The 54,229-nt window shown below is 68.1% G+C and carries 57 protein-coding genes, 1 tRNA gene and 1 pseudogene (2 of these 59 running past the window's edge); 31 read left to right on the top strand and 28 right to left on the bottom strand.

Going from position 1 to position 54,229, the window contains the following annotated elements; translation table 11 throughout:
• A protein-coding gene (gene mnmE, locus GGR03_RS20645; protein WP_183210691.1) for a tRNA uridine-5-carboxymethylaminomethyl(34) synthesis GTPase MnmE crosses the window boundary here: on the bottom strand, positions 1 to 931 show its 5' portion. Its footprint begins 497 nt before the window's first position; 931 of the gene's 1,428 nt are visible here — the first part of the coding sequence; it begins with the start codon at positions 929 to 931; the stop codon falls past the left edge of the window.
• Positions 932 to 1,131: 200 nt separating this feature from the next.
• On the opposite strand from mnmE, the gene GGR03_RS20650 reads away from it, so the two are divergent.
• Complete coding sequence (locus tag GGR03_RS20650; protein ID WP_183210692.1) at positions 1,132 to 3,162, top strand: thioredoxin domain-containing protein; 2,031 nt, start codon at positions 1,132 to 1,134, stop codon at positions 3,160 to 3,162.
• Between the two features lie 30 nt (positions 3,163 to 3,192).
• Here the strand turns inward: GGR03_RS20650 and GGR03_RS20655 are convergent, their stop codons facing one another.
• The 5 genes from GGR03_RS20655 to hemE form a co-directional block, all read right to left on the bottom strand.
• Complete coding sequence (locus GGR03_RS20655) at positions 3,193 to 3,669, bottom strand: YbaK/EbsC family protein (protein WP_183210693.1); 477 nt, start codon at positions 3,667 to 3,669, stop codon at positions 3,193 to 3,195.
• Positions 3,670 to 3,812: 143 nt separating this feature from the next.
• Complete coding sequence (gene rho, locus GGR03_RS20660) at positions 3,813 to 5,072, bottom strand: transcription termination factor Rho (RefSeq protein ID WP_183210694.1); 1,260 nt, start codon at positions 5,070 to 5,072, stop codon at positions 3,813 to 3,815.
• A gap of 206 nt (positions 5,073 to 5,278) precedes the next feature.
• Positions 5,279 to 5,842, bottom strand: coding sequence for a gluconokinase (locus tag GGR03_RS20665; protein WP_183210695.1), 564 nt, complete (start codon positions 5,840 to 5,842; stop codon positions 5,279 to 5,281).
• The gene (gene hemJ, locus GGR03_RS20670) at positions 5,842 to 6,360 is read right to left on the bottom strand and encodes a protoporphyrinogen oxidase HemJ (RefSeq protein ID WP_183210696.1); all 519 of its coding nucleotides are present in this window, start codon (positions 6,358 to 6,360) and stop codon (positions 5,842 to 5,844) included. Before hemJ ends, GGR03_RS20665 begins: the two co-directional genes overlap by 1 nt.
• A gap of 97 nt (positions 6,361 to 6,457) precedes the next feature.
• Complete coding sequence (gene hemE, locus GGR03_RS20675; RefSeq protein ID WP_183210697.1) at positions 6,458 to 7,477, bottom strand: uroporphyrinogen decarboxylase; 1,020 nt, start codon at positions 7,475 to 7,477, stop codon at positions 6,458 to 6,460.
• 515 nt (positions 7,478 to 7,992) lie between these two features.
• Between hemE and GGR03_RS20680 the strand changes: the two genes are divergently transcribed.
• Genes GGR03_RS20680 through coaE form a run of 3 tightly spaced genes read left to right on the top strand, consistent with a single transcriptional unit; the run spans position 7,993 to position 10,131 of the window.
• On the top strand, positions 7,993 to 8,592 hold the full coding sequence (locus tag GGR03_RS20680) for a Maf-like protein (RefSeq protein WP_183210698.1): 600 nt from the start codon (positions 7,993 to 7,995) through the stop codon (positions 8,590 to 8,592).
• The gene (locus GGR03_RS20685; RefSeq protein WP_183210699.1) at positions 8,585 to 9,547 is read left to right on the top strand and encodes a shikimate dehydrogenase; all 963 of its coding nucleotides are present in this window, start codon (positions 8,585 to 8,587) and stop codon (positions 9,545 to 9,547) included. Before GGR03_RS20680 ends, GGR03_RS20685 begins: the two co-directional genes overlap by 8 nt.
• The gene (gene coaE / locus GGR03_RS20690; protein WP_183210700.1) at positions 9,547 to 10,131 is read left to right on the top strand and encodes a dephospho-CoA kinase; all 585 of its coding nucleotides are present in this window, start codon (positions 9,547 to 9,549) and stop codon (positions 10,129 to 10,131) included. The genes GGR03_RS20685 and coaE overlap by 1 nt, the downstream gene beginning before the upstream one ends.
• 25 nt (positions 10,132 to 10,156) lie before the next feature.
• Here coaE and GGR03_RS20695 read toward each other — a convergent pair whose 3' ends face one another.
• On the bottom strand, positions 10,157 to 10,753 hold the full coding sequence (locus GGR03_RS20695) for a TetR/AcrR family transcriptional regulator (RefSeq protein ID WP_246368363.1): 597 nt from the start codon (positions 10,751 to 10,753) through the stop codon (positions 10,157 to 10,159).
• Positions 10,754 to 10,936: 183 nt separating this feature from the next.
• Between GGR03_RS20695 and GGR03_RS20700 the strand changes: the two genes are divergently transcribed.
• Complete coding sequence (locus GGR03_RS20700; protein WP_183210701.1) at positions 10,937 to 11,329, top strand: RidA family protein; 393 nt, start codon at positions 10,937 to 10,939, stop codon at positions 11,327 to 11,329.
• Positions 11,330 to 11,464: 135 nt separating this feature from the next.
• Positions 11,465 to 12,187 (top strand): DNA polymerase III subunit epsilon, encoded by a 723-nt coding sequence (gene dnaQ, locus GGR03_RS20705; protein WP_183210702.1) that lies wholly within the window; start codon positions 11,465 to 11,467, stop codon positions 12,185 to 12,187.
• A gap of 91 nt (positions 12,188 to 12,278) precedes the next feature.
• Here the strand turns inward: dnaQ and secB are convergent, their stop codons facing one another.
• Together secB and GGR03_RS20715 are read right to left on the bottom strand one after the other, a co-directional pair.
• Positions 12,279 to 12,797 (bottom strand): protein-export chaperone SecB, encoded by a 519-nt coding sequence (gene secB / locus GGR03_RS20710; RefSeq protein WP_183210703.1) that lies wholly within the window; start codon positions 12,795 to 12,797, stop codon positions 12,279 to 12,281.
• A gap of 174 nt (positions 12,798 to 12,971) precedes the next feature.
• Positions 12,972 to 13,502, bottom strand: coding sequence for an FxsA family protein (locus tag GGR03_RS20715; RefSeq protein WP_183210704.1), 531 nt, complete (start codon positions 13,500 to 13,502; stop codon positions 12,972 to 12,974).
• A gap of 176 nt (positions 13,503 to 13,678) precedes the next feature.
• On the opposite strand from GGR03_RS20715, the gene GGR03_RS20720 reads away from it, so the two are divergent.
• From GGR03_RS20720 to GGR03_RS20740, 5 genes are all read left to right on the top strand, one after another.
• Complete coding sequence (locus tag GGR03_RS20720) at positions 13,679 to 14,389, top strand: Tim44/TimA family putative adaptor protein (RefSeq protein ID WP_183210705.1); 711 nt, start codon at positions 13,679 to 13,681, stop codon at positions 14,387 to 14,389.
• A 10-nt stretch (positions 14,390 to 14,399) separates the two neighbouring features.
• On the top strand, positions 14,400 to 15,506 hold the full coding sequence (mltA, locus tag GGR03_RS20725) for a murein transglycosylase A (RefSeq protein ID WP_183210706.1): 1,107 nt from the start codon (positions 14,400 to 14,402) through the stop codon (positions 15,504 to 15,506).
• Positions 15,503 to 16,054: a Smr/MutS family protein gene (locus tag GGR03_RS20730; protein ID WP_183210707.1), complete on the top strand. Its 552-nt coding sequence runs from the start codon at positions 15,503 to 15,505 to the stop codon at positions 16,052 to 16,054. Before mltA ends, GGR03_RS20730 begins: the two co-directional genes overlap by 4 nt.
• The gene (locus GGR03_RS20735) at positions 16,051 to 16,476 is read left to right on the top strand and encodes a helix-turn-helix domain-containing protein (RefSeq protein ID WP_183210708.1); all 426 of its coding nucleotides are present in this window, start codon (positions 16,051 to 16,053) and stop codon (positions 16,474 to 16,476) included. Before GGR03_RS20730 ends, GGR03_RS20735 begins: the two co-directional genes overlap by 4 nt.
• Positions 16,477 to 16,567: 91 nt before the next feature.
• Positions 16,568 to 17,362 carry a class II glutamine amidotransferase gene (locus GGR03_RS20740; protein ID WP_183210709.1) on the top strand — a complete coding sequence of 265 codons (795 nt, stop codon included), beginning with the start codon at positions 16,568 to 16,570 and terminating at the stop codon, positions 17,360 to 17,362.
• A gap of 97 nt (positions 17,363 to 17,459) precedes the next feature.
• Here GGR03_RS20740 and GGR03_RS20745 read toward each other — a convergent pair whose 3' ends face one another.
• Complete coding sequence (locus tag GGR03_RS20745) at positions 17,460 to 18,770, bottom strand: PQQ-dependent sugar dehydrogenase (RefSeq protein ID WP_183210710.1); 1,311 nt, start codon at positions 18,768 to 18,770, stop codon at positions 17,460 to 17,462.
• 160 nt (positions 18,771 to 18,930) lie between these two features.
• Positions 18,931 to 20,235, bottom strand: coding sequence for an ATP-dependent protease ATPase subunit HslU (gene hslU / locus GGR03_RS20750; protein ID WP_183210711.1), 1,305 nt, complete (start codon positions 20,233 to 20,235; stop codon positions 18,931 to 18,933).
• Between the two features lie 333 nt (positions 20,236 to 20,568).
• On the opposite strand from hslU, the gene GGR03_RS20755 reads away from it, so the two are divergent.
• On the top strand, positions 20,569 to 21,279 hold the full coding sequence (locus GGR03_RS20755; RefSeq protein WP_183210712.1) for a helix-turn-helix transcriptional regulator: 711 nt from the start codon (positions 20,569 to 20,571) through the stop codon (positions 21,277 to 21,279).
• A gap of 36 nt (positions 21,280 to 21,315) precedes the next feature.
• The gene (locus tag GGR03_RS20760) at positions 21,316 to 21,930 is read left to right on the top strand and encodes an alpha-ketoglutarate-dependent dioxygenase AlkB (protein WP_183210713.1); all 615 of its coding nucleotides are present in this window, start codon (positions 21,316 to 21,318) and stop codon (positions 21,928 to 21,930) included.
• A gap of 33 nt (positions 21,931 to 21,963) precedes the next feature.
• Here GGR03_RS20760 and coaA read toward each other — a convergent pair whose 3' ends face one another.
• Genes coaA through hisF form a run of 3 tightly spaced genes read right to left on the bottom strand, consistent with a single transcriptional unit; the run spans position 21,964 to position 24,106 of the window.
• Positions 21,964 to 22,923 (bottom strand): type I pantothenate kinase, encoded by a 960-nt coding sequence (gene coaA / locus GGR03_RS20765; RefSeq protein WP_183210714.1) that lies wholly within the window; start codon positions 22,921 to 22,923, stop codon positions 21,964 to 21,966.
• Positions 22,923 to 23,270, bottom strand: a complete 348-nt coding sequence (locus GGR03_RS20770) for a phosphoribosyl-ATP diphosphatase (protein WP_183210715.1) — start codon at positions 23,268 to 23,270, stop codon at positions 22,923 to 22,925. The genes coaA and GGR03_RS20770 overlap by 1 nt, the downstream gene beginning before the upstream one ends.
• Positions 23,271 to 23,299: 29 nt before the next feature.
• Positions 23,300 to 24,106, bottom strand: a complete 807-nt coding sequence (gene hisF, locus GGR03_RS20775; protein WP_183210716.1) for an imidazole glycerol phosphate synthase subunit HisF — start codon at positions 24,104 to 24,106, stop codon at positions 23,300 to 23,302.
• Between the two features lie 314 nt (positions 24,107 to 24,420).
• Between hisF and GGR03_RS20780 the strand changes: the two genes are divergently transcribed.
• Positions 24,421 to 25,260 carry an alpha/beta fold hydrolase gene (locus GGR03_RS20780; RefSeq protein ID WP_183210717.1) on the top strand — a complete coding sequence of 280 codons (840 nt, stop codon included), beginning with the start codon at positions 24,421 to 24,423 and terminating at the stop codon, positions 25,258 to 25,260.
• Positions 25,261 to 25,287: 27 nt separating this feature from the next.
• Here the strand turns inward: GGR03_RS20780 and hisA are convergent, their stop codons facing one another.
• The 5 genes from hisA to hisB all read right to left on the bottom strand — a co-directional run bounded on the left by hisA (position 25,288) and on the right by hisB (position 28,189).
• Positions 25,288 to 26,028 carry a 1-(5-phosphoribosyl)-5-[(5-phosphoribosylamino)methylideneamino]imidazole-4-carboxamide isomerase gene (gene hisA / locus GGR03_RS20785; RefSeq protein ID WP_183210718.1) on the bottom strand — a complete coding sequence of 247 codons (741 nt, stop codon included), beginning with the start codon at positions 26,026 to 26,028 and terminating at the stop codon, positions 25,288 to 25,290.
• Between the two features lie 89 nt (positions 26,029 to 26,117).
• The gene (locus GGR03_RS20790) at positions 26,118 to 26,333 is read right to left on the bottom strand and encodes a hypothetical protein (protein ID WP_183210719.1); all 216 of its coding nucleotides are present in this window, start codon (positions 26,331 to 26,333) and stop codon (positions 26,118 to 26,120) included.
• 100 nt (positions 26,334 to 26,433) lie between these two features.
• Complete coding sequence (gene hisH, locus GGR03_RS20795; RefSeq protein ID WP_183210720.1) at positions 26,434 to 27,087, bottom strand: imidazole glycerol phosphate synthase subunit HisH; 654 nt, start codon at positions 27,085 to 27,087, stop codon at positions 26,434 to 26,436.
• Positions 27,088 to 27,090: 3 nt separating this feature from the next.
• Positions 27,091 to 27,573: a DUF2628 domain-containing protein gene (locus GGR03_RS20800; RefSeq protein WP_183210721.1), complete on the bottom strand. Its 483-nt coding sequence runs from the start codon at positions 27,571 to 27,573 to the stop codon at positions 27,091 to 27,093.
• Between the two features lie 7 nt (positions 27,574 to 27,580).
• A complete protein-coding gene (gene hisB, locus GGR03_RS20805; RefSeq protein WP_183210722.1) occupies positions 27,581 to 28,189 on the bottom strand; it encodes an imidazoleglycerol-phosphate dehydratase HisB in 609 nt (202 codons plus the stop codon).
• Between the two features lie 168 nt (positions 28,190 to 28,357).
• Between hisB and hslV the strand changes: the two genes are divergently transcribed.
• Positions 28,358 to 28,918: an ATP-dependent protease subunit HslV gene (hslV, locus tag GGR03_RS20810; RefSeq protein ID WP_183211045.1), complete on the top strand. Its 561-nt coding sequence runs from the start codon at positions 28,358 to 28,360 to the stop codon at positions 28,916 to 28,918.
• A 120-nt stretch (positions 28,919 to 29,038) separates the two neighbouring features.
• Here the strand turns inward: hslV and rpsA are convergent, their stop codons facing one another.
• From rpsA to aroA, 4 genes are all read right to left on the bottom strand, one after another.
• A complete protein-coding gene (gene rpsA / locus GGR03_RS20815; RefSeq protein ID WP_183210723.1) occupies positions 29,039 to 30,739 on the bottom strand; it encodes a 30S ribosomal protein S1 in 1,701 nt (566 codons plus the stop codon).
• A 273-nt stretch (positions 30,740 to 31,012) separates the two neighbouring features.
• Positions 31,013 to 31,663: a (d)CMP kinase gene (gene cmk / locus GGR03_RS20820; protein WP_183210724.1), complete on the bottom strand. Its 651-nt coding sequence runs from the start codon at positions 31,661 to 31,663 to the stop codon at positions 31,013 to 31,015.
• A complete protein-coding gene (locus GGR03_RS20825; protein ID WP_183210725.1) occupies positions 31,660 to 32,073 on the bottom strand; it encodes a hypothetical protein in 414 nt (137 codons plus the stop codon). The genes cmk and GGR03_RS20825 overlap by 4 nt, the downstream gene beginning before the upstream one ends.
• Before the next feature lie 3 nt (positions 32,074 to 32,076).
• On the bottom strand, positions 32,077 to 33,429 hold the full coding sequence (gene aroA / locus GGR03_RS20830) for a 3-phosphoshikimate 1-carboxyvinyltransferase (RefSeq protein ID WP_183210726.1): 1,353 nt from the start codon (positions 33,427 to 33,429) through the stop codon (positions 32,077 to 32,079).
• 320 nt (positions 33,430 to 33,749) lie between these two features.
• Here aroA and GGR03_RS20835 point away from each other — a divergent pair, with 320 nt between their 5' ends.
• Positions 33,750 to 34,157, top strand: coding sequence for a TIGR02300 family protein (locus GGR03_RS20835; protein ID WP_183210727.1), 408 nt, complete (start codon positions 33,750 to 33,752; stop codon positions 34,155 to 34,157).
• Between the two features lie 158 nt (positions 34,158 to 34,315).
• Positions 34,316 to 34,391 (top strand) — tRNA-Ala (locus GGR03_RS20840).
• Between the two features lie 105 nt (positions 34,392 to 34,496).
• Here GGR03_RS20840 and GGR03_RS20845 read toward each other — a convergent pair.
• From GGR03_RS20845 to GGR03_RS20855, 3 genes are all read right to left on the bottom strand, one after another.
• Complete coding sequence (locus GGR03_RS20845; protein WP_183210728.1) at positions 34,497 to 36,005, bottom strand: HWE histidine kinase domain-containing protein; 1,509 nt, start codon at positions 36,003 to 36,005, stop codon at positions 34,497 to 34,499.
• Between the two features lie 128 nt (positions 36,006 to 36,133).
• Positions 36,134 to 37,495 (bottom strand): hypothetical protein, encoded by a 1,362-nt coding sequence (locus GGR03_RS20850; RefSeq protein WP_183210729.1) that lies wholly within the window; start codon positions 37,493 to 37,495, stop codon positions 36,134 to 36,136.
• A gap of 74 nt (positions 37,496 to 37,569) precedes the next feature.
• A complete protein-coding gene (locus GGR03_RS20855; protein ID WP_183210730.1) occupies positions 37,570 to 38,187 on the bottom strand; it encodes a ribonuclease D in 618 nt (205 codons plus the stop codon).
• Positions 38,188 to 38,360: 173 nt separating this feature from the next.
• On the opposite strand from GGR03_RS20855, the gene ytfQ reads away from it, so the two are divergent.
• From ytfQ to GGR03_RS20880, 5 genes are all read left to right on the top strand, one after another.
• On the top strand, positions 38,361 to 39,314 hold the full coding sequence (ytfQ, locus tag GGR03_RS20860; RefSeq protein WP_418885058.1) for a galactofuranose ABC transporter, galactofuranose-binding protein YtfQ: 954 nt from the start codon (positions 38,361 to 38,363) through the stop codon (positions 39,312 to 39,314).
• Positions 39,315 to 39,407: 93 nt separating this feature from the next.
• Positions 39,408 to 40,928, top strand: coding sequence for a galactofuranose ABC transporter, ATP-binding protein YtfR (gene ytfR, locus GGR03_RS20865; protein ID WP_183210732.1), 1,521 nt, complete (start codon positions 39,408 to 39,410; stop codon positions 40,926 to 40,928).
• Positions 40,925 to 41,947: an ABC transporter permease gene (locus GGR03_RS20870; protein ID WP_183210733.1), complete on the top strand. Its 1,023-nt coding sequence runs from the start codon at positions 40,925 to 40,927 to the stop codon at positions 41,945 to 41,947. The genes ytfR and GGR03_RS20870 overlap by 4 nt, the downstream gene beginning before the upstream one ends.
• Positions 41,944 to 42,933, top strand: coding sequence for a galactofuranose ABC transporter, permease protein YjfF (gene yjfF, locus GGR03_RS20875; RefSeq protein WP_210292243.1), 990 nt, complete (start codon positions 41,944 to 41,946; stop codon positions 42,931 to 42,933). Before GGR03_RS20870 ends, yjfF begins: the two co-directional genes overlap by 4 nt.
• Positions 42,933 to 43,691: a FadR/GntR family transcriptional regulator gene (locus tag GGR03_RS20880; RefSeq protein ID WP_183210734.1), complete on the top strand. Its 759-nt coding sequence runs from the start codon at positions 42,933 to 42,935 to the stop codon at positions 43,689 to 43,691. Before yjfF ends, GGR03_RS20880 begins: the two co-directional genes overlap by 1 nt.
• 45 nt (positions 43,692 to 43,736) lie before the next feature.
• Here GGR03_RS20880 and GGR03_RS20885 read toward each other — a convergent pair whose 3' ends face one another.
• Positions 43,737 to 44,198, bottom strand: coding sequence for a cupin domain-containing protein (locus tag GGR03_RS20885; RefSeq protein ID WP_183210735.1), 462 nt, complete (start codon positions 44,196 to 44,198; stop codon positions 43,737 to 43,739).
• Between the two features lie 242 nt (positions 44,199 to 44,440).
• On the opposite strand from GGR03_RS20885, the gene GGR03_RS20890 reads away from it, so the two are divergent.
• Both GGR03_RS20890 and GGR03_RS20895 read left to right on the top strand, forming a co-directional pair.
• Complete coding sequence (locus GGR03_RS20890) at positions 44,441 to 46,012, top strand: Re/Si-specific NAD(P)(+) transhydrogenase subunit alpha (protein ID WP_183210736.1); 1,572 nt, start codon at positions 44,441 to 44,443, stop codon at positions 46,010 to 46,012.
• Between the two features lie 16 nt (positions 46,013 to 46,028).
• The gene (locus GGR03_RS20895) at positions 46,029 to 47,471 is read left to right on the top strand and encodes an NAD(P)(+) transhydrogenase (Re/Si-specific) subunit beta (protein WP_183210737.1); all 1,443 of its coding nucleotides are present in this window, start codon (positions 46,029 to 46,031) and stop codon (positions 47,469 to 47,471) included.
• Positions 47,472 to 47,527: 56 nt separating this feature from the next.
• Here the strand turns inward: GGR03_RS20895 and GGR03_RS20900 are convergent, their stop codons facing one another.
• Entirely contained in the window at positions 47,528 to 48,004 is a 477-nt protein-coding gene (locus GGR03_RS20900) for an HXXEE domain-containing protein (protein ID WP_183210738.1), read from the bottom strand.
• A gap of 193 nt (positions 48,005 to 48,197) precedes the next feature.
• Between GGR03_RS20900 and GGR03_RS24945 the strand changes: the two are divergent.
• The 7 genes and pseudogenes from GGR03_RS24945 to GGR03_RS20935 all read left to right on the top strand — a co-directional run.
• Positions 48,198 to 48,341, top strand: a pseudogene (locus tag GGR03_RS24945) (GntR family transcriptional regulator); the annotation flags it as partial.
• 160 nt (positions 48,342 to 48,501) lie between these two features.
• On the top strand, positions 48,502 to 48,669 hold the full coding sequence (locus GGR03_RS20910) for a hypothetical protein (protein WP_343058922.1): 168 nt from the start codon (positions 48,502 to 48,504) through the stop codon (positions 48,667 to 48,669).
• A 72-nt stretch (positions 48,670 to 48,741) separates the two neighbouring features.
• Entirely contained in the window at positions 48,742 to 49,416 is a 675-nt protein-coding gene (locus tag GGR03_RS20915) for an amino acid ABC transporter permease (protein ID WP_183210739.1), read from the top strand.
• Positions 49,416 to 50,153 (top strand): amino acid ABC transporter ATP-binding protein, encoded by a 738-nt coding sequence (locus tag GGR03_RS20920; RefSeq protein ID WP_210292251.1) that lies wholly within the window; start codon positions 49,416 to 49,418, stop codon positions 50,151 to 50,153. The genes GGR03_RS20915 and GGR03_RS20920 overlap by 1 nt, the downstream gene beginning before the upstream one ends.
• 58 nt (positions 50,154 to 50,211) lie before the next feature.
• Positions 50,212 to 51,432, top strand: a complete 1,221-nt coding sequence (locus tag GGR03_RS20925) for a cysteine desulfurase-like protein (protein ID WP_183210740.1) — start codon at positions 50,212 to 50,214, stop codon at positions 51,430 to 51,432.
• 45 nt (positions 51,433 to 51,477) lie between these two features.
• Complete coding sequence (gene hydA, locus GGR03_RS20930) at positions 51,478 to 52,908, top strand: dihydropyrimidinase (RefSeq protein ID WP_183210741.1); 1,431 nt, start codon at positions 51,478 to 51,480, stop codon at positions 52,906 to 52,908.
• 123 nt (positions 52,909 to 53,031) lie between these two features.
• Positions 53,032 to 54,229, top strand: partial view of an L-serine ammonia-lyase gene (locus GGR03_RS20935; RefSeq protein ID WP_183210742.1) — the 5' portion only. The gene runs 200 nt beyond the window's last position; only the first 1,198 of its 1,398 coding nucleotides appear in the window; its start codon is at positions 53,032 to 53,034; its stop codon lies off the right edge, out of view.

The raw sequence follows: 54,229 nt of genomic DNA on the forward strand, positions 1-54,229 counted from the left end.
GACCAGGTGCCTGGTCAGGGCCGACCAGCGCCAGCACGAGGTCCGCCGACGCCATGACCGCGCGTGCCCGTTCGACGCCTATCGCCTCGACCCTATCCGAGGTTTCACGAATGCCTGCCGTGTCCGAGAACCGAACCGGGATGCCGCCGAGGTCGAGCGTCGCCTCGATGACGTCGCGCGTCGTGCCGGGAACTTCCGTGACGATCGCCACTTCTCGGTCCGCGAGCGCGTTGAGAAGGCTGGATTTACCGGCATTCGGCGCACCGACGATGGCGACCTTGTAGCCCTCGCGCAGGATTTCTCCGCGTCCCGCCTTGGCTAGATGCGCCCGCATGTCGTCGGCGAGGTGGCGCATGTCGGAGGCGACGTCCGCACCCACGTCGGCGCTAACATCGCCTTCGTCGGCAAAATCGAACGACGCCTCGATCATCGCCCGCGCGTGGGTCAGGCGCCGCATCCAGCCTTCATACACGGCGCGCAAGGCGCCGCCCGCCTGCGCCACCGCCATGCGCCGCTGCCCCTCGGTTTCAGCGGCCAGAAGATCGGCAAGCCCTTCCGCCTCGGTCAGATCGATGCGGCCATTCTCGAATGCGCGGCGGGTGAATTCCCCGGCCACTGCCAGGCGCACGCCCGGCAGCGCCGTCAGAGCCTCGATCAGCGCGGCCACAACCGCACGGCCGCCATGCAAATGAAACTCGGCGAGGTCCTCGCCGGTGACGCTTCGCGGGCCGGCGAAGAACAGCGCGATGCCGCGATCGATCAGCCTGCCGTCTGCCCCGCGAAATCTACGCAGGCTCGCGCGCCGCTCCTGCGGCAGATCGCCGGCAATCCGCAGCAGTGCCTCACGGACCGCCGGGCCGCTCAACCGGACCACCGCGACCCCCGAGGGGAGCGATCCGGTGGACAAGGCGGCGATGGTATCGTCGAGCATGGCAGCTCCGGACAATTGCGCGACAGTTAGGCCGCCGACACACGACAGCGCGTCGGGGGCTTTGCAACCGGCATCGGCTGCAGCAAGGCCAGCCCTCTACCACGCCCGTGGCCGACGACGGAAAAGGAATGGCGGCGATGGGCCTCGAAAGCCGAGGCTGCCGCGTTAGCCTAAAGGCGACATCGCCGAAGGGAAAACGCATGAGCGACCAAACCGGCAACCGTCTGGCCGATGCCGTCAGCCCCTATCTCATCCAGCACAAGGACAACCCGGTACACTGGCGGGAGTGGTCGGATGCGGCACTGGAGGAGGCGCGCGATCTTGACCGGCCGATCCTGTTGTCCGTTGGCTATGCCGCCTGCCACTGGTGCCACGTGATGGCGCATGAGAGTTTCGAGGATCCCGCCGTCGCCGCGGTGATGAACCGGCTGTACGTCAACGTGAAGGTCGATCGCGAGGAACGCCCGGAGATCGACCAGCTCTATATGACCGCGCTGCAGGCGATGGGCGAGCAGGGCGGCTGGCCGCTGACAATGTTCCTCACCCCCGACGGACGGCCGTTCTTCGGCGGCACCTATTTTCCCAAGCGGGCAAGCCACGGGCGACCGGGCTTCGTCCAGCTGCTCGAGGCAGTTGGGACGGCGTGGCGGGATCGCCGGGATGAACTCGACGGCAGCGCGACCGCCATTCTCGACCGGCTTTCCGGCTTCCTCTCCACCACGGCCGAGGCCGGGCGACTGGACAGCCTGGCCGTCGCGCCGGCTGCCGGCCGGGTCATCCAGCTGACCGACCCCGTGCTCGGCGGCTTCCGCGGCGCGCCGAAGTTTCCGAATGCGCCGTATATGGAGGTGCTGGCCCGCTCCAGCTTCGAGGGCGGCCCGGCCGAGCATCGCGACGCGTTTCTGAGAACCCTGCGCTCGCTGTCCTGCGGCGGCATCTACGACCATGTCGGCGGCGGGCTGCACCGCTACGCCACCGACGAACGCTGGCTGGTGCCGCATTTCGAGAAGATGCTCTACGACAACGCGCAGTTCCTGCGCCATCTCGGCTGGGCCTATCGGGCGACGGGCGACGCCCTGTTCCGCACCCGCATCGACGAGACGGTCGACTGGCTGGCGCGCGAGATGCGCGTCGCCGGCGGCGGGCTGGCGGCCTCGCTCGATGCCGACAGCCTCGACGCCGCGGGCCATCCGGAGGAGGGCGCCTTCTATGTCTGGACCGAAGAAGAGGTCGACGACGTGCTCGGCGGATCCGACGCCGCCTTCAAGCGCGCCTATGGCGTGACGCCAAGCGGCAACTGGGAAGGCAAGTCGATCCTGCACCGCCTGCATCCCGGCGCGACCTCAGCCGATCCGGACTTTGCCGAGGCCCGCAACCGGCTGCTCGATGCGCGGGCGGAGCGGACCCGTCCGGGTCGCGACGACAAGGTGCTGGCCGACTGGAACGGCATGGCGATCCGGGCGCTGGCGGAAGCCGCACGCGCCACCGGCAACCCCCTCGCACTGGAACTGGCCCGGGACGCCTTCGCCTTTGTCAGCAACCACATGGTCATCGACGGAAGGCTGCGGCACGCGGCGCGCGACGGGCGCACCGCGGGCCTCGCGCTCTCGACCGATTTCGGCACGCTGATCCAGGCGGCCGTGGCGCTGTTCGCTACCACGCTCGACAGTGCCTACCTCGATCGGGCCTCGTTCTTTGCCGCCGAACTCGAGCGCTGGCATGCCGACGGCACGGGCGGCCACTATCTCAACCCGTCGGACTCCACTGACGTGCCGATCCGCCTGCGCGGCGATCACGACGAGGCGGTGCCGGGCGGCACGGCGGCGGTGATCGAGGGTCTGTCGATGCTCGCCCAGTCGACCGGCTCGATCGAAATCGCCGAGAGGGCCGAGCAGGCGGCGCTGCTGGCGGCTGGCCGCCTCGGCGAGGGAGCCGGCGGGGCGCCGGGCATCGTTTCCGCGGCAGGGCGGCTGCGGCGGGGCAGCGAGCTCTGCATCATCGGCGATCCGTCCAATCACGGCTTCGTCGCGATGGTGGACCTCGCCCGGGCACGGGTCGATCTCGACCGGCTCGACCTGATCACCGACGCGCCTGAGAAGCTGCCCGCCAACCTGCCGCTGGCCGCGATCCACCCCTCGCGCCTGCCGGCGGCCTATATCTGCGAGGATCGGGTCTGCCGCGCCCCGGTCTACGACGCAACCGCATTGCAGGCGCTGCTCGGGGAGGGCTGAGCCTTCAGGAGCCCCAGGGGCAGTACAATTTCAGGTGACCGGCCCGACGCTTGCGCCGGTGGCGCTGCGCAGTTGCAACGGCACCACTTCAAAGACGTGCCGGGGCGTGCCCGCCGCGGCCCATACCGTCGCGTACTGGAACAGATCCTCGTCCATGACGGTCCGCAACCGGACAGAGCCCCCGAGCGGGGAGACGCCGCCAATGGCAAAGCCGGTGGCCGTGCGGACGAAATCCGCGTCCGGCCGCTCCAGCGCCTCGCCGAGCAGCACGGCCATTGCCGCCTCATCGACGCGATTGGCTCCCGAGACCAGCAGGAGATAGGCGTCCCCGCTTTCCCGGCCCCGGAAAACCAGCGACTTGACGATCTGGCCGACCTGCGCGCCAACCGCATCCGCGGCTTCAGCGGCGGAACGCGCCGAGGTCTTCGTCTCGACGATGCTGATCTTCAGGCCCTTCGCCTCGGCATCTGCTGCCACGCGCTTCACCGCATCCGGTTGCTCGGCCATCCGATCGTCCCTCTCTCGTTACAAGCTCGACCTCTCGCATGACGCTTGCCGGTGTCAAGCGTTGTGAGATCCGGGGCCTGAAACGACAAACGGCGACCCGAAGGCCGCCGCTCTGATGCACGAACTGCCGGCGCCTTGCGGCTTCAGGTGTTCATGGAGTCGAAGAAATCGGAGTTCGACTTGGTCTGCTTCAACTTGTCGTTGAGGAACTCGATCGCGTCGGTGGTGCCCATCGGCGCGAGGATCCGGCGCAGCACGAAGATCTTCTGCAGCTCCTGGCGCGGGACCAGCAGGTCCTCCTTGCGGGTGCCGGACTTGAGGATGTCCATGGCCGGGTAGATCCGCTTGTCGGCGACCTTGCGGTCGAGCACGATCTCGGAATTGCCGGTGCCCTTGAACTCCTCGAAGATCACTTCGTCCATGCGGCTGCCGGTATCGATCAGCGCCGTCGCGATGATCGTCAGCGAGCCGCCTTCCTCGATGTTTCGGGCGGCACCGAAGAAGCGCTTTGGGCGCTGCAGCGCATTGGCGTCGACACCGCCGGTCAGCACCTTGCCGGAGGACGGCACGACGGTGTTGTAGGCACGGCCGAGGCGGGTGATCGAATCGAGCAGGATGACGACGTCACGGCCGTGCTCGACAAGGCGCTTGGCCTTCTCGATGACCATTTCGGCGACGGCGACGTGGCGCGTCGCGGGCTCGTCGAAGGTCGAGGAGACGACCTCGCCCTTCACCGAACGCTGCATGTCGGTAACTTCCTCCGGCCGCTCGTCAATGAGCAGCACGATAAGGTAGCACTCCGGATGGTTGGCGGTAATCGAATGCGCGATGTTCTGCAGCAGAACGGTTTTACCCGTGCGCGGCGGCGCGACGATCAGGCCGCGCTGGCCCTTGCCGAGCGGCGCGACGAGATCGATGACCCGGGCCGACAGATCCTTCTTCGAGGTCGGATCGTCGAGCTCCATCTTGAAGCGCTCGTCCGGATAGAGCGGCGTCAGATTGTCGAAATGGCTCTTGTAGCGGATCTTCTCGGGGTCGTCGAAATTGATCGTGTTGACCTTGAGAAGCGCGAAATACCGCTCGCCTTCCTTGGGGCTGCGGATCGGGCCCTCGACCGTGTCGCCGGTCTTCAGCTGGAACTTGCGGATCTGCGAGGGCGACACGTAGATGTCGTCCGGTCCCGGCAGATAGTTGGCTTCCGGCGAGCGCAGGAAGGCGAAGCCGTCCTGCAGGATCTCGACGACGCCTTCGCCGACGATCTCGACTTCCTCGGCGGCCAGCTGCTTCAGGATCGCGAACAGCAGCTCCTGCTTGCGCAGCACGGAGGCGTTCTCGACGTGGTTTTCTTCGGCGAACGCGATGAGTTCCGGCGCGCTCTTGTTCTTCAGGTCCTGAAGCTTCATTCGGGTGGATGCTCTTTGGGGCTTGCCCCGATGGCTTGACCGGGACCGATGGAAAACTGCGATGGGGAAATCGATGGCCTCGGACGCGAACGGTCTTTGGCGGGAACGACACGGGGTGCCATGTTCGGCACCACCGCGCCTCTCAGGAGGCTGCATTCACACTTCGATATAGCCAGAGCCGGCCGCGGACGCAAGAGCCTCTGACGTTAGACAGCGCCAGCAAGGCCGAGCCGTTCGAGGACACGCGCGACCACCGCCGGCGGCGGCACGTCGACCGTCACCGTCACGCCGTCCTCGTCGGGGCCCAGCGGCTCCAGAGCATCGAACTGCGACTGCAGCAGCGTCGCCGGCATGTAATGGCCGCTGCGATGAGCGAGGCGGGACGCGACGAGCGCAGGATCGGCGGTCAGCGCCACGACCCGTACCCGGGCGCCCGATTCCCGCAGCACGTCGCGATAGCGATGCTTCAGGGCCGAGCAGGTGAGGACGGTGGATCGACCCGCTGCCGCCTGCGCCGTAATCCAGTCGCGGATCTTCGCCAGCCAGGGCCCCCGGTCGGCGTCGTCCAGAGGCACGCCCGCCGTCATCTTGGCGATGTTGGCGGCCGAGTGGAAGCGATCCGCCTCGGCGAAGGGCCAGCCCAGCGCCGCCGCCAGCGCTTCGGCCGTGGTGGACTTGCCGACGCCGGACGGGCCCATCACCACCAGCGCCGTGGGGATCTCGTCCGTCGACTCGCCTTGCCGTCCGGACCGGTCGCGGTCGGCCGCCATCAGAACGGCTTCACCACGACGAGAATGACGATCAGGATCAACAGGATGGTCGGCGCCTCGTTCATGATGCGCCAGTGCTTGACGGACCGGGTGTTGGCGTCGTTGGCGAAGCGCCGCACCGAGGCCGAGTAGTAGCCATGCAGGCCGGACATCAGCACCACGAGGACGATCTTGGCGTGGAGCCAACCATTGCCGTCAGCTGCGAACCAGCCGCCCTTGAACGCAAGCCACAGACCGGCCACCCAGGTGACGATCATCGCCGGGTTCATGATCGCCTTCAAAAGCCGGCGTTCCATGACCTTGAAGGTTTCCGACTGCGGCGTGCCGGGTCCGATTTCGGCGTGGTAGACGAACAGCCGCGGCAGATACAGCGTGCCGGCCATCCAGGCGATCAGCGCGATGATGTGCAGCGACTTCATCCAGAGATAGCCGGTGCTGTTGTAGTCGCCCGGGATCAGCAGAAAGACCAGCGCCACGGCGGCGGCGGTGACGACGAGGGCGATCACGGCGTTCTTCATGCGAAAACGATCCTTCGGGGCGGCAGTTGCTGACAGGGCATAGACCGAAGCCGGCCGCGGCGAAAGGCTGGAGCCTGACGCCATCGGCCAGGGCGTCCTAGCCTCGGATACGCCGGAGCAGGGCCTCGACATGCTCGACCGGAGCGTTCGGCGTGATGCCGTGGCCGAGATTGAACACCAGCGGGCCGCTGCCGAGGCTTTCGAGGATCCGGTCGACGCCCTCGTCGAGCGCCCGCCCGCCGGCGATCAGCCGCAGCGGGTCGAGATTGCCCTGCACGGCGCCGTCCTTCTGCAGCTCCTTGGCGAAGGACAGCGGCACGGCCCAGTCGAGCCCCACCCCGTCGACGCCGGTCTTCTGGCGATAGGTGGACAGAAGCGCGCCGGCACCCTTGGCAAAGCCGATGATCTTGGCACCGGGCACCGCGGCGCGGACCTTCTCGACCATCCGCGCCACAGGCTTGACCGCATAGGCCTCGAACGAGGCCTCATCCAGCACGCCGGCCCAGGAATCGAAGATCTGCACGCAGTCCGCGCCCGCCTGCAACTGCCGGATCAGGTAATCGGCACTCATCTCGGCGAGCATGTAGAGCAGCGTCTCCATCGCTTCGGGATTTGTGTAGCCGAACAGCCGGGCCGGTGCCTGGTCGGGCGTTCCGTGCCCGGCGATCATGTAGGTCGCCACCGTCCAGGGCGCGCCGCAGAAGCCGATCAGCGTCGTCTCCTCGGGCAGCTGATCGCGAAGCCGCGCCACCGTCGCGATCACCGGCGCGAGATGCGTGTCGGCATTGGACGGATCCAGCCGCTCGATCTCGTCGACCCGAAGCGGCGTCAGCTTCGGTCCCTCGCCCTCGACGAAATGCAGGCCGCGATCGAGCGCGTCCGGGATCACCAGGATGTCGGAGAACAGGATCGCCGCGTCGAAGCCGAAGCGCCTTATCGGCTGCAGGGTGACCTCTGTCGCCAGATCCGGGTTGTAGCAGAGATCGAGGAAGCCTCCGGCCTTGGCCCGGGTAGCCCTGTATTCCGGGAGATACCGCCCGGCCTGCCGCATCAGCCATACCGGAGGGGGAGAGACGCTTTCGCCCTCGAGGACACGGACGAGCTTGCGCTTCTCCATCAGGTCTTGGCTCCCATTCAATAAAGAAAAGATTCTCTTAGAGAGAGATTATGATTCTTAGAGTCGGTGAATAGTCGGAATTCACACGGCCCGGTAGATGGAGGCGCTGCCGCCATCGTCCACAGCCAATCGCTTCGGGTTTCGGCCAGGGTGGGGATCAGCGGGAGATTATCGAGGCGGGAAGGGAGCTTACCGGGCCACTTTGCAACCTGCCGCCTGGGGATGACCGGGGGACGCCCGGATCCTCGTCCACAAATTCCCGCAGGTCCTGCGCACAGCGCCCGTCGCGTCGCCGATTGGGGACAACCGCACCCTTGTCCCCCGCCCTTCGGTGGACGAACGGGGTTCGGCCCGTAACCCTTCGTTAACCCACAGGCCGACGAAGAATCATGGGTGCTGTCCCCGTGCCGGGTTGCCGGCGGGGGGCGAATCGAGTCCGGCACTCCGTGGCGTTTGCCGATCCGAAGCGCTATCAAGCCCGGCGTCCTTAAAGAAATCGTTAAAAGGCGAGCGAAATGGCCAAGGGCATCGTACTGGCATCGAGCAGCGTCCATCGACGCGAACTCCTCAAGAATGCCGGCATCGACTTCACCGTCGAGGCGAGCGACCTCGACGAGCGGGCGATCGAGGCGCCGCTCCTCGAAAGCGGCGTGTCGCCGGAAGACATTGCCGGCATCCTGGCCGAGGCCAAGGCGACCGACGTCTCGACGCGCCACCAGGGCACGATCGTCATCGGCGCCGACCAGACCCTGTCGCTCGGCGACGAGGTGCTGCACAAGCCGGCCACGATGGAGGACGCGCGCCGCACGCTGTTGAAGCTTTCCGGCCGCACCCACCATCTCAACAGCGCGGTGGTGCTGGTCGAGGACGGCGCGGTCACCTGGCGGCACGTCGCCACCGCAGCGATCACGCTGCGCGACCTCGATCCGGGCTTCATCGGCCGTTATCTCGCCCATGCCGGCCAAAAGGCGCTGACGAGCGTCGGCGCCTACCAGATCGAGAAGGAGGGGATCCAGCTGATGGATTCGATCGAGGGCGACTTCTTCACCATCATCGGGCTGCCGCTGCTGCCGCTGCTCAAGGAATTGCGGCGGCGCGGAGAGATCGATGGCTGAGCAGGACTGGACGCCAGAGCCCTATGTCAGCGGCGCCCAGCGCCCGCGCGGCGAAGGCTCGATCTTCGATCCCAATCTGGTTCAAGCAGCCACGGACGGGCCCCGCGCCTTCGTCACCGGCTGGCCGGTGTGGCATTCGCGCTCGCCGCTGATCCACCGCGCCTGGCTGAAGCAATTCGGCCTGCCGGGCTCCTATGACCGCGTCGGTGTGCCGCCGGAGGAGATCGGCGAATTCTTCCGGACGCTGCGCAGACAAGGCTTTGTCGGCGGCAATGTCACGCTGCCGCACAAGCTGGCGGCGCTCGAGGCGGTTGCGCGCCGCGATGCGGCGGCGGAGGCCATCGGCGCGGTCAACACGCTGTGGTTCGAGAAATCCGGCCGCCTCGTCGGCGGCAACACCGATGCCTATGGTTTCGCCGCCAATCTCGATGCGCAGCTGCCCGGCTGGGCCGATGCGGGCACCGCGACCGTGCTCGGCGCCGGCGGTGCGGCGCGGGCGGTGATCTTTGCCCTTCTGAAGGGCGGCATCAAATCGGTGCGGATCGTCAACCGCACGGTTGCCCGGGCCGAGGAACTGGCCGAGCGCTTCGGGCCGCTCGTCTCGGCACATGGCGAGGACGAGAAGCCGGCGCTGCTCGCTACCACCGACCTCCTGGTCAACACGACGCCGATTCCCGCGCCCGATCCGGACGACGAGACGCCGGACTGGTTCGCGCCCAAGCTTCCCGATCTCTCGGCGCTGCCCGATCACGCCATGGTCGCCGACATCGTCTACGTGCCGCTCCAGACGCCGATCCTTCAGGCGGCGACCGCCCGGGGTCTGCGGACATCCGACGGGCTCGGCATGCTGCTGCACCAGGCGGTACCGGGCTTCGAGCGCTGGTTCGGCCGGCGCCCGACGGTCGATAAGGCGCTGCGCGATGCGATCGTCCGCGACATCGAAAGCGGCGTCTGATGATCGTGCTCGGCCTCACCGGCTCGATCGGCATGGGCAAGACCACCACGTCGCACATGTTCGCCGCCGAGGGTGCGCCGGTGCATTCGGCCGACGCCGTGGTGCATCAACTCTATGCCGGTAAGGCCGCGCCGCTGATCGAGGCGGCGTTTCCGGGTACGGTAGCGAACGGCGTCGTCGATCGTGAGCGCCTCGCCGCCCGGGTTCTCGACGATCCTGAGGCACTGAAGCGGCTCGAGGCGATCGTCCATCCGCTGGTGCGGGCCGAGGAGGAGGCGTTTCTCGAGTCGGCCCGCCAGCGCAATGCGCGGCTTGCCGTGCTCGATGTGCCGCTGCTGTTCGAGACCGGTGCCGACAGTCGCTGCGACAAGATCGTCGTGGTCACGGCACCGCCCGAGATCCAGCGCGAGCGGGTACTGTCGCGGCCGGGCATGACCGAGGCGAAGCTGGCGGCGATCCTCGCCCGCCAGGTCCCGGACGAGGAGAAGCGCGCCCGCGCCGACTTCATCGTCGACACCAGCAACGGCATGGAAGCGGCCCGGCTGGCGGTGAAGGCGATCGTCAAGCGCTGCCGGGCGCTCTAGAGGCGCTTTCCGGAAGCGTTGATACTTAGACCTCGGACCGCAGCATGCCTTCCGCCAGATGCCGGAACGCCGCAACGGCCTTGCCGAGAACGGCGGGCGGGTCGCCGGCGGCGGCGATCCACAGGGCGGCGTTGAGCGCCGCGCCGTTGAGCAGCCTTGCGGCGGCCTCGGCATCCAGGGGCTTCAGCGTTCCCGCGTCGATCAGCGCCTGGATGGTCTGCGTGGTCGTGGCAAGGCAGGCGTTCTGGTTCGGCCAGCGCGACGGATCGCCGAGCACGGCCGGCCCGTCCAGCAGCATGATGCGCTGGATCTCCGGCTCCAGCGCCATCTCGATATAGGCGATGCTCTCGGCCAGGAAGCCGAGCCATGGCGATTCAGCGTCCGCCTTCGCCGCGCGCATCCGGTCCAGCATCTCGGCGTCGATCTGGTCGATGACGGCCTGCAGCAGGCCCTTCTTGTCGCCGAAATTGTGATAGAGCGCGCCGCGCGTCAGGCCGGCCTCGGCCGTCAACTCGTCCATCGACGCGTCGGCATAGCCCTTGGCGGCGAAAGCGCGCCGCGCGGCGTGGACCAGCTTGCCACGGGTCTCCTCCACCATTTCTGCACGACGTCTTCCGGCCAAGCTCACTCTCCGTTCGCATACGTGCCGTATGTGTATTGACATACGACGCGTATGCCATCACCTATGCACATACGCGACGTATATCAATCCCGCCCCCAACGACAGTGGGCGGCCTGCGGCGCGACGTACGGTAGACGGATGCGACGTTCGACTGCCGCGAGTTCCCACAACAGGAGTGCCATGATGGCCCAGCGCGACGCGATCTTCCCTGCCGGACGGCAGGCTCTCTACGACATCAACAAATACTCGGCGGCGATCCGGTCGGGCGACCTGCTGTTCGTCTCCGGCCAGGTCGGGAGCCGCGAGGACGGTTCGCCCGAGCCGGACTTCCCGGCGCAGGTCCAGCTGGCCTTCGACAATCTCGCCGCCGTGCTGACGGCAGCCGGCGCTACGTTCGATGACATCGTCGACGTGACGACGTTCCACACCGACCCGGAAAACCAGTTCGCGACCGTCAACGAAGTCCGCGCGACGGTCTTCGGCGAGCCGCCTTACCCGAACTGGACCGCGGTGGGCGTCAACTGGCTCTCCGGATTCGATTTCGAGATCAAGGTAATCGCGCGCCTGGCCGGTTGACGGCGCAAGCAGACGGACAGAAAGAACATAGAGAGAACATGTACTTAAGCTGGTGGATAGGGGCGCCTCGCCGTCCCTGTCGCCTTGCCTCGCCGACCGGCCTGCCCGAAAAGGAGACCGGAAGCGGAGTATCCCATGCGCGAAATCGTCTTCGACACCGAAACCACCGGGCTCGACCCGGCGGTCGAGCGCGTGGTCGAGATCGGTGCCGTGGAATTGTGGAACCACATCCCGACGGGCCGTAACTATCACACCTTCGTGCGGCCGGCCGGCCGCAAGGTCGATCCCGCCGCCTTCGACGTCCACGGCATCTCCGACGCCTTCCTCGTCGACAAGCCGCTGTTCGAGGAGATCGCGGAGGATTTCCTCGAGTTCTTCGCCGGGGCGCGGCTGATCGCCCACAATGCCGCCTTCGACGTGCAGTTCCTCAATGCCGAGCTGGCGCGGATCGGCCAGCCGCCGATCGATTCCAGCATGGTCATCGACACGCTGCCGATGGCGCGGCGCAAGTTCCCGATGGCGCCGGCGACGCTCGATGCGCTCTGCTCGCGCTTTTCGGTGGATACCAGCCGCCGCGACAAACACGGCGCGCTCCTCGACTCCGAGCTCCTCGCGGAGGTCTATATCGAGCTGATCGGCGGCCGGCAGGCAGCCCTGGGCCTCGTCGTCGACACTGGCGAGCCGCTGGAGGGCTCGGAGGCGGATCTCGGCCGCATCGGGCCGCGGCCGGTTCCGCTGCCGCCGCGCCTCTCGGCAGAAGAGATCGCCGCCCATGCCGGCTTCGTCGCCAGCCTCGGCAAGGACGCGCTGTGGTGGCGCTACATCGAGCGGCCGGAACCGGCCGCCGCGGCGTCCTGATCGACTGAAAGTCGAAAATGAAAAGGCCGGCGACATCGAACGATGCGCCGGCCTCTTTCGTCTGCGATCTGCGCCGGAGCGCGCCGTCGCCTCAGGTCGTCTGGACCTGCTGGCGGGCGCGTTCCTCGGCCATGCGCTGCTGGAACAGCTGCGCGAAGTCGATCGGGTCGATCATCAGCGGCGGGAAGCCGCCATTGCGGGTGACGTCGGCGATCACCTGACGGGCGAACGGGAAGAGCAGCCGCGGGCACTCGATGAACAGCACCGGCAGGAGATGCTCCTGCGGGAAGTTCTGCAGCTTGAAGACGCCGCCATAGTCGAGCTCGACATTGAACATCAGGTCGGCGCCCTCGCCGGCCTTTGCGTTGAGGCTCAGCCGCACGTCGTACTCGCCCTCGGTGCCCTGGATCGGGTTGGCTCCGACATTGACGCCGATATTGATCGCCGGCGCGCGCTTCTGGCCGCGCAGCGCCGCGGGCGCGTTGGGGCTCTCGAAGGACATGTCGCGGATGTACTGGGTGAGGATGTTGATGCTCGGCGGCGTGGCCGATGCCGGCGTCGCCGGCGTGCCGCCGTTGCCGCCTGACTGATGGTCGGTGGTGTCGGACATGACTGCTCCCGTCTCGCTTGTATCGTCGGCTTGGCGACCGCCTGCAGCGGCTCGTGCCGGGCTTGGGCCTGCCGAACGCCGCAGCGTCCTAGCCGGCCTGAAAGATCGGCGCGAGCGCTATCATGCGGGCGCTATCAGGACAAGGCGAGGTCGGCCGGGGGGCTGGAACAGACCTCAGTGCAGGATGCGGCGCGGCGGTTCGCCGTCCGGCGCGGACTGCCCGTCGGTCCCGCGCCATGGCGTGGTCGGGTCCGGGCGCCGCTCGAACTCGGCACCCGACAGGTCGACCACATCGGGATCGCCACGCGGTGCGGGTCCCGAGCCCCTGCCGAAGCCACCAGCCGCGACCACGACGACCCGGGCCTTCAGGAAATTCCAGACCGCGTCGCGGATCGCCGGCACGAACAGCAGGAAACCGAGCGTGTCGGTGACGAGGCCGGGCGTCAGCAGCAGGACACCGGCAATGGCGATCATCACGCCGTTGACGAGCTCACGCGCCGGCACCCGCCCGGCCCGCGTCTCGGCCTGGATGCGAGCCAGCGTGTCGAGCCCCTGGCGCCGCAGCAGCAGCGTCCCGAAGATGGCGGTGACGACCACGAGTCCCAGCGTCGGCCACAGGCCGATGAGGTTGCCGACGAGGATGAAGACGGCGATCTCGAGGATCGGGATCACCAGGAGCAGGACCGGGATCAGGGCAATGGGCATGGTCGGAATTCTCCTGCAGCTGTCTCTCCCGGCGTCCCGCCGGCGCGTTGCGGCATTCGGTCCGGGCCGTCCGCTGCGATCACAGAGATAGGAACGGTCGAAAGGAATTTGAATGCGTTGCCGTGCGTCTCTATATGGGGACGACAAGTGGTTCGGCGGAGAGGTGGCGACGCGCAATGAGTTTTGGGACGATCTTCTTCATAGTGCTCGCGGTGATCGTCCTGTTTCAGCTGCGTAACGTGCTCGGCCGTCGCACTGGCAACGAGCGCCCCCCCTTCGACCCCTACACGCGCACCGAAAAGCCGCGCGAGGATGCCGCCGCCGGCGGCAATGTCGTGACACTGCCGCATCGGCGCCTGCCAGACAACGGCGACCCGGCAACGCCTCGGCAGCCGTATGAGTCCATCGATCTCGTGGCACCGGCGGGTACCCCGCTGAACGCCGAGCTGCGGCGGATCTACGACAACGATCCGTCCTTCGATCCCAAGGAATTCCTCGAGGGCGCTAAGATCGCCTACGAGATGATCGTCACGGCCTTTGCCGACGGCGACCGCAAGCTCTTGAAGAACCTGCTGACTCCAGAGGTCTACCAGGGCTTCGAGCAGGCCATCATCGACCGTGAATCGCGGGGTGAGCGCATGCAGTCCTCCTTCGTCGGCATCGACGATGCGACGCTGGTCTCGGCCGAGCTCAAGGCGCGCGAGGCGCTGGTCACCGTGCGCATCGTCGCGCAGATGATCACTGCGGTCGTCACCCCTTCGGGCGAGGTCACCGACGGTGATCCCGAGACGGTCGTCGAAGTGAAGGACGTCTGGACGTTCTCGCGCGACACGCGCTCCCGCGATCCGAACTGGAAGCTCGCCGGCACCGAATCCGAAGAAGGCTGAGCCGGGGGCGATGGTCGCCTTCCGCCGCCGCCGCTTCGCCGACCTTCCCGAATGGTCGGCGGCGGAACACGGGCTCGCCTATGCCGCCTTCCGCCGCGGCGCGGGGAGGTTCCTTGCGAACGCCGTCCGCACCGGCACGCTCGGCATCGATGCCGCCGCCTTCCATGATGCCGCCGCGGCGGCCGTCGCGACAGAGCGCGACGGTGCTGAAGCGCGGGCGTTCTTCGAGCAGCATTTCGTGCCCCTGCAGATCGTTCCGGACGCCGTCGCGCCTGAAGGCGAGCACGGTTTCGTGACCGGCTACTACGAACCGGTCGTCGAAGCCTCGGCAGTCGAGACCTCGCGCTTCCGCTTCCCGCTCTACGCCCCGCCGCCGGAACTCGTGAAGATCGATGACGTGTCCCGTCCGCCGGGCATGGATCCCTCCTTCCGCTTCGCCCGGCGCAAATCCTGCGGTCTGCTCGAGGAGCATCCCGATCGCGCCGCCATCGAGGCCGGCCTGCTGCGCGGCCGCGGTCTGGAAATCGCCTGGCTCGCCGATCCCGTCGAGGCGTTCTTCATCCATATCCAGGGCTCGGCCCGGCTCCAGATAACCGACGGAAGCCAGCTGCGGGTCGGCTTTGCGGCAAAGTCCGGCCACCCGTTCACCGCGATCGGCCGGCTGCTGGTGGATTCCGGCGAACTCACCCTCGCCGAGGCCGACATGGACGGCATCCGGGCTTGGCTGGCGGCGCATCCGGAGCGCCAGCGCGCGCTGTTCGATCGCAACCGCTCGTTCATCTTCTTCCAGGAAACGGCCGTCGACGATCCGTCGCTCGGACCGGTCGGCGCGGCGCAGGTGCCGCTGACGGCGCTTGCCTCCATCGCCGTCGACCGCGAGCTCGCGACCTTCGGCGTGCCCTATTTCATCACCGCGTCGCAGCTCCCGATCGACAGCCGGCCGTTCCGCCGGCTGATGATCGCCCAGGATACCGGCTCGGCGATCATCGGGCCGGCGCGCGCCGACATCTATGTCGGCTCCGGCCCCGAAGCCGGGAAGATCGCCGGGCGCATCCGGCACGCCGCCGACTTCACCGTGCTGGTGCCGCCCTCGCTGGCCGAGAGCCTGGCGCGATGAGGCGCCGGCGCGGCCTCAGCGCCGAGGAAGCGCGGCTCTGGGCCGGCGTCGCGCGGTCGGCGATCCCGCTGAAGGGCCGATCCTATCCGCCGCTGCCGCCGGAGGTCCGGGTGGAGAAGCCGGCCACCCCGGCAAAACCCGCCGCCAAGCCGAATGCCGTACTGGCGCCCGTCAGGCCGAAGCACGAGCCACCCGTCTACCTCAGCCAGCATGCGATCGAGAAGCCGACGCGCCGCAAGCTCGCCAAGGGGCGGCTGGCGATCGACGCGCGGATCGATCTGCACGAGATGACCCAGCAGCGTGCCCATGACGCCCTGGTGGGCTTCCTGCGCCAGTCCCAGGCGATGGGGCTGCGGCATGTGCTGGTGATCACCGGCCGGGGCGGGACGGCCGGTTCCGCCTTCGGCTCGCGCGGCGTGCTGCGGCGGGTGGTGCCGCAATGGTTCACCGGGCCCGAGTTCCGCCCGCTCGTGTCGGGCTTCGACAGCGCCGAACGCCATCACGGCGGCGACGGCGCGCTCTACGTGCGGGTACGGCGGCCGCGATGACCCCCTTCGGCGAACGCATCCGGGCGCTGCGCAAGGAGCGCGGCGTCACCCAGGGCCAGATGGCCGCGGCACTCAACGTGTCCAGCGCTTATCTTTCCGCACTGGAGCATGGCCGCAGGGGCCGCCCGACATGGGATCTGCTGCAGCGCATCATCGGCTATCTGAACGTGATCTGGGACGATGCGGAGGAGCTCGAGCGCCTGGCGGCCCTGTCGCATCCCAAGGTGACGGTGGAGACCGCCGGGCTGAGCGCCGAGGCGACGACGCTCGCCAACCGGCTGGCGGAGTCCATCGCGATCCTGGCGCCGGACGACATCAGGAAGATCCTGGCGGAGGTCGAGCAGGCCGCCGAGCGCGCCGAGGCGGCGGTGCGCGAGAAGCGCCGCCGCCAAGCGGCCGGGAAAGGCCGCAGTTTCACGTGAAACCGTCAGCTTTAACCTGGCATTAACCATGCTTGGCGAAACGTGGAGGATGGGCCCGCAAGCGGCCCGCTCTAGCCCGGTGCCCCGCCAAATGTGCCGACTTCTCGCTTATGCCGGTCCGCCCATCCTCTTGGAAAAGCTGCTGGTCGAGCCGCGCGCCTCGCTGATTTCCCAGTCGCTGGCAGCGCGGGAGGCACGCACCATCGTCAATGGCGATGGCTGCGGGATCGGCTGGTACGGCGAGCGGCCCGAGCCCGGCGTCTATCGCGGCATCCTGCCAGCGTGGTCAGACGCCAACCTCGTCTCGCTCTGCCGCCAGATCCGCTCGCCGATGTTCGTGGCACATGTGCGCTCGGCGACCTCCGGCGAGGTGTCGACGGCCAATTGCCATCCCTTCACCGACGGGCGGCACCTCTTCATGCACAATGGCCAGATCGGCGGTTACCCGACACTGCGCCGCGCCGTCGACGCGATGATCCCGGACGCGCTCTATGCGCGCCGCCGCGGCACCAGCGATTCCGAAGCGATCTTCCTGGCGGCGCTTGGGAACGGGCTCGACGCTGATCCGGTCGGCGCGCTCGGCGCCACGCTGGAAGCCATCGAGGCGAAGGCCGCGGCGCAGGGCGTTGCCGAGCCGCTACGCTTTGCCGCCGTTCATGCCGATGGAGACAGTCTGTGGGCCTATCGCTGGTCCAGCGACGGCCACCCCCCGACGCTCTACTGGCGCCAGGCCGGCGACGGCGTGGTCGTGGCGTCCGAGCCCTGCGATGCGGGCTCCGAAGCCTGGAGCATGGTGCCGCCCGACTCCGTCATGACGATCGGCCGGGACGGATCACGCGAGATCAGCGCCTTCCGCCGGCCGGCCGTCACGCGCCAAGCGGCGTGAAGCCGGGCCACGGTCGACGACAAGAACCACCAATGAAGAAGGGCGGGCGCCGAAGCTGCCCGCCCTTCTTCTGACGTCCGTTCGAACCTTGCGCCGCCTACTGCTCGCGGGTCAGGCGCAGGATGGCCGAGGTGTCGGCATCCGGGTCTTCCGTGACGGCGTAGACAGCCCCGTCCGGACCGACGCGAACGTCGCGGATGCGGGCATCCAGCGGAACGCGCTCCTCGAAGGCAACCTGTTCGCCGGCCTCGTCCAGATGCACGACGACGAGTCCGGTGGTGACGAGCCCGCCGATCAGGAACGCATCCTGCCAGCTCGGGAACTCCTCGCCCTCGTAGAGCGCCATGCCGGAGGGGCCGATCACCGGATCCCAGTAATAGACCGGCTGCTCCATGCCCTCCTGGCTGGTGATGCCACCCTCGACCTGTTCGCCGGAATAGGCGACGCCGTAGGTGATGACGGGCCAGCCGTAATTGAGCCCTGCCTCCGGCATGTTCAGCTCGTCGCCGCCGCGCGGGCCGTGCTCGACGGTCCAAAGACGGCCCTCGGCGTCCAGTGCGGCCGACTGAAGATTGCGGTGGCCGTAGCTCCAGATTTCCGGCTGCGCGCCGTCCTCATCGGCGAAGGGATTGCCGTCGACCGCCTCGCCCGTCTCCGGATTGATGCGGAACACCTTGCCGAGGCCCGAATCGAGGTCCTGCGCCTGGTCGCGCGGCGGATCGTCCGACCGCTCGCCGACCGTCACGTAGAGGTCGCCATCGGGCGAGAACACCAGGCGCGAGCCGAAATGCTTGTCGCCGTCATAGCTCGGCATCTGCTGGAAGATGACCTCGACATCCTCCACGCTCCCGCCGCCATTGTCGTCGAGATTCAGCGTCGCGCGGCCGACCGACGTGCCGTTGCCGTCGTCTCTCGGCTCGGCGAACGAGAAGAAGATGCGGTTGCTGGTCTCGAAGTCGGGCGCCAGCGCAACGTCGAGCAGGCCGCCCTGGCCGGCCGATGCCACTTCGATCATGCCGCTGAGCGCGGTTCCGGCCTCGCCTTCCGCCGAGATCACGTGAAAGGCGCCTTCCTTGGTGGTCACCAGCATGCGGCCGTCCGGCAGGAACTCCATGGCCCAAAGCTGCGGCAGGTCCTCGGCCAGGGTCTCGACCGCCACCTCCGGCATGTCCGCCGGCTGCGGCGCGCGCGTCTGTTCCGGGAAGGCCGGCTGCTGGTCTGGTGCGTTGGCTGGCTGGGTCTCGACCGGCTCACCGGCCTGGACGCCCTCGTTTCCTTCAGCGGGCGGCTGGCCCTCGACCTGCTCGACGGGCGAGGCGTCACCGGTGGAGCCCTGGGAATAAGCCGGCGCGACGGCGAGACCGGCCGACAGGACGGTCCCGGTTAGCAGCAAGGTAAGTGTCTTCATGGGGAAATCTCCTCGAAGAAGGCATTGATTTGCAGCCGGAATCGGCCGCTGCGATGAATTCCACATGGGGCGCAGGCAAGCGGAGGAAACGAAAAAGCCCCGCGTCGGGGACGCGGGGCCGTTCACTTAAAATCTATGGAACGCAGGGTGCGACGAATCGTCAGAGAATGAAGCGCGACAGGTCGACATTACCGGCGATGCCATCGAGCGCCTTGTGGACATAGGCCGCATCGACCCGATAGCTCTCGCCGCCCTTGTCGGGCGCCTCGAACGAGATGTCGTCGAGGACCCGCTCCATCACCGTCTGCAGCCGCCGCGCGCCGATATTCTCGATCGAGCCGTTGAGCGACACGGCAAGGTCGGCGATGGCGTCGATCGCGTCGTCGGTGATCTCCAGGTCGACATTCTCGGTCTTCATCAGCGCCACGTACTGCTTGATCAGCGAGGCCTCGGTCTCGGTGAGGATGCGGCGGAAATCCTCCTTGGTCAGCGCCCGCAGCTCGACGCGGATCGGCAGGCGGCCCTGCAGCTCGGGCAAGAGGTCCGACGGCTTGGACACGTGAAATGCGCCCGAGGCGATGAACAGGATGTGATCGGTCTTCACCGGCCCGTGCTTGGTCGCCACCGTCGTACCCTCGACCAGCGGCAGCAGATCGCGCTGCACGCCTTCGCGGGAAACGCCGGCGCCACCGTGGCCGTCCTTGTTCGCCACCTTGTCGATCTCGTCGAGGAAGACGATGCCGTTGTTCTCGACGGCCGAGACGGCCTCGCGCACCAGCTGGTCCTGGTCGAGCAGCTTGTCGGATTCCTCGCCGATCAGAAGCTCGTAGCTCGCCTTGACGCTGGTCCGGCGCTGCTTGGTGCGCTGGCCCATCTTGCCGAACATTTCTGACAGGTTGAGCACGCCGATATTGGCGCCCGGCATGCCGGGAATCTCCATGCCGCCCATCGGATTGCCGCTATCGGCGATCTCGATGTCGATCTCCTTGTCGTCGAGTTCGCCGGCGCGCAGCTTCTTGCGGAAACTGTCGCGCGTCGCCGGCGAGGCGGTCTTGCCGACCAGCGCGTCGAGGACACGCTCCTCCGCGCCCTGGTGGGCCTTGGCCTTCACCTCCTCGCGCTTCTTCTCGCGCACCAGGCCGATGCCGATCTCGACGAGGTCGCGGATGATCTGCTCGACGTCGCGGCCGACATAGCCGACCTCGGTGAACTTGGTGGCCTCGACCTTGATGAAGGGCGCGCCGGCGAGCCGGGCGAGACGGCGGGAGATCTCGGTCTTGCCGACGCCGGTGGGTCCGATCATCAGGATGTTCTTGGGCATCACCTCTTCGCGCAGCGAACCTTCCAGCTGCTGCCGGCGCCAGCGATTGCGGAGCGCGACGGCGACCGCGCGCTTGGCGTCCTTCTGGCCAATGATGTGGCGGTCGAGTTCGGAAACGATCTCGCGGGGGGAAAAATCTGACATGGATATCTTCTTTTCGGGGAGTGCCGCCCCGTGTCGGCGGCAGAACGGTCGGCGCCAGCTGCGAGCGCCCTGCCGCTAGATGGGGGCCCGGGTCCGTCGCTGCCACCCCGGTGGCCGCGACCGGGTCCGCCGGCACGGGAAGGGTTCAATGTGGCAAGGTTTGCGGCCACACTGGCGGGGACCCGAATCGCGGTCGAATCGGCGGGGACAATTGAATCGGATAGCGAGCACGGCATGCCGTCTGGAATGCGCGGGGACCAAGCGAATGACACCCCAGGCAAGGACAAGGGGGACAGGATCGAGGCTTGCCTGCCCGCCCTCCGGGCTGCCGGCATGACGGGCGCCCTGGCCCGCCTTGCCGCCTTTCCGACGGACTGGGACGAGCCGTCGCTCCGCCGGCTTCTCGACGATGTCGCCGGCGATTACGGCTTTTCCCATGCGGCAGCGCTGGTCATGCCCTCGACCGACGATGGCGGCACCGCGACGCGGTTCCTGTTCGGCAACTGGTCCGACGGCTTCGTGCGCAGCTACGACCAGCTCGGGCTGCATCGCTTCAAGCTGGTGCTGGGCGCGCTCAAGACCGATCCGATGCCCTTCGTCTGGGACATCGACACGCTGTACGGCGCCGACGAGCCCGATCCGAGCCCGGCGGCCCGGATGCTCACGGCGGAGTCCTATCTGGCCGGCGCGCTGTTTCCCGTGCACGGGCTGACCGCCTTCAACGGCGCGCTGTCGCTCGCCGGGGCCGAACCCGATCTCTCGGCCCAGGCGCTGCGCGAGCTGCATGTCTTCGCCTTCGCCCTCTTCGGCATGCTGGCGGCGGCAAGATTCGAGGAAAACCGCCGCAACAATCCGCTTTCGGGGCGCGAGCGCGACTGCCTGAAGCTGGCCATGCTGGGCAAGACGTCCTCGGAGATCGGCCTCATCCTGTCCCTGTCGGAATACACGATCTCGCAATATCTGACTGCGGCGCAGCGCAAGATGAACGCCTCCAACCGCACCCATGCCGTCGCCCTCGCCGCGCAGCTCGGCTACCTGTCCTGAGCGACGCGCCGGCCCGGCGGCAATGAGGCCCTATCCGTGAACGTACTGCCCAAAGGCGTCCGGCACATACCGGGCCATCTCGACCGCGACGCGCAGATCGCGCTGCTGGACAGCATTCGGGCGGTGGTGGCGGAGGCGCCGCTCTATTCTCCGGAAATGCCCCGCACCGGCAAGAAGCTGTCGGTGCGCATGACCAATTGCGGTTCGCTCGGCTGGGTATCCGACCGCGCCGGCTACCGATACCAGCCGACCCATCCGGTGACCGGCAGGCCATGGCCGGCCATGCCGTCGTCGCTGCTGGCGCTGTGGGAGGAGGTCTCGGCCTACGACCATCCGCCGGAGGCCTGCCTGGTCAATTTCTATGCCGAGACGGCGAAGATGGGCCTCCACCAGGACCGCGACGAAAAGGATCTGGCGGCGCCCGTCGTCTCGATCTCGCTCGGCGACGACTGCCTGTTCCGCATCGGCGAGACGACACGGGGCGGACGCACCACATCGCTGCGGCTGCGCTCGGGCGACGTGGTGATCCTCGGCGGCGAGGGGCGGCTCTGCCACCACGGCGTCGACCGGATCTATCCGGCGACCTCGACGCTCCTGAAGAATGGCGGCCGGATCAACCTGACGCTGCGCCGGGTGACGGTTCCTGGCTGAGCGGCCGGCCGCTCGGCGCTTGCGCCCCCACGTTCAGAGTTTGCGCAGCGCCACCTGTTCGATGAGATGGTTCGGGCCCTTGCGCAGGATCAGGTCGGCGCGGGGCCGGGTCGGCAGGATGTTCTCGTAGAGATTCTTGCCGTTGATGTCGCGCCACAGCGCCTCGGCGATGGCCTGCGCCTCGTCCTCGGGGATCTGCGAGTAGCGGTGGAAGAAGGAATCCGCCTCGCGGAAGGCGGTCTCGCGCAGCCGCATGAAGCGCTCGACATACCAGCGGCGGATCTCCGCCTCGTCGGCGTCGATATAGATCGAATGGTCGAAGAAGTCGGAGACGAACGGCACTGCCTTTCCGTCCTTCGGCATCTCGCGCACCTGCAGGACGTTCAGCCCCTCGAAGATCAATATGTCCGGCCGGTCGATGGTGATCCGCTGGCCGGGCACGACGTCGTAGACGAAATGCGAATAGACCGGCGCCTCGACGCGGGGCCGGCCGGCCTTGATGTCGGAGAGGAAGCGCAGGATCGACCCGACGTCGTAGCTTTCCGGAAAGCCCTTGCGCTGCATCAGCCCTTCGGCCTCCAGCACGGCGTTCGGATAGAGGAAGCCGTCGGTGGTGACGAGATCGACCTTGGGAGAGGACGGCCAGCGGGCCAAAAGCTCCTTCAGGATGCGCGCCGTGGTCGACTTGCCGACCGCCACCGAGCCGGCGATGCCGATGATGAACGGGGTCTTCTTCACCGGCAGGCCGCCCGACAGGAAGCTCTGGCGCTGGCGGAACAGCAGCTGCGAGGATTCGACATGCGCGTAGAGCAGTCGCGACACCGCCAGATAGATCCGCGCCACCTCGTCGAGATCGACCGGATCGCCGATCGAACGCAGCCGGCGGACTTCGTCCTCGGTCAGCGTCAGTGGCGTGTCGGCCCGAAACTTCGCCCATTCCGCCGCGGTGAAGACGCGGTAGGGCGAGAATTTCGAGGGTGTCAGCTGGTCCATCATTCGTCGTGCGTACCGGCCCCGGATGCATCGGGCCTGGCGGCCTTCTCGGCGATGCCGCTCTGGCTGGTGCGGCGACCGAGCTCGGCCATGACGTCGGCCAGCGGCACCTTTCGGACCTGCAGCAGCACGATCAGGTGATAGAGCAGGTCGGCGCTTTCCGAGACGAGGCTTGCATCGTCCTGCGAGACGGCCGCGATCACCGTCTCCGTTGCCTCTTCGCCGAGCTTCTTGGCGACGTGTTCGACGCCGCGTGCCGCAAGCGTTGCCGTATAGGACGCTTTCGTGTCGCCGGATGCGGCTCGCGCGGCGACGATGGTCTCGAGATCGGCGAGGGTGAACTGCAAGCTTTTGAGCCTTTCGAAGAGCCGGGCGGTCAGGCCCGGTCGGCGATCGCCTGGAAGGCCGGATCGAGCCGCATCGGGATGCCGGCCTCCGCCATGTGGGCCTTGGCTTCGGCTATCGTGTGGGTGCCGAAATGGAAGATCGAGGCGGCCAGCACCGCCGCTGCGTGGCCGTCGCGCACGCCCTCGACCAGATGGTCGAGCGTGCCGACCCCGCCCGAAGCGATGACCGGCACGGCGACGGCATCGGCGACGGCGCGGGTCAGGTCGATGTCGAAGCCGGACTTGGTGCCGTCGCGGTCCATCGAGGTCAGCAGGATCTCGCCGGCGCCGAGCGAGACGACGCGGCGGGCGAACTCCACTGCGTCGATGCCCGTCGCGGTGCGGCCGCCATGGGTGAATATCTCCCAGCGCGGCGCGGCCGAGCCGTCGGCCACGCGCCGCGCATCGATGGCGACGACGATGCACTGGTCGCCGAATTTATGCGCCGCCTCGGCGACGAGCTCGGGGCGCTGCACCGCGGCGGTGTTGATCGACACCTTGTCGGCGCCGGCCAGCAGCAGGCGGCGCACATCCGCGACGGTGCGCACGCCGCCGCCGACGGTGACCGGCATGAAGCACTGCTCGGCGGTCCGGGAGACGACGTCGAGGATCGTCTCGCGATTGTCGGAGGAGGCGGTGATGTCGAGGAAGCAGAGCTCGTCGGCGCCGGCGGCGTCATAGGCGCGCGCCGCCTCCACCGGATCGCCCGCGTCGACCAGACCCTCGAAATTGACGCCCTTGACCACCCGTCCGTCCTTGACGTCGAGACACGGAATGATGCGCGCCTTGAGGGTCATGGAAGGTGCCTGGTCTGCCGCGGCGCGCCGCGAGCCATCGCGGCGCCGGGAGCGGCGCATTGCTGGCGAAAAAGGATCGGATCGGGAACGGGCATCGTCGAGGGCGCCGGCCGGTTGCTGTGCTGGTGCGCGCCTTATGCGACGCCGCGAGGGAACTCGGCAAGAGGCAGCGCGAATCGGCTCCTGGCGGCGAACCATCGCCGAAGCCGCAAGTCGGCCGCGAATTCGCGGCCGACTTGCCGACCGATGCCTGTATAGGCTTGGCGGGACCACCGTCCGGTCGGACGAAGCAGCCATCAGCGGGAAGCCTGATCGTGACATTGCAAGAGACCCTGGCCACGCGATCGGTCGTCGCCGGCGACCTCACCGTCGCCTATCTCGAGGCAGGCCCGGTATCGGCCCTGCCGGTGCTGTGCCTGCACGGCGCGGTGCAGACCAAATCCGTCTGGCGTCCGCAGATCGCCGGGCTGGCGAGCGACTACCGCCTGCTGGCGCCGGACCTGCGCGGCCATGGCGAGACGCTGGGCGATACGACCGCGATGTCCGTCGAGAGCCTCGCGGTCGACGCGTTCGGCTTCCTCGACGCGCTGGGGATCGAGCGCGCCGCCCTCTGCGGCGTCTCGCTGGGCGGCATGGTGGCGCTGGAAATGGCGGCGCACCGGCCGGCGCGCGTCGCCGCGATGGTGCTCGCCGACACGCCGCTGGCATTGTCGCTCCACGGGCCGTTGCGGGCGGCGCTGGAATGGCTCGGGCCGCAGCGCATCCTGCCGGCGGCGTTCGCGCTTCTCGGCCAGCACCGCACGGCGCGCTGGGGCATTGCCGGCGCAAAGAGGATCTTCGGCGAGGAATGGGTCGGCGCGGATGCCGAGCGGCATTTCGTCGAAGGATTTTCAACCATGCCGGCCGACGCCGTGGTGGCCGCCTATGCGGCGATCGTCGCGGCCGACCCGGCGGCGATCCGCGCCCTCGACATCGCCTGCCTCGTCATCATCGGCCGCCACGAGACGCAGCTGGTCATCGACCACGCCGGCGAGATCGCCCGCCGCATCGGACGGGCGGAGATCGTCACCGTCGAGGCCGGGCACGTCTCCAATCTCGACGCGCCGGAAGCGTTCAACGCCGCGGTGGCGTCGTTCCTGGCGGAGTCGTCATAAGCCTCCGAATGATGGTGCCGGCTGAAGTCAGCCCGCCGCGCCGAGCACCCGCAGCGCCTCGGCGGCGTCGATCCGCCCGTCATAGAGCGCCCGGCCGGAGATCGCGCCTTCCAGGAGCTGCGCGTCCGGCATGGTGAGCCGCACCACGTCGGCGATCGAGGCAAGGCCGCCCGAGGCGATCACCGGGACCGACACGGCGCCGGCGAGATCGATGGTCGCCTCCCAGTTGATGCCGGCCAGGATCCCGTCCCGGTCGACGTCGGTGTAGATGATCGCCGCGACGCCGGCATCCTCGAACTGCCGGGCGAGGTCGACGGCGGTCAGCTGCGACGTCTCCGCCCAGCCCTCGACCGCCACCTTGCCGCCCTTGGCGTCGATGCCGACGGCGATGCGGCCGGGAAACCGCTTCGCCGCCGCCCTGACGAGGTCCGGATCGCGCACCGCCACGGTGCCGAGGATCACCCGTGACAGGCCCTTTTCGAGCCAGGCCTCGATGTCGGCCATCGTCCGGATGCCGCCGCCGAGCTGCACGCGCATGTCCTGGCCGACCGCCGCGATGATCGCGTCGACGGCTGCGCCATTGACCGCCCGGCCCTCGAAGGCGCCGTTGAGATCGACGACGTGGAGATGGGTGAAGCCCGCATCGCGGAACTCACGCGCCTGCGCCGCCGGATCGGCGTTGTAGATCGTGGCCTCTTCCATCAGCCCGAGCTTGAGGCGCACGCAGGCGCCGTCCTTGAGGTCGATGGCGGGAAAGAGAATGGGCATGGGCTCTCGCAGAAGGGTCGGGAAGACCGCTTCTTCCACCCTCCGCTGCATCCGGCAACCCCGTATGCTTCCTCCGCGAAGGCCGGGACCTATCGGTCCCGCCAATAGCGGGCGCGCAGGCGCGGGGCGATCATCCAGGCGATCGGCGCGGCGATGATGAAGCTCGCCACCACGACGACCGGGATGATGTACGGCCAAGCCTCGGAAATCTCCGGGAAGCTCAGCACCAGGATGATGCCGAAGCCGAAGATGACGGCGTTGATCATGCCGTAGAGCAGCATCGCGATTCGAAAGCGTGTCGACATGCCTTGCCTCGGCGTCAGGAGTGGGGTCGCCCGCCCCCGATACCGCGGCTCATGCCCCGGCGGATTGACCTGGATCATATCGCCGTGGCGAAACGGTCTCTTACGGCTTCCATTTCAGGAAATTGCCGATGAGCGCGAGACCCAGCGCCTGGCTCTTCTCCGGATGAAACTGCGTGCCCGCCTTGTTGCCGCTGGCGACGATCGCGGTGACCGTGCCGCCATACTCGGCGCTCGCCAGGACATCGGCCGCGTTTTCCGCGACGAGGTGGTAGGAGTGCACGAAATAGGCGTGCAGCCCGGACTCGCCGGTGGGAATGCCGGCGAGCAGCGCATGCTCGCGATGCGCCTTGATGGTGTTCCAGCCGATCTGCGGCACTTTCAGCGCCGGGTCCGACGGCGTGATGTGGACGACGTCGCCGGGGATCCAGCCGAAGCCTTCCGTCACGCTCTTCTCGTGGCCGCGCGAAGCCATCAGCTGCATGCCGACGCAGATTCCGAGGAAGGGTTTCGCCTGAACCTCCACCGCCTCGCGCAGCGCCTCGGTGAGGCCGGACACCGCGTCGATGCCGGCGCGGCAATCGGCGAAGGCGCCGACACCCGGCAGGACCACCCGGTCGGCCCGGCGCACCGTCTCGGGATCGTCGGTGAGGACGATGTCGGCGTCTGCGCCCGCCTCGCGGGCCGCGCGCTCGAAGGCCTTGGCGGCCGAGCGCAGATTGCCGGAGCCGTAGTCGATGATGGCGACAGTCTGCATCGGTCAGCGGGCCTTCATGGCGTCGAAGAAGCCGCCGGTCGCGGCGGGGCGGGGCGCCCGCGGCACGCTCTTCCACGGTGCCTGGGCGAGCACCGGCGTGGGCTCGGCGGCCTCGCGGCGGGGCGAGCCGTAATAGATCAGCTCGGCCTCGGCAGGGTCGTCGGCATGGAAGGCCGCCGCCTCGCGCCAGCCCTTGCGACGGTATTTCGCGGCGCGCAGGCTCGGCCCCTCAAGCGCGACGAGGATGCCGACGAGGATCGGCAGCACCGTCCCGGCAAGGCCGAAGCCCTCGACGCTGCCCAGCCAGGCGAGGCCGAAGCCGGCGACGAGCACGACCACGGCCGAGACCCAGAGCCCGTAGCGCAGCAGCCAGAGGAACGGCACCAGCAACGCCCAGACCGAGAACCGGTCGCGCACGAACACCGCCGCGTCGGTGGCGCCCGACGAAGCCGGCGGCTCGAAGACGATGTAGCGGGTCAGCGCCATGGGCCGCTCACGCCAGCATGCCCTTGGTAGAAGGCACGAGGTCGCCCTGCCGCGGATCGATCGCGACGGCGTCGCCGAGCACCCGCGCCACCGCCTTGAAGCAGGTCTCGGCGACATGGTGGGCGTTGGTGCCATAGAGGCTGGTGATGTGCAGCGTCACGCCGGCGTTCTGGGCCAGCGCCTGGAAGAATTCCTGCACCAGCTCGGTGTCGAAGCTGCCGATCTTCTCGCGCTGGAATCGCGCGTCGAAGACCAGGAACGGCCGGCCCGAGACGTCGATCGCCGCGCGGGTCAGGCACTCGTCCATGGCGAGGTCCAGCGAGGCATAGCGGCGGATGCCGCGCCGCTCGCCGAGCGCCTTGCGGATCGCCTGGCCGAGCGCGATGCCGGTGTCCTCGACCGAGTGGTGGTCGTCGATGTGGCGGTCGCCGTCGGCTTCGATCTCCATGTCGATCAGCGAGTGGCGGGAGAGCTGTTCGAGCATGTGGTCGAAGAATCCGACGCCGGTGGCGATCGTCGAACGGCCGGTGCCGTCGAGATCGACGCGGACGCGGATCTTGGTCTCGTTGGTCTTGCGCTCGACGACGGCGTCGCGCCGCCCGGCTGTCTCGGCCATCTCGTCACCTTTGAGGGGTTGCGCCCGGCTTCTATCATCCGGCCCGCATCGATGCCAACTGGCGAGGGCCAACTTGGAAAAACCCGGCCGAGCGCCCACATGCGGCGCGGATCGGCGGCCGCCGCGGCTTTCGAGGCGGCGCCGGATGAAAGGATCGCAAGTATGAGCATGGAAAGCCACGACCCGGCGACGATGTACGGCACCACCATCGTCGCCGTCCGCAAGGGCGGCAAGGTGGTGATCGCCGGCGACGGCCAGGTCTCGCTCGGCAACACGGTGATGAAGGGCAACGCCCGCAAGGTCCGTCGTATCGGCAAGGGCGGCGAGGTCATCGCCGGCTTCGCCGGGGCGACCGCCGACGCCTTCACCCTGCTGGAGCGGCTCGAGGCGAAGCTCGAGCAATATCCCGACCAGCTGATGCGCGCCTGCGTCGAGCTCGCCAAGGACTGGCGCACCGACCGCTACCTGCGCCGGCTGGAGGCGATGATGATCGTCGCCGACCGCCAGGTGACGCTGACGCTGACCGGCAACGGCGACGTTCTGGAGCCCGAGCATGGCGTCATCGCCATCGGCTCAGGCGGCAATTTCGCCCTGGCCGCGGCGCGGGCGCTGGCCGACACGGAGTACGACGCCGAGGAGATCGCCCGGCGCGCGATGAAGATCGCCGGCGAGATCTGCATCTACACCAACGGCAACGTCATCGTCGAAAGCCTGGACGAAGCCGCCTGACGCGGCCGGGCGCGACGGCCTGTCGGCTTCTTCCTCCGGCGCACCAACGAAAAAGGCCCGCAGCGAGTGATCGCCGCGGGCCTTTTGTTTCACGTGGAACCGGCCGGAGCCGGTTGCCGACTATTCCTCGTCGCCGCGGCCCTTGAGGGCTGCGCCGAGAATGTCGCCGAGCGAAGCGCCGGAGTCGGACGAACCGTACTGCTGCACCGCTTCCTTCTCCTCGAAGATCTGCAGCGCTTTGATCGACACGCCGACGCGGCGCGCCTTCTTGTCGAACTGCGTGACGCGGGCGTCGAGCTTCTGGCCGACCTGGAAGCGCTCGGGACGCTGTTCGTCCCGGTCGCGGGCGAGATCGGAGCGACGGATGAACGAGGTGAGATCGGTGTCGACGATCTTGACCTCAAGCCCGCCTTCCTTGATCTCGGTGATCTCGCAGGTGACCACCGCACCGCGGCGGACTTCGCCGGCCTCGGCAGCATCGACGAACGGATCGCCGCCGACCTGCTTCATGCCGAGCGAGATGCGCTCCTTCTCGACGTCGATGTCGAGAACCTGAGCCTTCACCATGTCGCCCTTGTTGAACTCCTCGATGACCTGCTCGCCCGGACGGTTCCAGTCGAGATCGGAGAGGTGGACCATGCCGTCGACATCGCCATCCAGACCGATGAACAGGCCGAACTCGGTCTTGTTCTTGACCTCGCCCTCGACGATCGTGCCGATCGGGAACTGGTCGCGGAACGACTCCCACGGATTGGAGAGCGTCTGCTTCAGGCCGAGCGAGATGCGGCGCTTGTTCGGATCGACCTCCAGCACGACGACCTCGACCTCCTGGGAGGTGGAGAGGATCTTGCCCGGATGGACGTTCTTCTTGGTCCAGGACATTTCCGAGACGTGGATGAGGCCTTCGATGCCCGGCTCCAGCTCGACGAACGCACCGTAGTCGGTGATGTTGGTGACGCGTCCGGTGACCTTGACGCCCATCGGGTACTTGACCCCGATGCCGTCCCAGGGATCCGCCTCGAGCTGCTTCATGCCCAGCGAGATGCGATGCGTCTCCTGGTTGATGCGGATGATCTGGACCTTCACCGTCTGGCCGATCTGCAGGATCTCGGTCGGATGGTTGACGCGGCGCCAGGCCATGTCGGTGACGTGCAGCAGGCCGTCGATGCCACCGAGATCGACGAAGGCGCCGTAGTCGGTGATGTTCTTGACGATGCCGTCGACCGTCTGGCCCTCTTCGAGGTTCTGGACGATCTCCGAACGCTGCTCGGCCCGGCTCTCCTCGAGGACGGTACGACGCGACACGACGATGTTGCCGCGGCGCTTGTCCATCTTGAGGATCTGGAAGGGCTGCGGCGTGTTCATCAGCGGCGTGACGTCGCGGATCGGCCGGATGTCGACCTGGCTGCGCGGCAGGAAGGCCACGGCGCCGTCGAGGTCGACCGTGAAGCCGCCCTTGACCTGGTTGAAGATCTGGCCTTCGACCTTCTCGTTGGCGTTGAACTTCTCTTCGAGCTTGACCCAGCTCTCTTCGCGGCGCGCCTTGTCGCGCGACAGCACGGCCTCGCCGAGGGCATTCTCGATGCGCTCGACATAGACCTCGACGGTGTCGCCGACCTTCAGGTCGCCACCGGCGCGGCCGCCGAATTCCTTGAGGGCGACACGGCCCTCGACCTTCAGGCCGGCATCGATGACGGCCATGTCCTTTTCGATCGCGACGACGGTCCCCTTGACCACCATGCCCTCGGCCACGTCCTGTTCATGGAACGAGGCTTCGAGCAGCGAGGCGAAATCCTCGCGCGACGGGTTTGCGTTCGACATTCTGTCTCCTTGGAAACTCTTCGCCGCTTCGATGGGCGAAAAGCGCCGCGCCGTGAGGCTGAGGCCCCGGTCTGGTGTTGCGTTTACCCGTGGCGCGGTCCGGTCCGGTGCCGCGATGATGCGGGCGGACCCGAAATTCCTCCGCTCTTGGCAGGAGGCGATTTCGTTCGGCGCGAGGAACCGCGGCCGGGCAGTGTTCATCATGCAGGACGGGCAGATGGCCCGCTTTCGGCCGATAGCCGAAAGGGCGGACCGTCTTGCGAAGGCCGCCCTCTAATCGTCGTCCGGGTTGGCGAGAGATCGATCGATCACGTCGCAGGCCGCCCGGAACGCCGCTTCTATACCCAATTCGCTGGTGTCCAGCAAGTGCGCGTCGGCCGCCGGCCTGAGCGGCGCGACGCTGCGTCCGGCGTCGCGGGCGTCGCGTTCCTTCACCTCCGCCAGGATCCGCTCATAGGCGACATCGCGGCCCTTGGCCCGCAATTCGTCGGTGCGCCTTCGGGCCCGCACCTCGGCGCTGGCGGTGACGAAGATCTTCACCCGCGCCTGGGGGCAGATCACCGTGCCGATGTCGCGGCCGTCGAGGACGGCGCCCGCCTCGCCCATGGCAAAGCTGCGCTGGAACGCCGTCAGCGCGTCGCGGACCGGCGGGTGGACGGCGACGCGCGAGGCGAGTTCTCCGGCCTCGTGGCCGCGCAGCGTGCCGTCGTCGAGATGCGACGTGTCGAGGCGCGCGGCGAAGGCCGCCATCGCGTCGGGGTCGTCGAGATCGCCGCCGGCTTCGGCAGCGAGCTTGCCGACCGCCCGGTAGAGCAAGCCCGTATCGAGATAGGGCAGGCCGTAATGCGCCGCCACGCGCTTGGCGAGCGTGCCCTTGCCGGCCGCCGCCGGCCCGTCGATGGCGATGGTGAGGGGACGGCTCATGACAAGGGATCCTTGGCAACGGTGTCGTCTAGACCCGGCGCGAGGGGCACCGGTGCGGCGAGCGTGAGGAAGCCGCGCGCGTCGAGCGCGAGCAGCAAGGCGGCGATCAGGACGCCGAGGAGGTAGGGCCCGGCGACCATGAACAGGATCAGCTCGATCTGGCCGATCCAGCGTCCGAGGGTCAGCACCGCGTCGATGACGCCGTTGCCGGTGACGAGCGCGCCGGCGTCTCCGGTCTCATGGACGATCGCCATCGCCCCGCATGCCGCCAGGAAGGCCGGCATCGGCAGCAGCCCCGCCAGCCGGCCCCCGAGCGTCGGGCGGCTCTGCCTGAGATGTCGAGCCCGGAACCGCCCGTAGATGAAGGCGGCCGGCAGGAACAGGACCACAAGGACGACGGCCGCCGTCAATGCTCAGCCCGCAACATCGTCGAAGCCGGCACCGAGGCCCGCCATCATCGGCTCGAAGGCGGGGAAGCTGGTGGCGATCATCCGTGCGTCGTCGACGGTGACCGGCGCCTTGCAGGCCATGCCCAGTACCAGGAAGCTCATGGCGATGCGGTGGTCGAGATGCGTCGCGACCGTCCCGCCGCCATAGCCTCGCCCGTCCGGGTCGCCGGTGACGGTCAGCCAGTCCTCGCCCGTCTCGTGGGCGATGGCGTTGGCGGCCAGCCCCGCCGCGACGGCGGCCAGCCGGTCGCTCTCCTTGACGCGCAGCTCCTCGAGGCCGCGCATCACCGTGGTGCCTGACGCGAACGCAGCAGCGACCGCGAGGACCGGGTATTCGTCGATCATCGACGGCGCGCGCTCGGGCGGTACCGTGACCCCCCTGAGCGTCGAGTGGCGGACCCTGAGGTCGGCGACGTCCTCGCCGCCGGGGATCCGCCGGTTGATGATCTCGATCGACCCGCCCATCTCGATCAGCGTCTCGATCAGCCCGGTGCGGGTCGGGTTCATCAGGACGTTCTCGATGGTGACGTCCGAGCCCGGTACGATGAGTGCCGCGACGATGGGGAAGGCGGCCGAGGAGGGATCGCCCGGCACCTCGAAATCGGCGACGCCGGTCAGGTTGCCCTGGCCCTCGAGGCGGATGTGGCGGACGCCATCTCCGTCGGTCTCCACCCCGATCACCGCGCCGAAGCCGGCCAGCATCTTCTCGGTGTGGTCCCGCGTCATCACCGTCTCGATCACCGTCGTCGTGCCCGGCGCGTTGAGGCCGGCGAGGAGAACCGCCGACTTCACCTGCGCCGAGGCCATCGGCACGCGATATTCGATCGGGGCTGCGACCCGCGGCCCCCGGAGCGACAGCGGCAGCCGGTCGCCGGAGCGCGCGACGACCTGCGTGCCGATCAGCCGCAGCGGATCGAGCACCCGGCCCATCGGCCGCTTCGACAGCGAGGCGTCCCCGACGAAGGTCGCGCCGAAATCATAGGAACCGACCAGGCCCATCGTCAGCCGCGCGCCGGTGCCGGCATTGCCGAAATCGAGAACTTCCTCGGGCTCCAGCAGGCAGCCATTGCCGACGCCGTCGACGATCCAGGTCTCGCCCTCCTTGCGGATCCGCGCGCCCATGGCGCGCATGGCGTTGCCGGTGGCGATCACGTCCTCGCCCTCGAGCAGGCCGCGGACACGGGTCGTGCCGCTGGCGAGGCCGCCGAACAGAAAGGCACGGTGCGAGATCGACTTGTCGCCCGGCACCTTGACCCGGCCGCTCAGCTTCCCGGCGTCTCGCGTGGCGAGCGGCCGTGGCCGCGTGGTTCCGTGCATGATGCATCCCTGTTCCTGGCTGGCGGCGGCGCCCGATTCCGCGGCGCTTTTCCCGCCGATGGCGCGCTTGTCGCGCCGACCCGGCAGGCTCGGTGCGACCGCGCCCTTTCTGTCTCCGCGATCCGGCTTTGACAAGGGCTGGGGGACGCCGTAAGGGACCAACCGATTTTCAACGGACCGGGAACGCGGCAACCATCGTGCCGGCGGCGCATTCGCAACGGATGACACCGCGGCGCGGCGGCCGGTCCCCCGCCACCCTGCCGATCATCCGCCGCGCCTGCGGCCGGAGGGTACGGCGGCAGAACGACGACGAGGCAAGCATGGCCAAACCCGAACTCGGCACCAAGCGGATCGATCCGGAAACGGGCCGCAAATTCTACGATCTGAACAAGGACCCGATCGTCTCGCCCTATACCGGCAAGACCTACCCGCGCTCCTATTTCGAGATCGAAGCCGTCGCCTCCAAGAAGAAGGTGGTGAAGGAAGCGGAAGAGGAAGAGGAGGAGGTCGAGACCGTCGAGGTCGAGGCCACCCCGAACACCGTCTCACTCAGCGAGGTCGAGGAAGAGGAATCGGACGACGCGACGCCCGATCTTCCGGATGTCGACGAGACCGACGACGAGGACACGGCCGACGACGACGACACGTTCCTGCCGGACGAGGAAGACGAGGACGACGACGACGTCGCCGACATCATCGGCGGCGGCCGCGACGACGACGACGACTGAACGTCCGACGGCGCGGCTGCCCTCGCGGTGGCCGCCCTCCCGACGCCCTTGTCCGGTGCTGTCGGAAATCGCTTGATCTTCGTGGCGGACTTTCATATGAACCCGCCACACCACGCGGCCCGCACCCAGGGGCCGCGTCTTCCGCCTGACGGCGGCGTGGGGCCATAGCTCAGCTGGGAGAGCGCTACAATGGCATTGTAGAGGTCAGCGGTTCGATCCCGCTTGGCTCCACCAAATCACTTCCACCTGAACACGCCCAGCAACCACCCGCTCGCGATTTGGCTGGCTTATCTAACAGTCGGACTGCGCGGCGATGATCAGCCTGCCGGCTGCCAGCGCCTACCCCGCACCCTCTCCCCTCGAATCGACCGACTGCCCCACCATGCCGACGAGCCGGAAGGTCACGCCCTCCGGTTCGAAGCCGAGCGTTGCCTTGCCGTCGAAATACGGGCCGACGATGCGCTCGATCAGCCGCGTGCCGAAGCCGGTGCGCGTCGGCGGCGTGACCGCCGGGCCGCCATGTTCGCGCCAGTCGAAGACGAAGCCGTTGTCTTCCGTGTGCTGCCAGGTGATGTCGACGCAGCCGCCGGGCTCCGACAGCGCGCCGTGCTTGACGGCGTTGGTGGCGAGTTCGTGCAGCGCCAGCGACAGGCCGACCACCTGCTGGGCGGTCAGTTCGAGTTCCGGGCCGTTCACGTCGAACCGTCCCTCGCCGGTGCGATACGGCGCCAGCGCGTCCCGCACGACCTCGCCGATCGCCGCATGGGTGCCGCTGGTCTGGGTGAGGATGTCCTGCGCGCGGGCCAGCGCCTCGATGCGCGTGCCGATCGAGTCGCGAGCCTCGGCGACCGAGGATGCCGTGCGCAGGCTCTGGCCGACGATCGACTGGACCATCGCGAAGCTGTTCTTCATCCGGTGCGACATTTCGCGCGTCAGCTCGAGGCGCTGCGCCTCGGCCTGGTGCTGCAGCGTGCGGTCGCGCAGGATCTTGACGTAGCCGAGGTGATTGGCGTCGTCATCGCGCAACGGCATCATCTCGCCCGAAGCCCAGAACTGGCTGCCGTCGCGGCGCTTGTGCCAGCGTTCGTCGGAGCCGCGGCCGCGTTCCTGCGCAGCCTGCATCTCTTGGTCGGGAACGCGGGCGACCTGGTCGTCCTCGGTGAAGAACACGTCCGCGGGCCGGCCGATCATCTCGGCCTCGCTCCAGCCGAGGATCTCCTCCGCACCGACGCTCCAGGAGGTGACGCGGCCGTCGAGGTCGAGCGTGATGATGCCGAAATCGACGGCGCTGTCGACGATCTGGCGGTGCCGCGTTTCCAGCTCCTTCGCCTCGCGCAGCGCCTGTTGCGTCGCCGCCAGCGAGCGGCGCAGCTCCAGCTGCGTCATCGCCTGCCGCGCCAGCAGCCGCAGCGTCCGGAGCTGGTTCTCGTCGAGCTCGCGCGGCTTGTGGTCGAGGACGCACATCGTGCCAATTGGCACGCCCTCGCGGGTCTTCAGGAGGGCGCCGGCATAGAAGCGGACCTTCGGGTCCTCGTAGACCAGCGGATTGCCGTCGAAGCGCGAATCCTTCGTCGCGTCGGGAATGACGAGAATGTCGTCCACCAGCAGCGCATGGGCGCAGAACGACGTCGCGATCGGCGTCTCGCGCACGCCGAGCCCGAGTTCGGCCTTGAAGAATTGCCGTTCCACGTCGACGAGGCTGACCAGCGCGATCGGCGTTCCGCAGACTTCCGCCGCGATCCGGGCCAGATCGTCGAACTCCGCTTCCGGCGGCGTATCGAGAATATCGAAGCTCCGGATCGCTTCGCTTCGCTCGCTCTCGGTAAAGCCTGGCTTTTCTTGCGTCACACACACTGTCCTGTTCGCGCCCAGCAACGGCCCGTCCCTACCGGCTTAGAGGCGAAGGTGCCGTCGTGGCAACCGCCGGGACGCTGCTTCGCGGCGAAAGCAGCATCCGGCCCGCTGCCCGGGCGCAATTAGTCGCGCAATTCGATCCAGATGACGTCGCTCGCGTCATCCGGCGTCGTCCGCGCCGCGATGGTCTCGCCGTCGAACCCGCCGATGACGGCACGTGCTGCCGTATCGGGAACCGCGACCGCCGAGATCCAGACGGCGGGCACCGGCTCGGCTTCCGGCCGGCTCGCCACCGGCAGCGCGTCGAGCGTCGCATTGTCGTCGATGCCGAAATAGCCGCGCGGGCGCATCATGTTGACCACCTCGCCGGACAAGAGCTGGCCGGCGACGGGCGCCGCCTCGGCGGGAAACAGCCGGAGGTCGGCGATCTCGGTGGAGCGCGGAAAGGCGGCGCGATAGATGCGCGTCGTCGGATGGCCCTCGGCCTCGACGACGAATTCGTAGGGCTGGTCGGGCTCGACAGTCAGCGGGCCATAGCGCCCGTCCGCGGCGACGGTCTGGCGCAGGACCGGCTCTCCCTGGCGTTCGGCCGTCTCGGCATCGACGGCGTAGACGGTGAGCCTCGCGCCCTCGAGGGCCACGTTGGTCGGGGCGCCGTTGGCCCAGCCGGAAATCTCGCCCGAAATCTGCGGCGCCGTCTCGGGCTCGATGTCGAGACGCGCCGGCGGTTGGCCGGCGACTGCGTTGTGGATGGCGATGAAGGCCTCCGGCGCGGTCGCGGTCTCGCGGTGGTCGAGTCCTTCCAGGACGAGGTTGTCGGCGCCTTCGAGCGCCGGAGCGTCATAGGACACGCCCGTCGACTCCCCCGGCAGGCCGATGAACCGTCCGTCCGGCTGGGCGTAGAGGTCGAAGCGGTCCGAGCGCAGCACGGTGGTCGGAATGCCCTCCGGCACCTCGCCGCCGGCATTGAGGCTGGTCAGGAAGTGCCCGGCGCCGTTAAACTCGGCGTCAAGCTGCTCCTGCGGATTGCGATAGGCGCCGTGGCTGAGGCAGCCGGCGAGCACCAGCCGGGCGACCTTCGCGGCGCCGCCGAAATTCTTCACGTAGTTGCGCGCCGTCTGACAGCCGCGGCCGTGGGCGACGATCGCCACTTGCGCGGCGCCGGTCTCGGCGAGCGCCCGATCCACCGTCGTCGCGACGGCGCTGGCGGCGTCCCCGGTCGAGGAGCGGTTCTCCTCCGGCACCGTGTCGAGGGTCGGCGCGGCCGGATGGTCGATGTCCGCCGCGAACAGGAAGTCGGCGGGGTAGCCGTTGGATTCGAACCGCCAGAGCGTGGTGGTCCAGAACCCGGCGCCGTCGCGGTCGCCATGGACGAAGACGATGGGCGGCGCGGAGTCGCCCATGGCTGCGTCTTGACCGGCCGCCGGCGTCACGACCAAGGCAAGGGCAAGCGCCGCCAGGGCGCGGCGATAGAACAAGGCCATGCGGCTTCCTTCGATGGCAGGGCGAGCGGCGGCGCGGCCCGTGGCTATCCGCCGGAGCGCGGTGCGCCGGCAGGTCAGACCGAGTGGGAGAAAATGTCTTCCTCGTCCCAGCCTGCGAGATCGAGGCGGGCGCGCGTCGGCAGGAAGGCGAAGCAGGCCTTGGCGAGGTCCATGCGGTCCTCGCGCTCCAGCCGCTTGTAGAGCCCGCCCATGATGTCGTGGAGGTAGAGGACGTCGGAGGCGGCATATTCGACCTGCGCCGGGGTCAGCGTCTCGGCCGCCCAGTCGGAGGATTGCTGCTGCTTGGAGAGGTCGACGCCGATCAGCTCGCGCGCCAAGTCCTTCAGCCCGTGCCGGTCGGTATAGGTGCGGGTCAGGCGCGAGGCGATCTTGGTGCAGAAGATGCCGTCGGTCATCACGCCGAAGGCGTGATAGAGCGCCGCCACGTCGAAGCGGGCATAGTGGAAGATCTTGGTCTTCGAGGCGTCGCGGAGCAGCGCGGCGATGTTCGGCGCCTCGCGCTGGCCCTTGGCGATCTGCACCACGTCCGCCGTGCCGTCGCCCGGCGACAGCTGGATGACGCAGAGCCGGTCCCGCCGCGTGTCGAGGCCGAGCGTCTCGGTGTCGATGGCGACAGGCCCGCTATAGCGGGAAATGTCGGGAAGATCGCCTTTATGGACGCGGATGGTCATCGCCTGCCTTCGCTTTCGCTAGTTCCTGCGCCCGCTCTAGCGGATTTCGCCGGCGACGCAAAAGCCTGATGACCGCGCCGTCACGGAGCTTGACAGCAAAAGTATTATCATACGACCTTAAGCGGTCGGCGGGAGACCGGCTTTCAACACTGGGAGGTGATCGCATGCGTTTCATGAAACATGCCGGCGCGGCCGTTCTTGCCGCAGCCTTGCTGTCCTCGTCGGCGATGGCCGCCGACATGACGGTCGGATTTTCGCAGATCGGTTCGGAGTCCGGCTGGCGCGCCGCCGAGACTTCGGTGACCCGGCAGGAGGCCGAGAAGCGCGGCATCGACCTGAAATTCGCCGACGCGCAGCAGAAGCAGGAGAACCAGATCAAGGCGATCCGCTCCTTCATCGCGCAGGGCGTCGACGCGATCCTGCTCGCCCCGGTCGTCGCCACCGGCTGGGACCAGGTGCTGGAAGAGGCGCAGGAGGCCGAGATCCCCGTCGTCTTGCTCGACCGCATGGTCGATTCCTCGGACGACCTTTACCTGACGGCGGTCGGCTCCGATCTCGTGCATGAGGGCCGGGTCGCCGGCGAATGGCTGGTCGAAACGGTCGGCGACAAGGAATGCAACGTCGTCGAGCTGGAAGGCACGACCGGCTCCTCGCCGGCGATCGACCGCAAGAACGGCTTCGCCGAGGCGATCGCCGGGCACGACAACATCGAGATCGTGCGGGCACAGACCGGCGACTTCACCCGCACCAAGGGCAAGGAAGTCATGGAGAGCTTCCTGAAGGCGGAAGGCGGCGGCCAGAACATCTGCGCGCTCTACGCCCACAACGACGACATGGCGGTCGGCGCGATTCAGGCGATCAAGGAAGCCGGCCTGAAGCCGGGCGAGGACATCCTCGTCGTGTCGATCGACGCGGTGCCGGACATCTTCCAGGCGATGGCGGCGGGCGAGGCGAACGCCACGGTCGAGCTGACGCCGAACATGGCGGGCCCGGCCTTCGACGCGCTGGAGAAGTTCAAGGCCGACGGCACCATGCCGCCGAAGTTCATCCAGACGGAATCCAAGCTCTACACGCAGGCCGACGACCCGATGGCGGTCTACGAGGAGAAGAAGGGCCTCGGCTACTGACGAGCGGAGCGGGAGCCGCGCTACGGCAGCGGCTCCCGGCCTTGCATGGGCCAGTCTTGGCAATCCTTGAATAACGCGTGCGCGGAGCAGGCAATGAGCGACGAGCCGCTGTTGAGCGCGCGCGCCATCACCAAGAGTTTTCTCGGCATCAAGGCGCTCGACCGCGTCGACTTTACGCTGCAAGCCGGCGAGGTGCATGCGCTGCTGGGCGAGAACGGCGCCGGCAAGTCGACGCTGATAAAAGTCCTGACGGGGGCCTATCACCGCGATGCCGGCGAGATCCGTCTGGATGGCGAGGCCATCGACCCGCGCGACGTCACCGACGCCCAGCGCCTCGGCATCGGCACGGTTTACCAAGAGGTCAATCTTCTGGAGAACCTCACCGTCGCCGAGAACCTCTTCCTCGGCCGCGAGCCGCGCCGCTTCGGCCTGATCAACACGAAAGCGATGAACCGCCAGGCGAAAGCCGTGCTCGCCGGCTACGGCCTCGATATCGATGTCGACGTGCTGCTCGGCAGCTATTCGGTGGCGATCCGCCAGATCGTCGCCATCGCCCGGGCCGTCGACCTCTCCGGCAAGGTGCTGATCCTCGACGAGCCGACGGCGAGCCTCGACGCCGCCGAGGTCGCGACGCTGTTCGACATCATCCGTGACCTGCGGGGCCGCGGTCTCGGCATCGTCTTCATCACGCATTTCTTCGATCAGGTCTTCCGCCTCGCCGACCGGGTAACGGTGCTGCGTAACGGCAGGCTGATCGACACACGGCCGATCGCGGGCCTCGGGCGGCTTGAACTGGTCTCGATGATGCTCGGCCACGAGCTTCTGGCGGAAGAGAGTCGGCGGGCGTCGGCCGAGGATGCTGCGCCCGGCGAGCTGCTGGCGCGTTTCACCGGATACGGCCGGCGCGGCGCGATCGAGCCGTTCGACCTCGACATCCGTCGCGGCGAGGTGGTGGGGGTCGCCGGCCTGCTCGGTTCCGGGCGGACAGAGACCGCCGAACTGCTCTTCGGCATCGCCCAACCGGATTCCGGCACCGCCGAGATCGACGGCGCGGCAAGGCCGCTCGCATCGCCCAGGGCGGCGATTGCCGCCGGCTTCGGCTTCTGCCCGGAGGACCGCAAGCAGGACGGCATCGTCGAGGACCTGTCGGTGCGCGAGAACATCGTGCTGGCGCTGCAGGCGCGAAAAGGCTGGGCGCAGCCGCTGTCGCGGCGCGAGCAGGAGGCGATCGCCGACCGCTACATCGAAGCGCTCGACATCCGCACCGCCGACCGCGAGACGCCGATCAAGTTCCTGTCGGGCGGCAATCAGCAGAAGGTGATTCTCGCCCGCTGGCTGGCCATTGATCCGCGCTTCCTGATCCTCGACGAGCCGACCCGCGGCATCGATGTCGGCGCCCATGCCGAGATCATCCGTCTGGTCGAGAAGCTCTGCGACGACGGCATGGCGCTGCTCGTCATCTCCTCGGAACTCGAGGAACTGGTGGCCTATTCGAACCGCGTCCGGGTGCTCGCCGACCGCCGCCATGTCAGCGAACTTTCCGGCGACGACATCTCCACCGGCGCGATCATGGCGGCGATCGCCGCGGGCTCGCCCGACGAGGCGCGGCCATGAGCCTGCCCGCACCCGTCGTCCGGTTGTTGCCGCAGATCATCGCCCTGTTCGTCATCCTGGCGCTCAACACGGCGATCTCGCCCGGCTTCCTCGACATCGCCTACCAGAACGGCCGGCTCTACGGCAGCCTGATCGACGTGGTCAATCGCGGCGCGCCGGTGGCGCTGCTGGCGATCGGCATGACCCTCGTCATCGCCACCAGGGGCATCGACCTGTCGGTCGGCGCGGTGATGGCGATCACCGGCGCCGTCGCGGCGGCAGCCATCACCGGCGGCTATTCGCTTGGCGCGACGATCGGCGCGGCGCTTGGCATCGGCATTCTCTGCGGCCTCTGGAACGGCGCGCTGGTCGCCTTCTTCAGCATCCAGCCGATCATCGCGACGCTGATCCTGATGGTCGCCGGGCGCGGCATCGCCCAGCTGGTCACCGAAGGCGTCATCCTGACCTTCAACGATCCCGGCCTGATCTTCCTCGGCAGCGGGTCGGTGGCCGGCATGCCGGTGCCGGTCATCCTCTGGGTCGTGCTCGGGCTTCTCGTCGCAGCCCTCGTCCGCTTCACCGCGCTCGGCATGCTGATCGAGGCGATCGGCATCAACCGCCGGGCCTCGCGTCTCGCCGGCATCGGCACCAGCTCGCTGCTGGTCGCGGTCTACGCCGCATCGGGCCTCTGCGCCGCCGTCGCCGGCATCGTCGCGGCGGCCGACATCAGAGGCGCCGACGCCAACAATGCCGGGCTGTGGCTGGAGCTCGACGCGATCCTCGCCGTCGTCGTCGGCGGCAATTCCCTGCTCGGCGGCCGCTTCTCCATCGCCGGCTCGCTGATCGGCGCGATGATCATCCAGTCGGTCAATACCGGCATCCTGCTCGCGGGCTTCCCGCCGGAATTCAACCTGATCATCAAGGCGGCGATCATCGTCGTCATCCTCGTCGTCCAGTCGCCGACCAGCCGCTCGGCCTTCGGCTTCTTCGGCCGGGCCCGCGAGCGGTCCGAAAGCCGCAAGCGGAGCCCCGTGCGATGATCACCTCGCGCTATTTCGCCCTCGTCACGACGCTTGCGGTGTTCCTGATCGCCTATGCGCTCTGCATCGCGCAGTTCCCCAACATGCTGTCGACCCGGGTCATCGGCAATCTTTTGACCGACAACGCCTTTCTCGGCATCGCCGCGGTGGGCATGACCTTCGTCATCCTTTCGGGCGGCATCGATCTGTCGATCGGCTCGGTCATCGCCTTCGCCGGCATCTTCATCGCCGTGGCGGTCGGCGAGTGGGGAATTCACCCGATCGCCGCGATCGTCCTCGTCCTACTGCTCGCGACAGCCTTCGGCGGAGTGATGGGCGCGATGATCCATTATCTCGCCATGCCGGCCTTCATCGTGACGCTGGCCGGCATGTTCTTCGCCCGCGGCATGGCCTTCGTCGTGTCGACCCAGTCGGTGGCGATCGACCATCCCTTCTACGACGGGCTTCAGGACCTGTGGATCCGCCTGCCGGGCGGCGGCCGGCTGACCTTCGTCGGCATGGTGATGCTGGCGGTCTTCGCCGTCGGCATCCTCGTCGCCCACCGCACGCGCTTCGGCCGCAACGTCTATGCGCTGGGCGGCAGCCGCCAGTCGGCCGAACTCATGGGCGTCAAGGTCGCCCGGACCACGATCGGCATCTATGCGATGTCGAGCTTCCTCGCCGGCCTGTCGGGGATCGTGCTTTCCCTCTACACCTCCGCCGGCTATTCGCTGGCCGCCGTCGGCGTCGAGCTCGACGCGATCGCCGCGGTGGTGATCGGCGGCACGCTGCTGACCGGCGGCTCGGGCTTCGTCGCCGGGACCTTCCTCGGGATCATGATCATGGGCCTCATCCAGACCTATATCGTCTTCGACGGGACGCTCTCGAGCTGGTGGACGAAGATCGTCATTGGCTTCCTGCTGTTCGCCTTCATCGTGCTGCAGCGCGGGCTGGTCTGGCTGTCGGCGCGGCGCGGCGGGGCCGCCCTCGGCCACAGCCCGGCGTGATGGGCCTCCTCGACAACACCATCACCGACCGCGCGCCGCGCACCAGCCATGCCCATGTCGTGGCCGCCATCGGCCGCGAGATCGTCCGCGGCGACGTCGCGCCCGGCACCATCCTGCCCGGCGACAAGGAGCTGAGCGCCCGTTTCGGCGTCTCGCGCACCGTGCTGCGCGAGGCGATGAAGACGCTTGCCGCCAAGGGGCTGATCCAGCCCAAGGCGCGGGTGGGGACGCGGGTGCTCGACCCGGTCCGCTGGAACCTCCTCGACGCGGAAGTGCTGCGCTGGCGCGTCGAGGCCGGTCTCGACGACGATTTCGTCTTCGACCTCGCCACCATGCGCCTCGCCTTCGAGCCCGCCGCCGCGGCCCTCGCGGCCCGGCGCGCCACGCCGGAAGACATCGCCCGGCTGCGCGAGATCGTCGGACGGCTGGGCGACGCGCGGCACGACCGAGCGAGCATCGCGACCGTCGACCTGGAATTTCATCTCGCCGTCGCCGACATCTCGCGCAACCCGTTCATGCGGGCGATCGGCAGCCTCATCGAAGCGGCGATGGCGATCACCCTCAAACTGAGTTCGCCGGCCAACGACCCGGCCCTGATCGCCGAAGTCGCCGTCAATCACGCGCGCATCGTCGACGCGATGGAGGCCGGCGACGAGGACGCGACGCGCGAGGCGATGCGCGCGGTGATCGAGCTCGGCGCCGAGCGCACCCGCAAGGCGCTCGACCGCTGGATCGCCGGCCCGGCGCTCACCGGATAGGCGGCTGGCGCCTTTCCGGGGGGGCGCCGCCCTCGCCGCGCCGCGCTATTGCGCGGCCGGAGCAGCCGGAGGCGCCGCGGGAGCGACTGGCGTTGCCGGCTCCTCGAGGATCACGGTCTGCTGGCCCTTCTCGATCTGATCGATGACCAGGAGGCGCACCTTCTCGCTGCCGATGGCCTCGCCATAGTGCCACTGCCCGATCGCCTCGATGATGAAATCGCCGGCCTTGTAGATCGTGGCCTCGTCCATCTCCGTGTTGACGACGCGCAATTCGCCGCTCAGCACGTAGGCGTAGCGGGTCGAGGGATGCTCGTGCGACGGCAGCTTCGCGCCGGCGGCGATCTCGTAGGTCGAGACGATCACCTCGACATTGTCCTGCGGCAGGACGATCGGCTGGCCGGTCGCCGTCACGCCGGTGGTCAGCAGCTTCTCGACCGTCACCTGTGCGGCGGCGGGGAAGGCGAGGGCGGCCAATAAGGCGGCGAGCAGCAGGAGGCGGGTCGGCATGGCTTGTACTCGCTGGTTTGCAGCGCCGAGGACAGCCTCGGTGCCGACGATGTCCCGACGGTACCGCGCATCGCCCGGGCAGGACAGCTTGTTGGTGCGCGGGCTTGCGATTTTGTGATCCATCAGCCAGTGGAAATACAGCGTTCGGAGAGGCCCGGGGCCAGACGTCCGATATGCCATGGACGACGGGTTCGTGCCGGGGTTTCCCGGCGGCGCAGCCAGACGCGCGAGGAGAGACGCGAATGAAGATCGGAACACCGCGCGAGAGCCATCCGGGAGAGCGCCGGGTCGCCCTGACGCCCGACAGCGCAACCCGGCTGCAGAAGCTCGGCTACCAGTGCTTCCTCGAGGCAGGCGCCGGCGAGGCAGCGAACTTCGCCGACGCCGACTATCGCGCAGCCGGCGTCGAGATCGTCCCCGACGCCGATAGCCTCTGGCAGGCCTCCGACATCGTCCTCAAGGTGCGCCCGCCGCAGGATGGCGAGATCGCCCGGCTGCACGCCGGCAAGACGCTGATCGGCTTCGTCAATGCGGCCAGCGACGCCGAGCTCCTGCAGCGCCTCGCGGCGACCGGCGGCTCGGTCATCGCCATGGACGCGGTGCCGCGGATCAGCCGCGCCCAGAAGATGGACGCGCTGTCGTCGATGGCCAACATCGCCGGCTATCGCGCCGTGATGGAGGCGGGCAATCATTTCGGCCGCTTCTTCACCGGCCAGATCACCGCGGCGGGCAAGGTGCCGCCGGCCAAGGTCCTGGTGGTCGGCGCCGGCGTCGCCGGCCTCGCCGCCATCGGCACCGCCACCTCGCTCGGCGCCATCACCCATGCCTTCGACGTGCGGCCGGAAGTCGCCGAGCAGATCGAATCGATGGGGGCGCAGTTCGTCTATCTCGACTTCGAGGAGGCCCAGGACGGTGCCGCCACCGGCGGCTACGCCGCGCCGTCGAGCCCGGAATTCCGCGAGAAGCAGCTGGCCCGCTTCCGGGAGCTGGCGCCGGAGATGGACATCGTCATCACCACGGCGCTGATCCCCGGCCGGCCGGCCCCCAAGCTCTGGACCGCCGACATGGTCGCGGCGATGAAGCCGGGTTCGGTGGTCGTCGATCTCGCCGCCGAGCGCGGCGGCAATTGCGACCTCACCGTCGCCGACGAGGTCGTCACCAGTCCGAACGGCGTGACCATCGTCGGCTACACCGACTATCCGAGCCGGATGGCGGCGCAGGCCTCGACCCTCTACGCCACCAATCTGCGCCACATGCTGGACGATCTGACGCCGGCCAAGGACGGCGTCGCCGTCATCAACATGGATGACGACGTCATCCGCGGCGCCACCGTCGTCAAGGACGGCGCCGTCACCTGGCCGCCGCCGCCGCCGAAGATCAAGGCGATCGCCGCCGGCAAGCCGAAGGAGAAGGTCAAGGAGCTGACGCCCGCCGAGAAGCGGGCCGGCGAGGCCGCCGCCTTCAAGGCCCAGACCCGCAGCCAGCTCGGCCTGCTGGTCGTTGGCGGGCTGCTGATGGCGCTGGTCGGCGCCTTCGCGCCGGCCGAGTTCATGAGCCACCTGATCGTCTTCGTGCTCGCCTGCTTCGTCGGCTTCCAGGTGATCTGGAACGTCAGCCACTCGCTGCACACGCCGCTGATGGCGGTGACCAACGCCATCTCCGGCATCGTCATCCTCGGCGCCCTGCTGCAGATCGGCTCGGGCAGCTGGCTGGTCGTCACCCTGGCCGCACTTTCGGTGCTGATCGCCTCGATCAACATCGTCGGCGGCTTCCTCGTCACACGGCGCATGCTCGCCATGTTCCAGAAGTCCTGAGGGGCAGGGGCCAGACATGACATTCGGTATCGTTTCCGCGGCCTATATCGCCGCCTCCGTCCTCTTCATCCTGTCGCTCGGCGGGCTCTCCGGCCAGGAAAGCGCCAAGCGCGCCGTCTGGTACGGCATCGTCGGCATGGCGCTCGCCGTCATCGCCACGGTCTTCGGGCCGGGCATCGGCCACGGCCTGATCATCCTGGTGATGATCGTCGCCGGCTCGGCCATGGGCTATGTCGTCGCCTCCCGCGTCCAGATGACCGAGATGCCGCAGCTGGTGGCGGCGCTCCACTCCTTCGTCGGCCTCGCCGCCGTGTTCATCGGCTACAATGCCGAGATCGAGCTCGGCCGCGTGGCGGCGATGGATCCGGTCGCGCGCGAGGCGCTCACCGGCTTCGCCGGGGTGCTGGCGCACAAGCTCGCCGATCCGACCGGCGCGCTCATCGCCATCCTCAAGGTCGAGGTGTTCCTCGGCGTGTTCATCGGCGCGGTGACCTTCACCGGCTCGGTCGTCGCCTTCGGCAAGCTCGCCGGCAAGGTCGACGGCAAGGCCAGGAAGCTGCCGGGCGGCCATATGCTGAACGCCGGCGCGGCCATCGCCTCGCTGATCCTCCTGGTGCTCTACTTCAACGGCGCCGGCATCTGGACCCTCGTCCTGATGACGCTTCTCGCCTTCTTCATCGGCTACCACCTGATCATGGGCATCGGCGGCGCCGACATGCCGGTGGTCGTGTCGATGCTGAACAGCTATTCCGGCTGGGCGGCGGCGGCGATCGGCTTCACGCTCGGCAACGACCTCCTGATCGTCACCGGCGCGCTGGTCGGCTCCTCGGGCGCGATCCTCTCCTACATCATGTGCAAGGCGATGAACCGCTCCTTCATCTCGGTCATCCTCGGCGGCTTTGGCGGCACGAGCGGCCCGGCGATGGAGATCGAGGGCGAGCAGATCGCGATCGACGCCGAGGGCGTCGCCGCAGCGCTTTCGGAGGCCGACAGCGTCATCATCGTGCCGGGCTACGGCATGGCGGTGGCGCAGGCCCAGCAGGCGGTGTCGGAACTGACCCGCAAGCTGCGCGCCGACGGCAAGAATGTCCGCTTCGCCATCCATCCGGTGGCGGGCCGCCTGCCCGGCCACATGAACGTGCTCTTGGCCGAGGCGAAGGTGCCCTACGACATCGTCATGGAGATGGACGAGATCAACGAGGACTTCCCCTCGACCGACGTCGTCATCGTCATCGGCTCCAACGACATCGTCAATCCGGCCGCCCAGGAAGACCCGAACTCGCCGATCGCCGGCATGCCGGTGCTGGAAGTCTGGAAGGCCAAGCAGGTCTTCGTGTCCAAGCGCGGCCAGGGCACCGGCTATTCCGGCATCGAGAACCCGCTGTTCTACAAGGACAACACCCGCATGTTCTACGGCGACGCAAAGACCTCGCTCGAGGCCCTGCTCAAGCTCCTCTGAGCTGCGGCTGCGATATCCCGCAATCCGACACGCGCGGCGACGAGCCGCGCGGGTCGTCAGGCCCGGTCCTGGCGGAAATACGGCCGGTTCCTGACATTGAGCAGGACGATCGGCAGGGCCATCAGGCCCGCGCCGATCAAGAGGGACACGACCACGCTTCCCACCGAGAGCGCCTCTTGGCGGCCTGCCGCGACGTAGCAGGCCAGCGCGATCGGCAGCATCAGCACGACCGCGCTGGCGACGCCCGGCGAGAACCGGCCGCCTGTCCGGATCACCGGGACGATGTGGAAGACGATGGCGTTGATGATCATCAGTGCCGGAAAGCCCAGCGCGACCGCAGGGGCGGCGGCCGCGAGATTGGCAGAGACGATGCCGATCACCACGACCAGCGCGTTGACGACATAGAAGTCGCTCCACTCGACCGGCAGCCCGATCACCGCCCGCGCCCAGTCCCGCCAGTTGAGCATGAACTCCTCGAGAATGTGGACGCCGTAGGCCGCGGTCGCCAGCCAGAGCCAATGCGAAAGGTCCATGACGTCGCCGACCTCCATCGTGCCGAGGGTGCAGGCTCGTGGCCTGCCCCGGCTCTGTCAAGCGGCGGGCGCTGCAGCTCACATGCCATCGAGCGACGGCGGATTGACGCCGCCCCTGCGTAGGGGCTCCTGTGTCGCGTGCGAACGGCCATGGTATGCACTTGGCCGGAACCTATCAGTCACAGGAGCGGCCATGGCGCCTCAGCAAGATTCCGCCAGCCGCGTGGACCGGATCTGTTCCGTCGTCCGCCGGGCGATCATCGAGCGGGCGCTGGCGCCCGGCGACAAGCTGCCCGAGGATGCGCTCGGCGAACGCTTCGGCGTCAGCCGCACGATTGCGCGACAGGCGCTCGGCCAACTGGCGGGCGAAGGCCTTGTCGACCTGCGCCGCAACCGGATTGCGGTCGTCGCGACTCCGACCTTCGAGGAGGCGCGCGACACTTTCGACATCCGAAATGGCCGTCGTCGAGCGCCTGGCGACCGGCGAGCAGTATTCGATGATGTTCGCCAAGGACAGCGAGCTCGCGACCAAGGCGAACGACGTGCTGACCACCCTCAAGAACGAAGGCTTCATCGCCGAGCTGCACGAGAAGTGGTTCGGCACCGAGGCGGAAGCCACGACCAGCACGGTCGAGGTGCGCGACATGCCAAAGCCGAAGTCCTAACGGCCTGTAACCACCCAGCGGGACCGTGCAAGCGCCCGGTCCCGCGACCCATGCGAGGGACGCTGACGCCCGATGGATATCGTCGATACCTTCTTCAATGTCGGCGTCCTGGTGCGCTACTTCCCGCTCCTCCTGGAGGGGCTCTGGCGCACCATCGCGCTGGGCGTCCTGTCGATCGTGCTCGGCCTCGTCGGCGGGCTGGTCCTCGCCATGCTCCGCCTCTATGGCGGCCGTTTCGTGCGGTTTCTCGTCATCGCCTATGTCGACGTGTTCCGGGCGCTGCCGGTGCTGGTCTGGCTGGTCATCGTCTATTACGCGCTGCCCTTCGTCGGCATCCGCCTCTCGGCCTTCGCCTCGGCGACCACCGCCCTGACGATGATCTCCAGCGCCTATACGGCCGAGATCTACCGCGCCGGCATCCAGGCCATTCCGCGCGGCCAGTTCGAGGCGGCGCAGTCGATCGGGCTCAGCCAGTGGTATCTGATGCGCGACGTGGTGCTGCCGCAGGCCTTCCGGATCGTCATCCCGCCGCTGACCAACAACTCGATCAACGTCATGAAGGACACCGCGCTCGCCTCCGTCGTGGCGCTGCCGGACCTTCTCAAGCAGGCGACGCAGGCGCAGGCGCTCGCCGCCAACCCGACGCCGCTGATCGGCGCCGCTCTCCTCTATCTGCTGCTGCTGTTGCCGCTGGTCCGGCTCGTCGCCGTCTTCGAGGCGCGCTATGCCGCCAAGGGGGCGCGCTGATGGCCCGCCCGATCATCGAGATGCGCGGCGTCGGCAAGAGCTTCGGCCGGTTCCAGGCGCTGAAGCAGATCGATCTCGCGGTCGAGGCCGGCGAGGTCGTGGTTCTGCTCGGCCCCTCCGGCTCGGGCAAGTCGACGCTGATCCGCTGCATCAACCTGCTCGAGGAATACGATACCGGCGACGTCATCGTCGACGGCACGCGGGTCGAGCCCGGACGTCAGCTGCAGAGCGTGCGCCAGGAAGTCGCGATGGTCTTTCAGGCCTTCAATCTCTTCCCCAACCACACCGTCCTCGACAATGTCGCGCTCGGCCCGGTGCGGGTGCGCAAGCTGTCCTGGGAGGACGCCCGGGCCCGCGCCCGCCGCCTGCTGGAGCGCGTCGGCATCGCGGAACAGGCAGAGAAATACCCGAGCCAGCTCTCCGGCGGCCAGCAGCAGCGCGTCGGCATCGCCCGCGCCCTGGCGATGGAGCCGCGCATCCTGTTGTTCGACGAGCCGACCTCGGCGCTCGATCCGGAAATGGTCGGCGAGGTCCTCGACGTCATCAAGGGCCTGGCCGGCGAGGGCGTGACCATGCTGCTGGTCACTCACGAAATGGGCTTCGCCCGTCAGGTGGCCGACCGGATCGTCTTCATGGAGGCGGGCGAGATCAAGGAGATCGCCACGCCCGAACAATTCTTCACGGCGACGACGAACGAGCGCGCCCGCGCCTTCCTCGACGCCGTCCTCAATCACTGACGGCTCGGCCACCGACGCCCGGGGCGGCGAGCCGCCGACACCATTCAGAAGGCAAGTCATGACACTCGACATCGATTTCGTCCGCCGCCAGTTCCCGGCGCTCTCCGGCGACTGGGTCTTCATGGACAATGCCGGCGGCAGCCAGGTTCTGTCGCGCGTCGCGGCCCGCATCTCCGACTACCTGCTGACCTCGAACGTCCAGACCGGCGCGAGCTACGCGCCGAGCCAGCGCTCGACCGAGCGGGTACGCGAGGCGCGGCGGGCCTTCGCCGGCTTTGTCAACGCCGCCGATCCCGGCGAGATCGTCATGGGTGCCTCGACGACGATGCTGATCCGCGCGCTGTCCGAGGCGATGACCGGCAAGCTGCATCCCGGTGACGAGATCATCGTCACCAACACCGATCACGAGGCCAATATCGGCCCCTGGCTGAAGCACGAGTGCCGCGGCGTCGTCGTCAAGTTCTGGCGCTGTGATCCCGAGACGCTGGAACTCGACCTGGGCGACCTCAAGGCGCTGATGACCGACCGCACCAAGCTCGTCTGCGTCACCCACGCCTCCAACATCCTCGGCACGATCAACCCGATTGCCGAGATCGCCGCGATCGCCCATGCCGGCGGCGCCGAGCTCTGCGTCGACGCCGTCGCCTATGCGCCGCACCGCGCCATCGACGTGCAGGCGCTCCAGTGCGACTACTACATCTTCAGCGTCTACAAGGTGTTCGGGCCGCATTTCGGGGTGATGTGGGGCAAGCGCGAGAAGCTGCTCGAGCTCGACAACATCTACCATTATTTCTTCGGCAAGGACTCCGTGCCGCACAAGCTCGAGCCCGGCAACATCAACTACGAGCTGGCCTACGGCTCGATTGGCACCGTCGACTATGTCGAGGAGCTCGGCCGCATGGCCGGCGCCGCCGCCGGCAGGCCGGCGATCGAGGCGGGCTTCGCCGACATCGCCGAACAGGAGCGAGCGATCACCGCGCGGCTGATGGATTTCCTCAAGAGCCGCAACTCGATCCGCATCGTCGGCCGCACCACCAGCGCCATCGCCGACCGCGTCGCGACGGTCAGCTTCACCGCCGGCGAGCGCAATTCGAAGGAGATCGTCGATCAGGTCGATCCCGCCTTCATCGGCATCCGCTACGGCGACTTCTACGCCAGGCGGCTGGTCGAGGATCTCGGCCTGATGCCGCAGAACGGCGTCGTGCGGGTCTCCATGGTCCACTACAACACGCTGGAAGAAGTCGACCGGCTGATCGCCGCGCTGGAGCCAGCGCTCTAGCCAACGGCACGCCCCTATCCCCGCATCCCTGCCCGGAGTTTTCCCATGCGCTTCGACCTCGTCATCCGCAACGGCATGATCGCCACCGCCTCGGACGTCTTCGCCGCCGATATCGGCATCAAGGACGGCGTCATCGTCCAGATCGGCGGCGCCATGGACGAGGCGGCGGAGACGATCGACGCGGCCGGCAAATACGTGCTGCCGGGCGGCATCGACAGCCATGTCCACATCGCCCAGCCCTCCGGCGAGGGGATCATCATGGCCGACGATTTCGAAAGCGGCACGCGTTCGGCGCTGTTCGGCGGCAACACCATGGTCCTGCCCTTCTGCCTGCAGGAGAAGGGCCGGCCGCTGCGCGAGGCGCTGAAGGCCTATCATGCGCTGGCCGAGGGCAATTGCTACACCGACGTCAGTTTCCATCTGATCGTCTCGGATCCGAGCGAGGCGGTGCTCGGGCAGGAGCTGCCGGCTCTGGTGGAGGACGGCTACACCTCCTTCAAGGTGTTCATGACCTACGAGAACCTGCGGCTGAGCGACGCGCAGATCCTCGACACGATGGACGTCGCGCGGCGCACCGGCGCGCTGGTCATGGTCCATTGCGAGAACGAGGACGCGATCCGCTACCTCATCGGCCGGCACGAGGCGGACGGCGACGTCGCACCGAAGGCGCACGCGACGACGCGGCCGATCGCCGTCGAGCGCGAGGCCACCCACCGCGCCGTCTCGCTGGCCGAGGTCGCCGACGTGCCGCTGGTCATCGTCCATGTCTCCAACCGCGAGGCGATGGAGGAGATCGAGCGCGCCCGCCGCCGCGGCCGCAAGGTGATCGGCGAGACCTGCCCGCAATATCTGATGCTGACGGCGGACGATCTCGACGGCATGGACTGGGAGGGGGCGAAATTCGTCTGCTCGCCGCCGCCGCGCGACGCGGCCAGCCAGGAGGCCTGCTGGGACGGGCTGGAGCGCGGCGTCTTCGACCTGTTCTCCTCCGACCACTGCCCGTTCCGCTACGACGACCCGGCCGGCAAGCTCAACCCGAAAGGGTCCCGCAGCTTCCGCCACATCCCGAACGGCATCCCGGGCGTCGAGCTGCGCCTGCCGATCCTGTTCTCCGAAGGGGTGATGAAGGGCCGCATCGACCTGCCGCGCTTCGTCGCGCTGACCGCCACCAACCAGGCCCGCACCTACGGCCTCTACCCGCAGAAGGGCACGATCGCCGTCGGCGCCGACGCCGACATCGCCATCTGGGATCCGCAGCTTGTCCGCACCGTCCGCCACGCCGACATGCACGACGGCGCCGACTACACGCCCTACGAGGGAACCGAGCTGACCGGCTGGCCCACGACGGTGGTGCTTGGCGGCAAGGTGATGATCCGCGACGGTGATCTGGCCGGCACGAAGGCCGACGGGAGCTACCGCCCCCGCGGCCACTCGCAGTTTGCGGTGGTGCCGCCGAAGGTCGGCGCGGCGGTGTAGGGCGGAGCCTGTGCCCGCCTGGCCTGTTGGCTTGGCGCGGATCGGCGGGCTGACGGCTAACGGAAACACGATATAACGGGGAAGTTTGGACACCGCCGCGCATGCGGTGACCAGGGGGTCCCGATGTTCCTGAGCGTATTCGACATCTTCAAGATCGGCATCGGCCCGTCGAGTTCGCACACGATGGGTCCGATGGTGGCGGCGGGGCGGTTCCTCGAGGCCTTGCAGCGGGAAAACGGTCGGGTCGCGGGTTCGGGCCCGGCGGCGCGGATCGAGGTCACGCTGCATGGCAGCCTCGCCTTCACCGGCAAGGGCCACGCCACCGACCGCGCCGTGGTCCTCGGGCTGCTCGGCTTCCGCCCGGACGATTTCGACCCTGAACGCGCCGCCGAGCGGCAGGCGGAACTCGCCGCGACACGGCAGATCATGGTGCCGGGCCTCGGGCCGGTCGGCTTTGATGGCCTTGATGGGGTCGTCTTCGATTACGGGCCGCCGCTGGAGGCTCATCCGAACGCGCTGGTCCTGCGCGCCTTCGATGCCGCGGGCGGGCTGCATCTGTCGGAAACCTATTATTCGGTCGGGGGCGGCTTCGTGCTGACCGAACGCGAACTCGCCGCGGCCGGCCTGCGTGGCGGCGATGCGGCGGCGGACCGGCCGTATCCCTTCGCGAGCGCCGCTGAAATGCTGCGCATGGGGGCGCTGTCCGGCCTGCGGATCGCCGAGATGAAGCGCGCCAACGAGATGGACGGCAGCATCGGCGAGGGGCTCGACGCCGGGCTCGACCGGATCTGGGCGGTGATGGACGACTGCATCGACCGCGGCCTGCGCACCGAGGGCACGCTGCCCGGCGGGCTCAACGTGCGGCGCCGGGCGCCGGCCATCCACCGGGCGCTGGTCGCCGAGCGGGGCAGCAACTCCGCCCAGCCGCACGCGGTCAACGACTGGCTGTCGATCTACGCAATGGCGGTCAACGAGGAGAACGCCGCCGGCGGGCGGATCGTCACCGCCCCGACCAATGGGGCGGCTGGCGTGCTGCCGGCGGTGATCCGCTATTATCGCGATCATTGCGTCGGCGCGCACCATGAGGGAATCCGCGACCTGCTGCTTACCGCCGCCGCAGTCGGCGGCATCATCAAGACCAACGCCTCGATCTCCGGCGCCGAGGTCGGGTGCCAGGGCGAGGTGGGCTCAGCCGCCGCCATGGCGGCGGCGGGGCTCTGCGCGGCGCTCGGCGGCAGCAACGCCCAGGTCGAGAACGCCGCCGAGATCGCGCTGGAGCACCATCTCGGCATGACCTGCGATCCGGTCCGCGGCCTCGTCC

Source organism: Aurantimonas endophytica, assembly GCF_014196845.1.
Lineage (GTDB): Bacteria > Pseudomonadota > Alphaproteobacteria > Rhizobiales > Rhizobiaceae > Aurantimonas > Aurantimonas endophytica.

Excerpts from the sequence above, each read along its gene's own strand:
- GGR03_RS20650 (WP_183210692.1), top strand. The coding sequence starts at position 1,132 with ATGAGCGACCAAACCGGCAACCGTCTGGCCGATGCCGTCAGCCCCTAT.
- GGR03_RS20655 (WP_183210693.1), bottom strand. The coding sequence starts at position 3,669 with ATGGCCGAGCAACCGGATGCGGTGAAGCGCGTGGCAGCAGATGCCGAG.
- rho (WP_183210694.1), bottom strand. The coding sequence starts at position 5,072 with ATGAAGCTTCAGGACCTGAAGAACAAGAGCGCGCCGGAACTCATCGCG.
- GGR03_RS20665 (WP_183210695.1), bottom strand. The coding sequence starts at position 5,842 with ATGGCGGCCGACCGCGACCGGTCCGGACGGCAAGGCGAGTCGACGGAC.
- hemJ (WP_183210696.1), bottom strand. The coding sequence starts at position 6,360 with ATGAAGAACGCCGTGATCGCCCTCGTCGTCACCGCCGCCGCCGTGGCG.
- hemE (WP_183210697.1), bottom strand. The coding sequence starts at position 7,477 with ATGGAGAAGCGCAAGCTCGTCCGTGTCCTCGAGGGCGAAAGCGTCTCT.
- GGR03_RS20680 (WP_183210698.1), top strand. The coding sequence starts at position 7,993 with ATGGCCAAGGGCATCGTACTGGCATCGAGCAGCGTCCATCGACGCGAA.
- GGR03_RS20685 (WP_183210699.1), top strand. The coding sequence starts at position 8,585 with ATGGCTGAGCAGGACTGGACGCCAGAGCCCTATGTCAGCGGCGCCCAG.
- coaE (WP_183210700.1), top strand. The coding sequence starts at position 9,547 with ATGATCGTGCTCGGCCTCACCGGCTCGATCGGCATGGGCAAGACCACC.
- GGR03_RS20700 (WP_183210701.1), top strand. The coding sequence starts at position 10,937 with ATGGCCCAGCGCGACGCGATCTTCCCTGCCGGACGGCAGGCTCTCTAC.
- dnaQ (WP_183210702.1), top strand. The coding sequence starts at position 11,465 with ATGCGCGAAATCGTCTTCGACACCGAAACCACCGGGCTCGACCCGGCG.
- secB (WP_183210703.1), bottom strand. The coding sequence starts at position 12,797 with ATGTCCGACACCACCGACCATCAGTCAGGCGGCAACGGCGGCACGCCG.
- GGR03_RS20715 (WP_183210704.1), bottom strand. The coding sequence starts at position 13,502 with ATGCCCATTGCCCTGATCCCGGTCCTGCTCCTGGTGATCCCGATCCTC.
- GGR03_RS20720 (WP_183210705.1), top strand. The coding sequence starts at position 13,679 with ATGAGTTTTGGGACGATCTTCTTCATAGTGCTCGCGGTGATCGTCCTG.
- mltA (WP_183210706.1), top strand. The coding sequence starts at position 14,400 with ATGGTCGCCTTCCGCCGCCGCCGCTTCGCCGACCTTCCCGAATGGTCG.
- GGR03_RS20730 (WP_183210707.1), top strand. The coding sequence starts at position 15,503 with ATGAGGCGCCGGCGCGGCCTCAGCGCCGAGGAAGCGCGGCTCTGGGCC.
- GGR03_RS20735 (WP_183210708.1), top strand. The coding sequence starts at position 16,051 with ATGACCCCCTTCGGCGAACGCATCCGGGCGCTGCGCAAGGAGCGCGGC.
- GGR03_RS20740 (WP_183210709.1), top strand. The coding sequence starts at position 16,568 with ATGTGCCGACTTCTCGCTTATGCCGGTCCGCCCATCCTCTTGGAAAAG.
- GGR03_RS20745 (WP_183210710.1), bottom strand. The coding sequence starts at position 18,770 with ATGAAGACACTTACCTTGCTGCTAACCGGGACCGTCCTGTCGGCCGGT.
- hslU (WP_183210711.1), bottom strand. The coding sequence starts at position 20,235 with ATGTCAGATTTTTCCCCCCGCGAGATCGTTTCCGAACTCGACCGCCAC.
- GGR03_RS20755 (WP_183210712.1), top strand. The coding sequence starts at position 20,569 with ATGACGGGCGCCCTGGCCCGCCTTGCCGCCTTTCCGACGGACTGGGAC.
- coaA (WP_183210714.1), bottom strand. The coding sequence starts at position 22,923 with ATGGACCAGCTGACACCCTCGAAATTCTCGCCCTACCGCGTCTTCACC.
- hisF (WP_183210716.1), bottom strand. The coding sequence starts at position 24,106 with ATGACCCTCAAGGCGCGCATCATTCCGTGTCTCGACGTCAAGGACGGA.
- hisA (WP_183210718.1), bottom strand. The coding sequence starts at position 26,028 with ATGCCCATTCTCTTTCCCGCCATCGACCTCAAGGACGGCGCCTGCGTG.
- GGR03_RS20790 (WP_183210719.1), bottom strand. The coding sequence starts at position 26,333 with ATGTCGACACGCTTTCGAATCGCGATGCTGCTCTACGGCATGATCAAC.
- hisH (WP_183210720.1), bottom strand. The coding sequence starts at position 27,087 with ATGCAGACTGTCGCCATCATCGACTACGGCTCCGGCAATCTGCGCTCG.
- GGR03_RS20800 (WP_183210721.1), bottom strand. The coding sequence starts at position 27,573 with ATGGCGCTGACCCGCTACATCGTCTTCGAGCCGCCGGCTTCGTCGGGC.
- hisB (WP_183210722.1), bottom strand. The coding sequence starts at position 28,189 with ATGGCCGAGACAGCCGGGCGGCGCGACGCCGTCGTCGAGCGCAAGACC.
- hslV (WP_183211045.1), top strand. The coding sequence starts at position 28,358 with ATGGAAAGCCACGACCCGGCGACGATGTACGGCACCACCATCGTCGCC.
- rpsA (WP_183210723.1), bottom strand. The coding sequence starts at position 30,739 with ATGTCGAACGCAAACCCGTCGCGCGAGGATTTCGCCTCGCTGCTCGAA.
- cmk (WP_183210724.1), bottom strand. The coding sequence starts at position 31,663 with ATGAGCCGTCCCCTCACCATCGCCATCGACGGGCCGGCGGCGGCCGGC.
- aroA (WP_183210726.1), bottom strand. The coding sequence starts at position 33,429 with ATGCACGGAACCACGCGGCCACGGCCGCTCGCCACGCGAGACGCCGGG.
- GGR03_RS20835 (WP_183210727.1), top strand. The coding sequence starts at position 33,750 with ATGGCCAAACCCGAACTCGGCACCAAGCGGATCGATCCGGAAACGGGC.
- GGR03_RS20850 (WP_183210729.1), bottom strand. The coding sequence starts at position 37,495 with ATGGCCTTGTTCTATCGCCGCGCCCTGGCGGCGCTTGCCCTTGCCTTG.
- GGR03_RS20855 (WP_183210730.1), bottom strand. The coding sequence starts at position 38,187 with ATGACCATCCGCGTCCATAAAGGCGATCTTCCCGACATTTCCCGCTAT.
- ytfQ (WP_418885058.1), top strand. The coding sequence starts at position 38,361 with ATGAAACATGCCGGCGCGGCCGTTCTTGCCGCAGCCTTGCTGTCCTCG.
- ytfR (WP_183210732.1), top strand. The coding sequence starts at position 39,408 with ATGAGCGACGAGCCGCTGTTGAGCGCGCGCGCCATCACCAAGAGTTTT.
- GGR03_RS20870 (WP_183210733.1), top strand. The coding sequence starts at position 40,925 with ATGAGCCTGCCCGCACCCGTCGTCCGGTTGTTGCCGCAGATCATCGCC.
- yjfF (WP_210292243.1), top strand. The coding sequence starts at position 41,944 with ATGATCACCTCGCGCTATTTCGCCCTCGTCACGACGCTTGCGGTGTTC.
- GGR03_RS20880 (WP_183210734.1), top strand. The coding sequence starts at position 42,933 with ATGGGCCTCCTCGACAACACCATCACCGACCGCGCGCCGCGCACCAGC.
- GGR03_RS20885 (WP_183210735.1), bottom strand. The coding sequence starts at position 44,198 with ATGCCGACCCGCCTCCTGCTGCTCGCCGCCTTATTGGCCGCCCTCGCC.
- GGR03_RS20890 (WP_183210736.1), top strand. The coding sequence starts at position 44,441 with ATGAAGATCGGAACACCGCGCGAGAGCCATCCGGGAGAGCGCCGGGTC.
- GGR03_RS20895 (WP_183210737.1), top strand. The coding sequence starts at position 46,029 with ATGACATTCGGTATCGTTTCCGCGGCCTATATCGCCGCCTCCGTCCTC.
- GGR03_RS20900 (WP_183210738.1), bottom strand. The coding sequence starts at position 48,004 with ATGGACCTTTCGCATTGGCTCTGGCTGGCGACCGCGGCCTACGGCGTC.
- GGR03_RS20910 (WP_343058922.1), top strand. The coding sequence starts at position 48,502 with ATGATGTTCGCCAAGGACAGCGAGCTCGCGACCAAGGCGAACGACGTG.
- GGR03_RS20915 (WP_183210739.1), top strand. The coding sequence starts at position 48,742 with ATGGATATCGTCGATACCTTCTTCAATGTCGGCGTCCTGGTGCGCTAC.
- GGR03_RS20920 (WP_210292251.1), top strand. The coding sequence starts at position 49,416 with ATGGCCCGCCCGATCATCGAGATGCGCGGCGTCGGCAAGAGCTTCGGC.
- GGR03_RS20925 (WP_183210740.1), top strand. The coding sequence starts at position 50,212 with ATGACACTCGACATCGATTTCGTCCGCCGCCAGTTCCCGGCGCTCTCC.
- hydA (WP_183210741.1), top strand. The coding sequence starts at position 51,478 with ATGCGCTTCGACCTCGTCATCCGCAACGGCATGATCGCCACCGCCTCG.